The following is a 57,671-nucleotide window of genomic DNA, read 5'->3' on the forward strand; positions in this document are numbered from 1 at the left end:
ATGGATTCCTTCACAGAGGCCTGGGGGCTGGTCTGCGAATACTGCAAAAGCAAAATCACAGAAGTAGCCTATACCACCTGGATTTCCCGCATAGAACCTGTCAGTTTAGATTTTACCAGCGGAACCGCAGTGCTGAAAGTCCCCAACGACTTTCACCGCAAAACGATTATGCACTACTACCTGGACACGATTCAGGAAGCATTCCTGCAGATTTTCGGTACATCAGACATCAAAATCGACCTGCGCACAGACGATGAACTAACCCCGCAGAAACCGGTAGAGGACAAACCAAGTGCCGAGGACTACGAGTATACCTTTGACACCTTCATCGTCGGCCCCAGCAACAAGTTTGCCCACGCCGCCAGCATGGCCGTCGCCACCAAACCGGCCGAGCTTTACAACCCGCTGTTCATCTACGGCAACTCCGGCCTTGGCAAAACGCACCTGCTGTACGCTATCTGCAACGAAATCAAAAAGAATTCGCCGGACATGGACATCGTCTACATTAAAGGCGATGAATTCACCAACGAACTGATTAGTGCTATTCAGAAAGGTACCACGGCTGAATTTCACAACCGCTACCGCAATGCAGACGTACTGCTGGTCGATGATATTCAGTTCATCGCCGGCAAGGATTCCACACAGGAAGAATTCTTCCATACGTTCAATACCTTATATGAGGCGAAAAAACAGATTGTCCTGACCAGTGACCGCCCACCAAAGGATATTGCTACACTGGAGGAACGTCTGCTCACCCGTTTTGAGTGGGGTCTGACCGCGGATGTGCAGCCGCCGGACTTTGAAACCCGTATTGCCATCATTAAACGAAAAGCAGAGCTTCTGGGCATTCAGCTGGACGAAAACGTCACCGAGTATATGGCAAACCGCCTGAAGAACAATATTCGTCAGTTGGAAGGCGCCGTAAAAAAGATGAAAGCCTACCATCTGCTCAACGGCTATCCCCTGAACATCAACACTGCACAGGCGGCCATCAGCGACATTATTAATAATGACCAGCCTGTTCCTGTTACGATTGAAAAAATCATTGAAGAAGTCAGCCGCACTTACGGTACCTCCCCGGAAGATATCCGCTCCTCCAAACGCAGTGCAAATATCAGCAATGCGCGGCAGGTAGCCATGTATGTTGTAAGGGAAATTACGCAAATGCCCATGACCGGCATTGGCTCAGAATTCGGCGGACGTGATCACTCCACCGTTGTTTATGCCATTCAGCAGGTCGAAAAGAATATTAAAAAGAACCCGAAGATGCGCGCAACCGTTGAGGATATCATCAAGAACATTCGAGACCGGTGATTTTTTATGCCTTTCAATATTCATTTTTGCGTATATTTATGCATGAATAAGATGAATACTGCTGCATATATTCTTCAACTTGTTTTCAACTTTCCCCACTGAGTTTTCAACAGAACGTTGAAACTCTCTTCCCATTTCTTTTTATTCACATATTTTTCACCTCGTTGTGTGAAAAATATTTTCCGTGCAAACGCAGTTGCTTTCGGGGCTTTTTTCAACTTTCCACTTTTCCGTGCACTATACTGCTATTTCTAAATTTATCCCTTTCAAATTATACTCTTTGTAAACGGAGGCTCTTCTTCCATGAAAATAACCTGTGACCGCCAGCAGCTTCTGGATGCTGTATTAAATGTGCAGCGAGCTGTATCTTCTAAGAGTTCCATTCCTGCATTGCAAGGAATTCTATTAAAGGCAAAGCAAAACAGCATCTATCTCTGTGGCTATGATGCGGAAATGCTGGGTATGACAACCGAAATCGAGGCAAGTGTTCTGCAAACCGGTACGGTTGTGCTTTCTGCAAAGCTTTTTGGTGACATTATTCGCCGTTTGCCGGACGAGCGTGTTCACTTGGAAACGGATGACAAAAACATGACCACCATTCAAAGCGGACAGAGTAACTTTTCGATTGTAGGCATTCCGGCGGAAGAATACCCAGAACTTCCGAAAATTTCCGGAGAACGTGGAATCCAGATTCCAAACAGTGTTTTGAAGGATATGATTCATCAGACCATTTTTGCAGTTGCGGAAAGTGACGCAAAACCGATCCATACCGGAACACTGTTTGAGATTGGTGATGGAAAGATTCGTTTGGTCAGCGTAGACGGCTACCGTCTTGCTCTGCGTGAAGAACGTGTGAACAGTGAAGAAAACGGACTCTCTTTTGTAGTGCCCGGAAAAGCACTGCAGGAAGTCAGCAAACTGCTGCCGGAAAATGATGAAAACTGCGCCATTCAGGTAGGCAGCCGGCATATTCTGTTCACAGTTGGGAGTTATACTGTAATTGCACGGCTATTGGAGGGTGAATTTCTGGATTACCGCTCCGCAATTCCGCAGAACAGCAGCAGCACGGTTACCATAAAGACCAGTGATTTTATTGACAGCGTAGAGCGCGTTTCCCTGCTGATTACTGACCGGCTGAAAAGCCCAATCCGCTGCATTTTTGAAGAGGATACCATTCGTCTTTCCAGCTACACACCGATTGGCCGCGCAAGCGACCAGTTTCCGGCTAAGCTGGAGGGAAATTCGGTAGAAATGGGCTTTAATAATCATTATTTGCTGGACGCGCTGCGCAATGCGGAGGGTGATCAAGTGAAAGTGGAACTGAACGGTCCGCTTTCTCCAATGAAAGTGTTGCCGATGGAAGGAAACAGCTTCTTGTTTCTGGTGCTTCCGGTGCGCTTAAAGTCCGAGGACGCAGGATAATGTTGATTAGCACTGCCATAAGTGAAAATTTTCTTTTGCAAAATAAATAAAATTACAAAAATTTCTAAATAAAAGGATTAAATTGGTATGAAAAGGGAAATCATAACCATAGACACAGAATTCATTCGCCTGGATGCTCTGCTGAAGTTGGCCGGAGCTGTGGATACCGGCGGCCGTGCCAAATTTGTAGTGCAGGGCGGCGAGGTCAAGGTAAATGATGAGGTGTGTACAATGCGCGGCAAGAAGCTGCGTCCCGGTGACACGGTGGAGTATGCCGGCCGTGCGTTTGAGGTGGCAGGGTGAAAATCCTGTCGCTTACCTGCCGCAGTTACCGAAATTTAGGGGAAGTCCGTTTTGAGCCGCGGTCTGGTGTGAATGTGATCTGGGGCGAAAATGCGCAGGGGAAAACGAATTTGCTGGAAGCAATGTGGCTGTTTACCGGCGGACACAGCTTCCGCGGAGCCAAAGACAGCGAACTGGTGCAGCATGAGGCCGCCGGTACGCAGCTGGAACTTGGCTTTTACAGTGAGGAACGGGAGCAAAGTGCTTCTTTGACCATTGAGGGAGGGCGGCGTCACGCGCAGCTCAACGGGATTGACCTGCGTTCTTCCAATGGTTTGGTCGGGCACTTCTGCGCGGTCATTTTTTCGCCGGAGCACATCTCACTTGTGCGGGAAGGCCCGGCAAACCGCCGCAACTTTTTGGATGCGGCGCTGTGCCAGCTGAAGCCCGGCTATGTTCGTCTGCTGAACCGCTATCAGCATACGCTTTTACAGCGCAACGCTCTGCTTAAAGATATTCCCCGCCACCGTGAGCTTGCGGACACGCTTCCTATTTGGGACGCACGGATTGTGCAGGATGGCACACAAATTGCTGCTCACCGGAAACAGTATCTGACACGGCTTTCCACCGCAGCGGCGGCGGTGTACAATGGCCTCAGCCACGGAAAAGAGCAGCTTGGTCTTGTCTACCTCAGCACTGCAGATGATCTTGCAGGTGCTTTGCGGGAGGGGCGCGAGCGTGATATACGACAGGGCTTTACTGGCGTCGGCCCGCACCGTGATGATATGGAAATTTTGTTGGACGGCAGTTCTGCACGCTCCTATGGCTCACAGGGACAGAAGCGCAGCATCGTGCTTGCACTTAAACTTGCCGAGGCTGCCATGCTGGAGGAAACCACCGGTGAAAAGCCGGTGGTCCTGCTGGATGATGTACTCAGTGAGCTGGACAGCAGCCGTCAGGATTACCTGCTGAACCATTTATCTGACTGTCAGGTGTTCATCACCTGCTGTGAACCGGAGCAAGCGCAAAGTCTGCGCGGCGGCGGATTATATCGTGTAGAAAACGGGTGTGTCTGTCCGGCACGCCCAAATCCGGCTTAACGGAAAGGAGAAAGCCCCATGTATCTGCATCTGGGTCAGGATACCGTGATAAGAAGCGAGGACATTATGGGTATCTTTGACATGGAGACCTCCACCCTTTCGTCTTCTACGCGGGACTACCTTGCCAAAAGCGAAAAGGATGGGCGTGTTGTGAATGTTTCCATGGAAATGCCCAAAAGTTTTGTACTTTGCAGCACGCCGTATGGCCGGGAAAAAGTTTATATTACCCAAATCAGTTCCACTACCCTGCTGAAACGAACCGGGTTTATGGAAGAACTGCGAAATGTAAACATTGAAAAACAGGAGCCGATGAGATGAAGAAACTGCAATATCCGCGGTGCCCATACTGCGGGAAAAAAGTGAATCCTCTGCTCGCATTTACTCTGAAAAACGAAGGCGAATATCGTTGTACGAAATGCAGCGGTGTTTCCAACATTGAGCTGAACCCGGCAGTTTACAAGCTGGCGGTCGGCATGGTCCTGACTGCGGCGGCGGTTTTTCTCATTGAGGAACTTTTAATTCGCCGTTTCGCTTGGTATGCGGTGCTGATTGTGCTGGCTCCCTTTCTGATTTTTTATGTGCTTTCCCCCCTTTATGTAGAATTGAAGCGACCGGTCATTAAGCGCAAGCGGATGGAGAGGCGTGTACCAAACAGTGTTACCGGGGGTGTCAATGACGGCCCGTACGGAGTACCCGGGCGCCGGCTGGAAGATCCGACTGTTTACGTTCCCTCTACCTTTGGGCAGTCGTTGATTCAACCGCAGACCGGCGAAACACCTCGAATGGAAGAGCCGACGATTCAAATGAATTCTATGCAGGGAGAAGATGAACTGCCCGGTGTTCTGCGTCCGGTGCCGCCGCAGGCACTGCAGCCGAATGACCTTTCTTCGGAAGTTGGGCGGTTCGGCCTAAAAAAATCGCTGGAACAGTTTGAGGAGAACTTGGGCGAGCAGGCACAGCCGATGTTTTACAGCCGGCCGCGTTCCGGTGCGGAACCGACTGGCGGCAGTTACCGCGCTTACCGCGCTCCCTTGCACACAAAGCGGGATGACAGACATGAATAAAGAACATGCATTCTGCCCGTGGTGCGGCGCGCATTTTACACAAGAAGAAAAAAATACAGCCATAAAACAGCGGCAGCAGTGCTGCCCTTTATGTGGCCGGCCGATTACAGTAAAATACAGCGGAAAGCGCGTTGGAGCAGTGCTGCTCCTGGCGGCGCTGCTCTGCGTGTTGGACTTTGGTTTTTTGCTGCTGGGCGTACCGCTTGCTGCGGTGTGGCTCATTACAGCAGTATGTGCGGCATTGCTCTGGGGCTTTCGCGGCAGCACGGTGGTGTTTGAAAAAGCCGGAGATGCAGAAGAAACCGGCTGATAGATTAAGAAAATGGTGTATGAAGAATAGACCGGGAATCTGTTCAAGGCAGAAGGGTTTTGTCCTGTCTGCAAAAGGTTCCCTGCAGGAGGTACAGCTTTGGATATCAATCAGGTAACACAGGCAAATGAAGAATATGATGCAGACCAGATTCAGGTCCTTGAGGGTCTGGAGGCAGTGCGCAAGCGCCCCGGCATGTACATTGGCTCCACCGGTGAACGCGGTTTGCACCATCTGGTGTACGAAATCGTTGACAATGCTGTGGATGAGGCACTGGCGGGTTTCTGCAACCAGATCGATGTAAAAATCGAGCCGGGAGACATCATCAATGTAACGGACAATGGCCGCGGTATTCCGGTTGGTGTGGAACACAAAACCGGTCTTCCTGCTGTCACAGTTGTTTATACCGTTCTGCATGCCGGCGGCAAGTTCGGCGGCGGCGGATACAAAGTTTCCAGCGGCCTGCACGGTGTGGGTGCTTCTGTTGTAAATGCCCTTTCCGAGTGGCTGGAAGTCAAGGTCGTGCACGAGGGCAAGGTCTATTTTCAGCGCTTTGAGCGCGGCAAGGTAGTAAATGAACTGAAAATTATTGAGGACGCACAGCCCGGACAGACCGGCACGAATGTGCGTTTTCAGGCTGACCCTGAGATTTTCCGGGATACTACTGTCTATAAATATGACATTCTGCAGAAACGTCTGCGGGAGCAGGCTTTCCTGAATGCCGGCATCAATATTGTCCTGGCGGATGAGCGTGACCCGGAAAATATTGTCACCAACCGCTACTGCTACGAGGGCGGCATCTCCAGCTTTGTTGAGTTCATCAACAAGGAAAAAGAGCCGGTACATCCCGATATCATTCATTTTTCCGCTTTGGCTGAGGATGGAAATTCCAACGCAGAAATTGCGATGCAGTACACAGATTCCTACAACGAAATGCTGCTCTCTTTTGCTAATGACGTTCATACCACAGATGGTGGTACGCACGTTGAGGGCTTTAAGCGTGCACTGACACGTGTGATGAACAGCTACGCCCACCAGCACAATATTTTGAAAGACAGCGATGAAAATCTGAGCGGCGAAGATGTACGTGAGGGTTTGACGGTCATTATCAGCGTTAAAATCAAGGATGCACAGTTTGAGAGCCAGACGAAGGCAAAACTGGGTAATACAGAAGTCGGTACACTGGTCAATTCTGTAGTTGGCGACAAGCTTTCTACTTATCTCGAGGAACATCCGGCGGTTGCAAAGGCAATTTTTGAAAAAGCACTGGCTGCTTCTCGCGCTCGTGCTGCTGCCCGCAAGGCACGCGACCTTGTGCGCCGCAAGTCTGTATTGGAAAATGCGAGCCTGCCGGGCAAGCTCGCAGACTGCCAGAGCCGCGACCCCGATGAAACCGAAATTTACATCGTGGAAGGTGACTCCGCAGGAGGTTCCGCAAAGATGGGCCGTGACCGGAAGTTTCAGGCCATCCTCCCCCTGTGGGGCAAAATGCTCAACGTGGAAAAAGCACGTTTGGATAAAGTGTACGGCAATGAAAAGCTGATGCCGGTCGTTACTGCACTGGGTACGGGCATCGGTGAAGAATTCGATATTTCAAAATTGCGCTACGGCCGCATTATTATCATGGCGGATGCTGATGTTGACGGCTCCCACATCCGCATTTTGCTGCTGACCTTTTTCTATCGTTTTATGCAGCAGCTGGTGGAGGAAGGTCACATTTACCTTGCACAGCCGCCGCTGTACCGCCTGACAAAAAACCAGCAGCACTACTACGCCTATTCGGATGAAGAACGTGAAAAACTCATGACAGAGCTTGGACAGACCGATATGCAGCGCTACAAAGGTCTGGGTGAAATGGACCCGGAGCAGCTTTGGGAAACGACCATGAATCCGGAAACGCGTATCATGCGCCGTGTTACCGTTGAGGATGCCGCAGCTGCGGATTCCGCCTTTACGGTGCTGATGGGCGACAAAGTTGAGCCGCGCCGGCAGTACATTGAGGAAAACGCAAAGTATGCCGAAAATTTGGACGTCTAAAGTTTGTAACTCCGTTCCGGCTGTCAGCAGGTATTTTCATTTTCTTAAAAATCTGATATAATAGTATCTGTATAAGTCTGACAGTGCCTCAACGGCAGCTGCCAAGTAACAACCAGAAAAAGGAGTTTACGAAAGAATGAGCAACAGAAAAACCGAGGAAGAAACGATACAGCCTCCTGAACCGGAAACACAGGAGGATGACGGCGACAGCATCCGATGGGACGGCAGTGAAGCCGAGATGGTGGCGGATGAGGATGCGGAGGAATACGAAGAAACCAAAACAGCGATAAAAATCAGCTATCGTCTAACAGATGATGAGGTGTGCCGCGCTTTTGTTCACGCCGGCATGACGCCCAAGCGCCGGACTCTTCTGCTGGTATTAGCTGTGGCGGCCTTTGTATGTTCTATAGTCAGCTTTGTCCTTTACGGTATGCAGCCTGCCTTCGGCTCACTTGCTTCCGGCATTTTGCTTTGTGCGGCGGGAATCGTGGTATTAGTGCTTCCGTGGTTTTCTATCCGAAAGCACGCGAAAAGAGCGAACGACCACGGCGAATACACACTGAAAATTTACCCGGATATGATTGAGGGTGAACACTCCGGCAAAATGGTGGAATTTCCGCTGGATGGGACGATTGCCTGTGAGTTTTACAAGGGACTTGCGCTCATTCATTTTGACCGCGAGTACATAGGCGGCTCTTTGCTTATTTTACCGCTTCGCAGTGTGGAGCCGGGCGTTTTGGCGGATGTAGAGGCCATTCTTCGTTCCGGAACACATGCGAAACTTTCGTAGATTCACAAAAAATAACGAAAAATTCAGGACATACACAGTGCTGTCCCAAAACAAACAACGCACGCGGGTGTTGGCTGCCTTTGCAGGACCGGAACTTTTTAATGTGAGCGGCCTCAAAAAACAGTGCGATAGAAGCCTTGCGTTATTTGGCGCAGATTATCAAAGAAGTGTGGGCAGTTATCTTGAGCTTCAGCAAGTACGTGCAGGCTCAGCCTGCCGCCAGGAGGATATTCCTTTATGGATGAAATTCAAAACGAAAACAACGGAAAAATCATTGATGTAGACCTTGAGGAAGAAGTACAGAAATCTTTCATGGCCTACTCCATGTCTGTTATTGTACAGCGTGCTCTGCCGGATGTGCGCGATGGCTTAAAGCCGGTGCACCGCCGCATTTTGTACGCAATGTATGAGGATGGCATTACACCGGACAAACCGTACAAAAAGTGCGCAACTACCGTCGGCGATGTGCTCGGCCGGTACCATCCGCATGGCGATGCTTCGGTTTATGATGCGCTGGTTCGTCTGGCACAGGACTTTTCCATGCGCTATATGTTGGTTGACGGCCACGGCAACTTCGGTTCTGTGGACGGCGACCCGCCGGCTGCTTATCGTTACACAGAGTCCCGCATGAGTAAGCTCGCAGTTGAAATGCTGCAGGATATCGACAAGCAGACAGTGGATTTCGGCCCGAATTTTGACGACAGCCGCAAAGAACCCAAAGTGCTTCCCAGCCATTTTCCCAACCTTTTGGTAAATGGTTCCACCGGTATTGCAGTCGGTATGGCGACGAACATTCCGCCTCATAACCTTGGTGAAGTTGTGGATGGTGTCTGTGCGCTGATTGACAATCCGGATATCGATATGGATGGCCTGATGCAGTACATCAAAGGTCCGGATTTCCCGACCGCAGGCATTATTATGGGCCGGGCGGGCATCCGCGCCGCTTACGCGACCGGCAAAGGCCGCATTACCGTGCGTGCCCGCGCAGAGATTGTTGAGGAAAAGAACGGCCGCTTCAGCATTGTCGTTACCGAGTTGCCGTATCAGGTTAACAAAGCACGTTTGATTGAAAATATTGCCGATTTGGTAAAGGATAAGCGCATTGAAGGTATCTCCAATATTGAAGATCACTCCGACCGCAACGGCATGCATATCCTGATTTCCGTAAAGCGTGACGCTTCCCCACAGATCGTGCTGAATCAGCTCTACACATATACCCAGCTGCAGACAACGTTCAGTGTCAACATGCTTGCCATTGTTGGCGCACACGACACTTACAGCGGTGAACCGAAACTGCTGAATTTGAAGCAGATTCTGGAGTACTACGTTGATTTCCAGAAAGATGTCATTACCCGGCGCACCAAGTTTGACCTTGAAAAGGCGTTGGCACGCGCACACATTCTGGAAGGCTTGAAAATTGCCGTCGATAACATCGATGAGATCATTTCGATTATTCGTTCCAGTAAGGACCGCGCAACGGCGCGTGCCCGCATGACCGAGCGCTTTGGTCTGGATGATATCCAGACGCAGGCAATCGTGCAGATGCCGCTGGGCGCTCTGACTGGTTTGGAACGTAAAAAGTTGGAAGATGAGCTGGCAGCGATAGAAGCCAAGGTGACCGACCTGCGCGACATTCTGGCGCATGAGGAACGTGTGCTGGCTATCATCAAGGAAGATTCGATGAATGTCAAAAAGAAATTCCAAGATGAACGGCGTACGGAAATCGCCGCAATCTCCGGCGAAGTAGATATTGAAGATCTCATTCCCAAAGAGGAATGCGTGCTGACCCTTACAAACTTCGGCTATGTGAAGCGTCTGGCTGCCGATACCTACCACACCCAGAACCGCGGCGGCCGCGGCATCAGCGCCATGACCCGCCGCGAGGAGGACTGCACCAGCGAAATGTTCATCTGCGGCAGCCACGATTACGTGCTGTTCTTTACGAACTTTGGCCGTGTGTATCGTTTGAAGTGTTATGAAGTGCCGGAGGGCAGCCGTACCAGCAAGGGCATCAACATTGCAAATCTCCTGCCGATTGCACAGGGTGAAAAGGTTACTTCCATGATTCGTGTGCCGGAGTTTGATGAAGAAAGCTACCTGTGCATGGTTACCCGTAACGGTATCATTAAGCGTACCGTGCTTTCTGCGTATAACACTGCCCGCAAAGGCGGCGTTATCGCTCTGGATTTGGATGACGGCGATGAGCTGTGCTGGGTACGTTTGACCAGCGGTGATGATGAACTGCTGGTTGCAACACATCTCGGCATGGCAATCCGCTTTAACGAAAATGACGTGCGGCCTATGGGTCGTGTGGCGCGCGGCGTAAAGGCAATTACGCTAAAAGAAAGCGACTATGTTGTCGGTATGAGCATCCTGCGTGAGGGTGGCCGTGTGCTGACCGTCAGTGAAACCGGCTACGGCCGTCTTTCTCCAATAGAGGATTACCGCATTCAGAACCGCGGCGGCAAGGGTCTGCTGAACTATCATGTGGACAAGTACGGCTGTGTGGCGGCGATTAAAGTTGTTGACCTGACGGATGATATCATTTTGATTTCTGAGGGCGGCATTCTGATTCGTATTTCCGCGGATTCCATTCGCATCTGTGCCCGCCCGAGCAAAGGTGTTAAAGTTATGCGCCTGACCGGAGCGGATAAAGTCATTACTCTTGCTCGTACAGAACATGAAGAGGAAGAAACAACGGAGGAACTGCCGGAAAATGACGGCGACCCGGACGAGGGTGCTGAGGAAACGGCAGACACAACGGAGGACAACGAGGATGTTTAATCCTAAAAAAGCATCTGCCCTTTTTCTGAGTGCATGTCTGCTGCTTGCCACGGCTGGTTGTGGAAACAAACAGAGCACCGCTGCAGTTTCTTCTGCAGCTTCGCAGGTTAGCAGTGCTGTGGAAAGTACAGCTTCGGACGTGTCCGCAGCGGCTTCAAGCGCGGTGGATTCTTCTTCCAATGAAGCTGCTTCCACTGCGGAAAAAACGGTTTCTAAGAGCGGCGCTATCACAGCTGTACCGGAAAGCGGTGCTGTGTCTTCTTCCCCGAGCAGCGATCCCGCATTTAATAAAAAATGGAGCGCCAATCCCCTTGACAAAGCTTTCAAAACCGCCAGTGACGAAGCAGACACCAACAAGAAAATTCTGCAACTTTACAGCGATTACGCGGATAAGTGGCAGAATGAGGTTGCTTCTGCTTATGAGCGCCTGATGACGGTAAGCGGAAATGATGCCGCGCTCAAGAATGAGCAGACAGAGTGGGTAAATGGCAAGGCAGATGCTTTGCAGAAACTCAAGGAATCTGTTGCTTCCGATGGTACAGGTGCTGCATTGGCAGTTGCCAATAAGACGATGCAGTTTTATCGCAGCCGTGCGCAGCAGCTGTACTTTGAGTTGTACAAATATGACCCCAATTTTTCATTTACAGATAAATGACAGGTAAAGGACTGGTACCATGGAACTGACCGAAAAGACGCTGAAACAGAATTTTGTACACCATGGGCGTATTCTGCAGATGCATGTGGATAAGGTACAGCTGGAGGATGGCCGGACCTCTACCCGCGAGTGTGTTGACCATCCGGGTGGTGTCAGTGTGGCGGCGCTGACCCAGCAGGACGAAATTTTGTTGGTGCGTCAGTTTCGTTATCCTTACGGTGAGGTGGTTGTAGAAACTCCCGCCGGTAAACTTGACCCCGGTGAGGACCCGTTGACCGCCTGCAAACGGGAGCAGAAAGAGGAAACCGGCACTGTGGCGGATTCGTATATTCCGCTGTCTGTCATGTACCCCTCCCCTGGTTACACGAATGAAAAGCTGTATCTGTACGCCTGCCGCATTACCGAAGAGGGCAGTCAGCAGCTGGATGACGGTGAGTTTCTGGAAGTGGACCGTGTGCCGCTGGCAGAAGCAGTTGCATTAGTCGAGCGCGGCGAAATCCACGACGCAAAAACGCAGGTGCTGATTCTGCGTGCGGCGCAGCTGGTGCGGGATAACCTAATTTAATAAAAAAGAAAGCCTCTGCAAATGACTTTAAAATCATTTGCAGAGGCTTTTTGCTTTGGTGTCCTCGGGCGGATTCGAACCGCCGGCCTACCGCTTAGGAGGCGGTCGCTCTATCCAACTGAGCTACGAAGACATTTGCCGTACTGCGTTTTATTATACCGCAAAATCCAGCGGATTGTCAATTACTGTCCTGCCACGCCTGAAAGTAAGCGTGAATGTAAACAAACATTGAAACAAGCTCCAGTACCACCACCACATAACGTAAAAAATTCATTGTAAAAATGGAATTCATTCTGTGCAGCGCCATTGTGTAAAAGCAGGATGAGGAGACTGCTTCCAGTGCACTGAGAGCGACACAAATACCGTAGTTCATGCGGGGCTTGCGCAGAAGAGTAACCAGCCAGATTGCTACCGGAATCGCAAACAGCAGTGCACAGTATAGACCGCCCCCCACAATGTGCAGCAGCCCACCATGGTGCAGATATAGGATACCCATTTGCAGAGAATTGACAGGTGCACCGCTGTCTGACATCACAGCGGCCGGTACAAAGATCAATGCCACCAGAACAATTTGTAAAATCAACCCAGTCCATTTTGTGATTTTTAGTTTACGGATGTCATACAACGATTCTGCCATTATTGATTCCCTCCTGTTTTTTCAAAAAGTATTATAACAAAAATACAGGAAAAAGTACAGAACCCGTACTTTGAGCATACAAAAAGAAAGCTGCCAGCTTTTTACAGCCGACAGCTTTCAAAAATTCTATAGGAAAAGAATTATTTTTTTGCGTTTGCGCGCTTTTCCTTAACAGCAGCCTGCGCAGCAGCCAGACGTGCAATCGGCACGCGGAACGGAGAGCAGGAAACATAGTCAAGGCCAACGTTGTGGCAGAACTCGACAGACGACGGATCGCCGCCGTGTTCGCCGCAGATGCCAAGGTGCAGTGCCGGGTTGGCAGCCTTGCCCTCGGTTGCGCTCAGCTTGACCAGACGGCCAACACCATCGGGATCCAGATGCACAAACGGGTCAGATTCGTAAATCTTGGTCTCGTAGTAGGAATCGAGGAACTTGCCAGCGTCATCACGGCTGAAGCCGAATGTCATCTGGGTCAGGTCGTTGGTGCCATAGCAGAAGAAGTCAGCTTCTTTAGCAATCTTGCCGGCAGTCAGAGCCGCACGCGGAATCTCAATCATGGTACCGACTTCGTACTTCATATCGATGCCGGCCTTCTTAATGATTTCATCAGCGGTCTTAACAACGACATCCTTCACATACTTCAGTTCCTTGACTTCGCCCACCAGCGGAATCATGATCTGCGGTACGATCTTCTTGCCAATCTTCTTAGACACATTGATGGCAGCGTTGATGACAGCGGTTGTCTGCATCTCAGCAATTTCCGGATAGGTGACAGTCAGACGGCAGCCACGGTGACCCATCATTGGGTTGAACTCGTGCAGGGAAGCAATGACGTCTTTCAGCTTTGCAACGGTGACGTTCAGGTCATCAGCCAGCTCCTTGATGTCATTTTCCTTTGTCGGCAGGAACTCATGCAGCGGCGGGTCGAGGAAGCGAATGGTGACCGGGCGCTCGCCCATGGTTTCAAACAGTCCTTCAAAGTCGCCCTGCTGATACGGCAGAATCTTAGCCAGAGCCTTCTTGCGGTCCTCTACATTTTCGGCAACGATCATTTCACGCATTGCCTTAATGCGGCTGCCCTCAAAGAACATGTGCTCTGTACGGCAGAGGCCAATGCCCTCTGCACCAAAGTCGCTTGCCTGCTTTGCATCACGCGGTGTATCAGCGTTGGTGTAAACCTTCAGGCGGCGAACCTTGTCTGCCCAGCCCATGTAGCGGCCGAAGTCGCCGGAAATGGAAGCCGGAACAGTCGGGATAGCTTCACCGTAGATGTTGCCGGTGCTGCCGTCGATGGAGATATAGTTGCCCTCTTTGTAGGTCTTGCCTGCAAGGGTGAACTCTTTTTTGTCGTAGTTAACAACAATTTCACCGCAACCGGAAACACAGCAGGTGCCCATGCCGCGCGCAACAACAGCTGCGTGGCTGGTCATGCCGCCGCGGACAGTCAGGATGCCTTCAGCGGACTGCATGCCTTCGATGTCTTCCGGGGAAGTTTCAAGACGAACCAGAACAACCTTTTCGCCGTTCTTCTTCCACTCTTTTGCATCCTCAGCAGAGAATACAACCTTGCCGCAGGCAGCGCCCGGAGAAGCTGCCAGACCCTTACCGACAACCTCAGCTTTTTCCAGTGCTTCGGGGTCGAACTGCGGGTGCAGCAGAGAGTCCAGCTGATGCGGCTCAACGCGCAGAACTGCTTCTTCTTCGTCAATCATACCCTCGTCAACCAGGTCACAGGCAATTTTCAGAGCCGCGTTAGCGGTACGCTTGCCGTTACGGGTCTGCAGCATATACAGGTGTCCGTCCTCAATGGTGAACTCCATGTCCTGCATATCTTTGAAGTGGTTCTCCAGATTGGTGGCAATCTGGGTGAACTCTTTGTAAACTTCCGGCATCTGATCCTGCAGATGGCTGATCGGGGACGGTGTACGGACACCAGCCACAACGTCTTCGCCCTGTGCGTTGATCAGGTACTCACCAAACAGCTTCTTCTCGCCGGTTGCCGGGTTGCGGGTAAACGCAACGCCTGTGCCGGAGTTGTCGCCGGAGTTGCCGAATGCCATCTGCTGTACGTTAACAGCAGTGCCCCATTCGTAGGGGATTTCGTTCATCTTGCGGTAAACGTTTGCACGCGGGTTGTCCCAGCTGCGGAAAACAGCCTTAACAGCTTCAATCAGCTGCTCCTTCGGGTCCTGCGGGAAAGGCTTATGCTCGTTGTCTTCATAAATCTTCTTGAAGATGACGACCAGCTTTTTGAGGTCGTCTGCTGTCAGGTCGATGTCGTTCTTAACGCCCTTTTCAGCCTTCATCTTGTCGATTTCGTCTTCAAACAGGCTCTTGGAAACGCCCATGACAACGTCGGCAAACATCTGAACGAAACGGCGGTAGCTGTCGTAAGCAAAGCGCGCGTTTCCGGTCTTTTTCGCCAGGCCTTCAACAGACTCGTCGTTCAGGCCGAGGTTCAGGATAGTGTCCATCATGCCCGGCATGGACTGACGTGCGCCAGAACGCACGGAAACCAGCAGCGGGTTGTTGATGTCGCCGAAAGTTTTGCCGGTGATTTTCTCCAGACCCTTCATGTGCTCGAAGATGTCTTTCTGAATATCATCGTTGATCTGACGGCCATCTGTGTAATACTGGGTGCAGGCATCTGTAGTAATGGTGAAGCCCTGCGGAACCGGCATGCCGGCAGCAGTCATTTCTGCCAGACCGGCGCCCTTGCCGCCCAGCGTGTTCTTCATCGTGGTCATGTTGCCACCAAAGTTTTCGCTGCCCTCGGTGAAGTAGTAAAGGTACTTACGGCTCATTGGTTGATCCTCCTAGATAAATTTTTCTGATTCCCAAATTTTGAAACTTCAGGATGGAAAACAAAAAGAAAACAAAATAATACGCGAAAAAGCCCCCGTGGGAGCTGTTCCACGAATATTATAACAAATATAAGTGCAGAATTCCAGATGAAAATGTACTTTCCTGCGGCTGGGCAGTAATTTTTTTAAAAAATCAGCTGCGGCGGGAAGCCGGGCTTGTGTTTTTCTTAACAAGGGTATTGCATTCCAGCGCGGAAGTACGTATACTTAGTATTGTCACGAATTGTGTTTATACGCAGAGTTCTTACCAAAAAGCGGGGGGTCAGTCAGAATGCCGAAACAGTACTGTGCTGTTGTGCTTGCCGCCGGGGAAGGCAAACGCATGAAGTCCAACCGTCCCAAAGTGCTCAGTGAGGTGCTTTTTAAGCCAATGCTTCGCTGGGTGCTGGACGCGGTGCAGGCATCTTCTATCGGAGATATCTGCTGTGTGGCAGGACACCGCCACGAGCAGGTGGAGGCGTACCTTTCCGAACTCAACACAGGCGCTTTTGCAGAGCGTCCGGTTTCGTGCGTCCTGCAGCAGGAACGCCGCGGCACCGGTCATGCTGTGATGATGGCACGTGCTTTTTTGGAGGCACACCGCGGCGGCCACGTGTTGGTGCTTAACGGTGACGCACCGTTCATGTCCTCGGAAACGATTGACGCTGCTCTCAAGCAGCACACAGCAAGCGGCAATGCAGCGACTGTGATTTCCGCAAAGGTGGAGAATCCCTTTGGCTATGGCCGCATTGTACGCGATGCACAGACCGACCTGCTCAAAGGAATCGTGGAGCAAAAGGATGCTGACAGCGAAGTGCAAAAGATTCAGGAGATCAATTCCGGTTCCTATTGGTTTTGTGTAAATGACCTGCTTGACATTCTTTCCTGCATCACAAGTGACAACGCACAGGGTGAGTATTATCTGACAGATGCCATTAAGCTGCTTCTGGACCGCGGCAAACGTGCCAGTGCCTGCATTGCGGAAGATTCTGCCGCCGTGTTGGGTGCCAATGACTGCAGCCAGCTTGCAGAACTGAATGACATTGCACGGCAGCGCGTGCTGCAGAAGCACCGGGACGCAGGCATCTCTATTCCGTGCACAGACGGTGTCCTGATTGGGCCGGACGTAACCATTGGACAATATTCATGCATTTTTCCGGGCTCAATCCTGCAAGGCTCTACTCAAATTGGGGAGAGCTGCACCATTGGACCCAATACCGTTTTGAACAATGCAGTTGTTTCAGATGGTGTGTCACTGAACTCCGTGCAAGTTTATAATCGTAAAATTGCAAAAACGGATTCTGTAAAGCCTTATACCATATATCAATAACCAGCCAGCGACAGGGTGCCTCGATTTTGAGGCACCCTGCTTGTGTGCAGGGGGCTTTCTCCCTTTGCACCGATATAACCAGCAGGTGCTTTTTTCGGCCGGCCGGAATGCATTTTGCGGCGGCTTTGATGCAGAATGTATCATTACACTTCCGACAGGAAAAAGTACCAGAGGAAACGACAAATGATTGTAACAAAACAGGGGGAAAAGAAATGAATTTTCACGGCAAGGACATCAAAATTTTTGCTGCGAACGCAAACCCGGACGTTGCAAGACAGATCAGCGAATGTCTTGGTCTGCCGATGGGCAAAAGCAACGTTACAACCTTCAGCAATGGTGAAATCTCTGTTTCACTGCAGGAATCTGTGCGCGGTTCCGACTGTTTCATTGTGCAGTCCACCTGCTCGCCGGTGAATGACAACCTGATGGAACTGCTCATCATGATGGACGCGATGAAGCGCGCTTCTGCTGCCCGCATTACGGCAGTTATCCCGCACTTCGGCTATGCCCGCCAGGACCGCAAGGCCAAGGCACGCGATCCGATCAGCGCCAAGCTGTGCGCAGATCTGATTACCACAGCGGGTGCCGACCGTGTACTTACCATGGATCTGCATGCGGCGCAGATTCAGGGTTTCTTCAACATTCCGGTGGACCATCTGCGCGGCGCACCGCTGCTGGCTTCTTTCATGAAGGAGCGCGTAGGCGATGACGTAGATAAGTATATTGTCGTTTCCCCAGACTTGGGCTCTGTTACCCGTGCCCGTGATTTTGCAGAGCGCATTGGCACTCCGATGGCGATTGTTGACAAACGCCGTCCGCGTGCTAACGTCTGTGAAGTCATGAACATCATTGGCTCTGTTGAGGGCAAAAAGGTCATTCTGGTGGATGATATGATTGATACCGCGGGCACTCTGTGCAACGCGGCGACTGCGCTGATGGAGCACGGTGCTGTTTCTGTCACCGCCTGCGCGACTCACGGCGTGCTTTCCGGCCCGGCAATCGAGCGCATTCAGGACTCCGTTCTGGATGAAGTTGTGATGCTGGATACCATTCCGCTGCCGAAGGAAAAACAGATTGACAAGATTACCATGCTGCCGATTGCTCCTACCTTTGCGGAAGCCATTGAGCGTATCTATGAAGACAAGCCGGTTTCCCCCATGTTCAACTGACCGCTTATAGCTTTACGGCTTTTGGGACGCAAAAAATCAAAAAATAATAAAAGGGTTGCCGCAAGGCGTCGAAACAGGACGCCGTTGACTGCGGCAGCCCCTTTTGTGTTGAGGTATGCAATTATGCTTTTTTCAGAAAAACAGACATCTGCCGGCGCGGTGGAGTGGATTCTGGTCGGGTTGGGCAATCCGGGTACCCAGTATGAAGGCACCCGCCACAACACCGGCTTTATGGCACTGGACTGCATCGCCGAAAAAGCCGGTGTAAAAATCGACCGGCTCAAGTTTAAGGGACAGTGTGCGAAGGCAGAGGTCGGCGGCAAAAAAGTGCTGCTCTTAAAACCCGCCACGTTTATGAACCTTTCCGGTCAGAGTGTGACTGAGGCGATGCAGTTTTACAAAGTACCGCCGGAGCGCGTGATTGTCTTTTTTGATGACATTTCCCTGCCCTGCGGCCACCTGCGCATCCGCCGCAAAGGAAGTGACGGCGGGCACAACGGCATGAAAAATATCATTTATCTTGCAGGAAGCGACCAGTTTCCGCGGGTCAAAATCGGTATTGGTGCCAAACCAAATCCTGAGTGGGACCTTGCGGATTGGGTGTTAAGCCATTTTTCAGCGGCAGATGCCAAACTCATGCAGGAAAGTACCGGTCACGCCGCCCAAGCTGCTGAACTGCTGGTAAATGGAAAAGTGGACGAAGCAATGAATCAGTACAACGTAAAATAGAGCAAAAAACTGCCCGCGGGTTTCGCGGGCAGTAAAAGTGTTTCAAATTATAGATTGATAATGCCGAGTGCGTTCAGTACGCTGGAAACCAAAATCGCAATAATGCAGATTGGCGCAATCCAGCGAATCATAACGTCGCAGAGCTTCTGGCGGCGGAACTCGGAACTGAGCGTGACTTCATCATCGATGACTTTTGTGCCGATAAACCAGCCAACACACAGGCAAGTCAGGAATGCCACAACCGGCATCAACACGCTGTTGCTGATAAAATCGAAGAAGTCAAGAAAATCAAAGCCAAGCGGTTTTACTCCGGAAAGCACGCCGAAGCCCAGTGAGGAAAGGACCCCCAGCAGCGCCGAAAAGGCCAGTGTCAGGATGCAGGCTTTGACACGGCTGATGTGCAGCTTGTCCTTTAAAATGGAAACTACGGTTTCCATCAGTGCAATGGAGGAAGTCAGTGCGGCGAACAATACCAGTAAGAAGAAAGCTGCGCCCGCAATCACACCGCCTATCCCCATGTGGTTAAAGACCTTTGGCAGCATAACGAACATCAGCCCCGGCCCCTGCTGCAGCTGTGTTTCGCTGCCGCCTGAGAAGGAAAAGACCGCCGGAATAATCATCAGCCCTGCCATCAGTGCAATGCCGGTGTCAAATATATCTACTTGTGTTGAAGCCTTTGCAATATCATCTTTTTTGCTCATGTAGGAACCGTAGGTAATGGTAATGCCCATGGAAAGACTCATAGAATAAAAGAGCTGTCCCAGCGCGGCGAGAACTGTGTTTGCGGAAAAGCGTGAAAAATCCGGAATGAGGTAATATTTTACGCCGTCCATAGCGTGCGGAAGCGTCAGTGAGTAAATCGCCATGCCAACCGTCAGCACAACCAGAAGCGGCATTAGAATACGGCTTACTTTTTCAATTCCTTTTTCTACGCCGAGCATTACCACAGCGCCGGTTACTCCCAAAAACAGCAGAAACCAGAGAATCGGTTCCCCTGTCTGCGAAATATAGGAGGAAAAGTACGAATCCTGTGCGGAAGCAGTGTGGCTGGTGGAAAGAAACACAGAAAGATATTTGAACACCCAGCCGCCGATAACCGAGTAATACGGCAGAATGATAATTGGTACAATGGAAGTGAGATAGCCGAGAAATGTGAATTTTTTGCTTAATTTTCCGTAAGCTTCAATAGCGGAAACGCCGGTTTTTCTGCCAATGGCGGTTTCTGTTACCATCAGGCTGAAGCCAAATGTTACCGCCAGAATGATGTAGACCAACAGGAAAATTCCACCGCCGTACTTTGCCGCAAGGTACGGAAACCGCCAAAGATTTCCCAGTCCGACTGCAGAACCTGCAGCTGCCATGACAAATCCTACTTGGTTGGTGAACGAACCACGGTCTGCTGACTTTTCTTTCATAAAGTGCCCCTCTTTTATTTCGATTTCTTATATTATAACACGTTGCAGTGCTGAATTAAAATTATGTGTTCGGAAATTTGAAGCTTTTCTATGAATGATGAAAGTGTTTTTTTACAGTTCGATTTTACACACGGCCGCCCGGCCATAGGAGTTACCCATGAAATTTATCGCAAATGCACTTTCGCGCCTGCGGGAATACCAGTCTTTGCTTGGTGCGGTACAACAGAATGAACTGCCCGCAGCGCTGACGGGGCTTTCCGGTATCCACAAGGCCAATATGATCTATGCCCTGTGGGTGCACACCGGCAAACGTGCTTTTGTCATTGCCGGCGAGGAGTCGGAAGCCAACCGCATGGTCAGCGACCTTGCCGCCGAAGGAATGCGTGCACTTTACTACCCCATGCGCGACCTGACGCTGCGCAAGGGCGAAGCCGCTTCCTCCCATGATTATGAGCGGCAGCGACTGCAGGTATTGGCGCGGCTGCAGGCCGGCGAATGTGACGCGGTGGTTTGCTGTATTGACGGTGCTTTGCAGTATACGGTGCCGCCGCAAGTACTGCGTGAACGCACACAGCGGATTGCTTCCGGCGATACACTGGCACCGGAAAGTGTGGAAATTCTGCTGCTGCGCTGTGGGTATGAACATGCTGTGCAGGTAGAGGGCCCCGGTCAGTTTGCGCGCCGCGGCGGAATTCTGGATTTATTTCCGCCGGAGAGCAGTGCTCCGGTCCGCTTGGAATTCTGGGGCGATGAAGTGGACACCCTTTCTTACTTTGACCCGCAGACACAGCGGCGCACGGATGCCTGTGACAGCGTGTGTATCTCCCCCGCTGCGGAAGCGCTGGCGGAGGACACCACAGCCCTTGCGGAGCGTATCCGCAAAATAGCTTCCTCCCTGCGCGGCAAAAACGCGCCGGTTTCGCGCCCTGTTTTACAGGAACAGGCGGATATGCTGGAGCAAAACATTCATCTTGCATGTATGGACAAATTTCTGCCGATCCTTTATGAGAATCCTGCCTGTCTGCTGGACTACTGCTCTGAAAACGACCTGCTGTTTGTCAGTGAGCTTGTCAACGTCAAGGAAAAAATGCGCACTTCGCAGTTCCACTGGAATGAGGATGTTAAAGAGTACCTTGCGGATGGCACCCTCTGCAAGCATCTGGACACCTACAGCTTCACGTGGCCGGACGCGCTTTCGCTTTTTGAAAAGCGCGGCACCGTCTTTCTGGACACCTTTGCGCGCGGCAGCTATGAAATCCCAACTAAACTGCTGCTGAATTTTTCTGCGCGGCAGCTTTCCGTCTGGGGCGGTTCCACTCAGCTTTTGGCAGAGGATCTTTCCGCAATGCTGCACAACAAGTGGGCGTGCGCGGTGCTGGCGGGCAATGAACGCAGTGCCCGCACAACCGTTGCGGATTTACAGGCAGCGGGAATCGGTGCTTTTTACGCGGAAGATGCGGAAGAAATTGCACGCGGTGCAGTGGCGGTGCTGCCCGGTTCCCTGACAGCGGGTGCGGAGTGGCCGGGCTCCTTTTTCGGCCTGATTACCCACGGCAAGCTGCTGCAGAGCGGCAAGCACCGCAAGTCCAAGCGCGGTAAAAACAGCCGGCCGGTCAGTTCCCTTGCGGAACTGGAGCCGGGCGATTATGTGGTGCACGAAAGCCACGGCATCGGCATCTATGAGGGAATCCACAAGCTGGACACTCACGGTATCGTAAAGGACTATATTAAAATTCAGTATGCCAAAGGTGACACACTATATGTGCCGGTCACACAGCTGGATTTGGTCAGCCGCTACATCGGTCCGCGGGAAGACGCAAATGTCCGCCTGCACAAGCTGGGCGGCACCGAGTGGCAGAAAACAAAAAACCACGTCAAACATGCCGTGCAGGATATGGCAAAGGAGCTTATCAAGCTGTACGCCGCGCGGATGCACGCCAAAGGACACGCCTTTTCGGCGGACAATGAAATGCAGCGCGACTTTGAAAGCCGCTTCGAGTTTGATGAAACAGATGATCAGCTGCGCTGCATAGAAGAAATCAAGGCAGATATGGAGCGGGAAGCCCCTATGGACCGCCTGCTGTGCGGCGACGTTGGTTTTGGCAAAACAGAAGTTGCCCTGCGCGCCGGTTTTAAGTGTATATGTGACAGCAAACAGTGTGCGCTGCTGGTGCCGACTACCATTCTGGCATGGCAGCATTACCAGACGGTGCTGCGCCGTATGGAGGGTTTCCCGGTCAAAATCGAGCTGCTTTCCCGTTTCCGTACACCGAAGCAGCAGGAGGAAATCATCAAGCGGCTCAAGCGCGGCGAAGTAGATATGGTCATTGGCACACACCGCTTGGTCAGCAAAGACGTAAGGTTCCGCGACCTTGGTCTGGTCGTTATTGACGAGGAGCAGCGCTTTGGTGTAGCACAAAAGGAAAAATTAAAAAATCTGTGTACCAATGTGGATGTGCTGACGCTGTCGGCAACGCCGATTCCCCGGACGCTCAACATGGCAATGTCCGGTATCCGCGATATGAGTGTGTTGGAGGAAGCGCCGCATGACCGTCACCCCGTGCAGACTTATGTCATTGAGCACGACGAGGGCATTTTAGCGGACGCGGTTCGGCGGGAACTGCGCCGCGGCGGGCAGGTCTATTGGCTGCACAATGATGTCGCCTCCATTACCCAAGCAGCCGGGCGCCTGAAAGCCCGTGTGCCGGAGGCACGCATTGGTATCGGTCACGGAAAAATGAGCGAACAGGAGCTTTCCGAAGTCTGGCGGCAGCTGATTGACCACGAGATTGACGTGCTGGTGTGTACCACCATCATCGAAACCGGTGTGGATGTGCCGAATGCCAATACGCTGATTATCGACAACGCCGACCGGCTGGGGCTTTCCCAGCTGCACCAGATACGCGGGCGCGTGGGGCGCAGTACGCGGCGTGCCTATGCGTACTTTACGTTTACACCGAACAAGGTGCTTTCGGAAATTGCGCAGAAGCGTCTTGCCGCTATCCGGGAGTTTACCGAGTTCGGTTCCGGCTTCAAGATTGCCATGCGTGATTTGGAAATCCGCGGTGCGGGCAATATTCTTGGCGGAGAACAGCACGGTCATATGGAGGCAGTTGGCTATGATATGTACCTGAAACTGCTGGGTGATGCGATTGCCGCCGAAAAAGGCGTGGCGCCGCAGCAGGGTGAAGAATGCCTGATGGACCTGCAGCTGCAGGCACATATCCCCGAAAACTATATCAGTGATGGCAACAGCCGCATTGAGATGTACCGCCGCATTGCAGATATTCGCAGCGACGAAGATGCATTGGATGTTACAGATGAACTAATCGACCGCTACGGTGACCCGCCAAAAAGTGTGGAGGGGCTTATCCAGATCGCGCTTCTGCGAAACATGGCGGGTCTGTGCGGCCTGACAGAAGTAAAACAGCAGCAGGGACAGCTGATACTGTACCAGGAGAAGCTGAACATGAAGTGGATTTCCCGCCTTACGGCGCTGTATCCACAGCGTGTGCTGGTCAACGCCGGCGGCCGCCCCTACATCAGTCTGCACCTGCAGCCGGGAGAAGATGTGCTGGCTTTGCTCAAAGAGCTTTTGCAGACCGGCCAGAAACAGGGCGGCAGTACCGCCGCCGGCGGTCGAAAAGAAATGGACAAATCTTCATCTGTGTAGTATAATTCCTTTTATAAGCGTTATTTTGTACTTTACGGCATTTCTGCCTGACAGAAAACAAAAAATCGGAGTGTGTATACGAAAATGAAATTGAAAAAATTCACAGCTGGTGTACTTGCCTGTGCGCTGGTTGCCGGTGCCGCCGCTGGCTGCACAATCGGCGGGGACGAGTCCTGGTGTGCGAAAACCAGCAGTACGACCCTGCCGGCCGGTGCCTATATCTATGAGTTGTACAACGCCTACAGCGAGGCACAGAGCAAAACAACCGAAGCCGACATGAAGAAAGCGAAAATTGACAGCAAAGACGCCATGACTTGGGTCAACGAGCGTGCCAAAGTGCTGACAAACGAGTTGTTCTTGCTGGACGACAAGATGAAGTCTATGAAGCTTTCCTTTACTTCCGAGGAAAATACCCAGATCAAGCAGACTGCCGACAATGCATGGGCACAGCAGTTCTCTAATATTCTGGCGGATAAAAATGTTTCGGAAACTTCCTTTAAAACAGCGTACGCAGATTATACCTATAAGCTGCGCAAGGTGTTCCAGGGAACCTACGATAAGGGCGGCACCAAGGCGGTTTCTGAAAGTGACCTCCAGTCCTACTTTGAAAAGAATTACTCAGATATGGACTATACCTATGTGCCGCTGGAAAAGCAGACCTCTTCCAGCAGTGCTTCTTCCGCCGCAAGCTCTGCGGCCTCATCTGCTGCCAGCAGTGCGGCTTCCTCCGCGGCGGCAAGTTCCTCCACTTCCAGTGCGTCCACCGCAATGACCGATGCGGAAAAAGCAGCGCTGAAAAAGGAGTTGGACACCTACCTTGCACAGGTACAGTCCGGTAAGCTGACTGTAAAAGAAGCCAGCGCGGCTTATGCGAAAGCACATGGTGCAACCGATAATTACCAGAATGTAACCGAAGACCTCAGTTCTACAACAGCTTCTTCTTCCCTGCCCGCCGATATGATCAAGGCAGTCAAGGAAATGAAGAACGGCGAAACCCGCTTGCTGGAGGTTTCCTCTTACTATTATGTATTGGTAACAAAGAACGACATTACAAAGAAAACCACTTCCTATTTGAAAGACAGCGATAATCGCTTCAAACTCCTTTACGCACAGAAGGGTGAAGAATTTCTGAAAGACATTGAAGCGGAAGCAAAAGCTTATAAGGGCGTTACTTGGAACAACGATGTGCTGAAAAAGTTCACAGCAGACCTGTTCTACACCGTACCTTCCAGCTCCACTGCAAGCAAGACAGCATCTGCTGCGGCAAGTTCTGCAGCAAGCAGCACGGCTTCTTCCAAAAAGTAAAATAGAAACGCAAAAGGCTGTGCCGGAAAACTCCGGTACAGCCTTTTTTGTATTTACCAGTTGTTCCTAAGAATTAGTGTACGAAAATATACGAGTTCAAAATAGTACCAGCACATTTTCCTGAATTGCGCAGCTGCCTTCAAATTCCTGCGTTTTTCCGGTTTTGATGTCATAAATTGAGTAAAAAATAATGCTGTCCGTTTCATCGCTCATCGTGTCCCGGAAAATCAGGTAGCGGTCATCTATGCAGGAAATCAGTTCTCCCAGTTCCCGACTGTAAGTCGCGTCAATGGTGCTGTTCAGGATGCCTTTCACGTGGACTTTGTCATTTCCCGCTGCGGTCAGCTTTAAAAAGCGGCCGTTGTCTGAAAGAAACCGCGCGTCCGCTTCTTCCGGCGAAAGGTTCAGCTGTGCGGCATCCTGCTTTTTGCCGGTGTGCTTGCTGACGGACAGAATGTGCTGGTCATCCGTCGGAAAATACAGTGCGCGAAAGTACAGACTGTCGCTGTCCTCGCCGGCAAAGCGAACCATGCCGTCTGTGCCGGACTGCAGGATGCGTACCATGGGTGCCGCTGGGCGTTCCTGCTCCACCGCCTCTGTAAATTCGTCTACAGTGCAGAGCCAAACGCGGTCTTCAATGTGTTCCCCAACCCAGCGGCGGTCGCGGTATGCTTTTCGTTTTTCTTCCTCAGTGCCGTAGGGCTGGGTTACCAGCAGCTTGCGCTCTCCGCCGCCGGAAAAGGGCAGCAGACGAGCACCCGCACAGATGCGTGGGTCCTGAATTGACCAGCAGCAGTCTTTTTCCAGGTCATAAAAGCAGGCGGCCTGTGTAAAACCAGTGTGGCGGCGGTATTCGCGGAACAGCGAAGCGTCCCGCCGGCTGGCTTTGGAGTACAGAACCACATGGTCGGCGTCCAGCGCACAGCAGTCCACAAAACTGCCCGCAAAGTGTGCCTGCACCAGCCGCTGTTCCTTGCCGGTATGCTTGTCAAGTTTCAGCAGCCACGCTTCACTGCCCCCGTCCTCCATCACCACCAAAATGTGGTCCTCAAACGGAAAGTAGTGCATCACATAATCCGGCCTGGTGACCCGGTAGTCTGCCAGCACGCGTTCACTGTGTTCTTCACGGTTGTAGGCCAGCAGAAACAGGTTCTGGTGGCCTTCCACGTTCTTTTCCTCAGCATAGTAAATGTGTTCCCCGCTGATTTCAATCAGCCTGTCATTGCAGGTGACGAGCGTGCTGCGCAGGTCTACGATTTTCACTGTTCCACCTTCTCTTTGCAGTTCTGAAAAGAAAATCGGCAGGGTGCGGCATACAACTGCGCAAAACCCGTCGAAAAAATTCTATATTGCACATTATAACACACATCCGGCGTTTTTGCAGTAGACACAGAGGTTTCTGTATTTCTTTCCGGACGGGATTCGTGTATAATAAGAAGAATTGGAACAGAATGTTATTAAGAATGGAAATAAGAAACACCCGGCAGAAAGAGGACTTCAAGATGACAGAGTACCGCAGTGGTTCGGTAGTAGAGCTGGACATTCACGGTGAAACCGAATACAGTGCTATGCAGCAGCTGACACGCTGGCTTTCCCGCGCCCCGGCAGATGTGCGGGAAGTGCGTGTCATTCACGGCTGCCACGGCGGTACCGTCCTGCGGGACATGGTGCGCAGAAAGCTCAAACATCCGCGCATTGCATCCAAGCTGATTGCGCTGAACCCCGGCGAAACACGTTTGATTTTAAAGGACAGTCAGAAAACAGGAGGGAAACATGGCATTCGTTGAATTTCAGAATGTACGCAAGGAGTATCACATGGGAGACACGGTGATTTCTGCTGCGGACGGTGTAGATTTTACAGTCGAAAAAGGAGAATTTGTGGTAATTGTCGGCCCAAGCGGTGCAGGCAAAACCACCGTGTTAAATATGCTGGGCGGTATCGACAGCTGTACTTCCGGCAAAATTCTGGTGGACACGCGTGAAGTGAGTGCCTGCACGGACCGTCAGCTGACTGAGTACCGCAGGTATGACGTTGGCTTTGTATTTCAGTTTTATAATCTGGTGCAGAACTTGACGGCACTGGAAAATGTGGAACTTGCCTCTCAAATTTGCCGCGACCCGCTGCCGCCGCGAAAGGTACTGCGGCAGGTTGGCCTGCAGAAGCGGATGAACAATTTTCCGGCGCAGCTTTCCGGCGGTGAGCAACAGCGGGTTGCGATTGCGCGCGCATTGGCAAAGAACCCAAAGCTGCTGCTGTGTGACGAACCTACCGGTGCGCTGGATTATCAAACCGGCAAGCAGGTGCTGCAGCTTTTGCAGCAGACCTGCCGCGAATTTGGCCGTACCGTGGTGGTCATTACGCACAATCAGGCGTTTTCTGCAATGGCGGACCGCATAATCCGTATCCACTCCGGCAAAGTGCAGGATATGACGTGCAACCCGAATCCGGTCTCTGCGGAAAGGATTGAGTGGTAACGTGAAAGCTTACGGAAAAGCAATTCTGCGCTCCATTACCAACAGCAAGGCTAGGTTTTTGGCGATTTTTATCATCGTGGCGCTGGGCTCCGGCTTTTTTGCGGGTTTGGCCGGTGCCGCACCGGATATGCGTCTGACTGTAGACCGATACCTGGACAAACAGAATTTTATGGATGTTGAATTGATTTCCACACTTGGGTTTTCTGCGCAGGACGCGGAAGCGGTGCGCAGTTCCCAAGGGGTGCAGGCGGTTATGCCCACGTGGTACGAGGATGTGCTTAGCCATGTGGAAAAAGAGGATGCGGTCATCCGGATTCATGCTCTGCCCGAAAAGGGCGCACAGGATACCGGTGGCACCTCCATGAACCGCCCCATTCTCACCTCTGGCCGCTGGCCGCAGTCTGTGGAAGAGTGTGTTCTGGACCAAAAAAAAACACTGACCAATGAGTCCCTGAAAATCGGCGATGAAGTGACTGTGCAGGAACAGGGTGACAAAAAAGAGCTGAAAAAAACAAAGTTTAAAATTGTCGGCTTCGTGAAGTCCCCCATGTACCTCAGCTTTACGCTTGGCAACACCAACATTGGCAGCGGGCAGTTGAACCACTACCTGTATGTGCTGCCGCAGGTGTTTACAAATTCCGTTTACACGCAGCTTTTTGTCACAGTCAAGGACGCAGCCGCGCTGAATTCCTTTTCGCAGGAATATAAAGATAAAGTGAAGACCGTTACCGATGCATTGACCGCAGTCGGCAAGCAGCGCGCGCCCCTGCGCCGTGCGGAAGTTGTTGGTGACGCACAGAAGGAGCTGGACAGCAGCCGCAAGACCTTTGAAACCCAGAAAGCGGATGCAGAAAAGCAGCTGACGGACGCGAAAGCAAAACTGGACAGTGCCGCCGCCCAGCTTGCGCAGAATACTGCCAAACTGGATAGTTCGCAGAAGCAGATTGCAGAAGGCGCTGTAAAGCTGGAGGAAGCGCGCGTTTCCTACGAAAGCGGTCTGCAGCAGTACAACACACAGAAACAGCGGGTGGAAAGCCAGCTGGCGGCAGCCTCAAAAAAGCTGCAGAGCGGGCATGACACCATTCAGAGTGCCCAACAGCAGATTGAGGATAGCCGAAGCGAGCTGGATGCGCAAAAAAAACAGCTGGCAGATGTAAAAGCACAGCTGGACAATCAGGCCCAGCAGCTTGCCGCCGCACAGACCCAGTGGGAACAGTCCAAGCAAAAGCTGGACGCCGCCGCAGGCGAAGTGGAGCAGGCACGCGCCGCGCTGGCACAGCTGGAAGCCGCCGGGCAGGGCGCTTCGCAGGAAGCAAAAACCCTGCGTACGCAGATAACCGCCTATGAACAGCGGACTGCCCAGTTGGGTACCGCCAAAACGGAACTGGAGGAGAACCAGAAAAAGCTGGACACTGCCCGTCAGAGTTACGAAAAGCAGGCAGCTGCGGCACAGCCAAAGCTGGAACAGGCCCAGCAGCAGATTGCGGACGCGCAGAACCAGCTGGACAAACAACAGCAGACCCTTGCGGACGGTGAAGCAGCTTACCGGACACAGCGGCAGGCAGCACAAGAGCAGTTAGCTGCCGCAAAAGCCAAGCTGGACAGCGCCGCTGAGCAGATTGCCCAGAAAACGCAGGAGTTGGAGGCTGCCCGGCAGCAGGCTGCTTCCGGAAAGACCAAGCTTGCCGCTGCACAGAAAACACTTGCGCAAAATCAGGCAAAGTATACGCAGTCCAAAGCAGATACGGAAGCAAAACTTGCCAAAGCGGAAAAGCAGATTGCAGACGGCGAGGAAAAGCTGAAAGCAGTGGAAAATCCCACTTGGTATGTACTGAACCGTGACAAGAATATCGGATATAACAGTTTTACCGGCGATGCGGACCGGATGCAGTCCATTGCCCGCATGTTCCCACTGTTCTTTTTTCTGGTGGCGGCGCTGGTCGTGCTGACGACCATGACCCGTATGGTGGATGAAGAACGGCTGCAGATTGGTACCTACAAGGCACTCGGCTTTTCCAGCAGGCAGATTGCACGCAAATACCTGCTGTATGCGATGATTGTCAGTTTAAGCGGCAGTGTGACCGGTGTGGTCGTTGGCTGTCTTACCCTACCCTCCGTCTGCTGGAACGCGTACAGAATCATGTACAATGCACCGGCACTGATTCCCCGTGTGGATTTGTTCTACTCGGCAGTTGGGTGCATCGCTTCGGCCGCGATTACACTTGCGGCAACGTGGGGTGCCTGCAGCGCGGTGCTTCGGGAGCGTCCGGCTGCCCTGATGCAGCCCAAAGCGCCGCAGCCCGGCCGCCGCATCCTGCTGGAGCGGATCACGCCGCTTTGGCGGCACTTAAATTTTTCCGCCAAAGTTACTGCACGTAACCTGTTTCGCTACAAACGCCGTCTCTTGATGACTGTGATTGGCATTGCAGGCTGTACAGCGCTGATGCTGACAGGCTTCGGTATCCGGGACAGTGTGGTGCACATTGTTTCCAACCAGTATGATGACTTGTCACAGTACAACATGAGCGTAGAATTAAAGCAGACAGCCGGCATTTCGGATGGTGCAAAGAGTATTTTAAACAATCACGAGCGTATCCGCCACTGGATGCAGTATGCCTGCCGTAGTGCGGATATTGAAAATACTGTCGGAACGGTGATGTCCGGCAACCTGCTGGTGCCGCAGAACACAAAGGACTTGCCGGAGTTTGTCCGCCTGCGTGACCGCCGTACCAAACAGACAGTTGCGTTTGACAGCAGCAGCGTGGTTGTAACAGAAAAGTTGGCGAATCGCCTGAATCTAAAAGTAGGCGGCAAGGTTGTGGTACCGAACGGTGACGGAAAAAAATATACCTTTACCGTAACCGGTATTACAGAAAATTATATTTATCACTATGTCTATATCGCGCCGGAGCTTTACCAGAAAGTGACCGGAGAAACACCGGATTACAGCAGTATCTGGGCAAGTGACACCGGTAATCGGGAGGCACGCAGCCAGCTCAGCCGCGACCTGCTGAATGAGAGCGGCGTTACCACGGTGATTTATGTAGATGAAATTGCCAACAACTTTGACAGTATGATAGAGGCGCTAAACGGCATTATTCTCATCATGATTTTGTGTGCGGGCATGCTTTCGTTTGTCGTTCTGTACAACCTGACAAACATTAATATTACTGAGCGTATGCGGGAAATGGCTACCCTGCGGGTGCTGGGCTTTTACGAAAAGGAATCTGCCGGGTACATCTATCGTGAAACCACAGTGCTCACACTGATAGGCTGCCTGTGCGGTTTGGTGCTGGGTATTTTTATGCATCAGGCGGTCATTACCACTGTGGAAGTAGATGTATGTATGTTTGGCCGCAACATCGACCCGCTTTCCTACCTGTGGAGCATCCTGCTGACGCTGGCCTTCACAGCGGTGGTGGATTTACTGATGTACCCCAAATTCAAAAAAATTGATATGGTGGAAAGTTTGAAATCGGTGGATTAAGCAGACCCATCTAATCGTTTGCAGGAGCACGGCGGGTGCGTGGCAGCTTCCTTCTTTCAAAAGCATGCTGTTCTACTAGATATTGTATAATAACTTTTTTGTAACACTATAAATTCCAATGTTGTTCTATGCTAATTTAGTAATTTTAGTGAATTCTTTATCAAGAAAAAACTCTATATTGTACTGAAATGCTCTTGATTATGACACGATTCGGCTGTAAAATATAGGCATCCAAAAAAGAACAATAAGGAGGTAGTTACCATGCCATGGACACCCAATTTGTCGGTCGGCGTAAAAATGATTGATGACCAACATAAAATCTGGTTTCAAAAAGCCGAAAAGCTGTTCACAGCCGGGCAGAAAAATCAGGCCGCAGGATATATAGGTGAATTGCTCAGTTTCCTTGAGGACTATACAAAAGAGCATTTTGCCGCCGAAGAAAAATATATGCTCAGTATTCATTACCCGGAGTATGCGCTGCAAAAGCAGGCACATACAATGTTTATTGGTCGGCTGGCAAAACTGCGCAGCGATTACGAGGCTTCCGGTGGAAACCTAACCGTTATTTTGAACGCCAACAAGATTGTGCTGGATTGGTTGACACAGCACATTTCCAATATGGATAAGAAGATTGGGCAGTATGCCAAAACCATTCAAAAGTAATATTTGTTTGACAAGATTCATCAGAAATAAAATGCCGCAGCTTTTTTAAAAGCTGCGGCATTTTTGCTGTATGGATTATTCACTTGTTTTCGGCGGCTCAGGCAGTTTCTTTTTCCGCCAGCGGCCGGTGGTGTCTGTTGCATACACATAACCGCCCAGCAGCAGGAAGCTGACCGCGGTCACGGCGATGCCGGGCTTTAAACCGGGCGTACGGTATTCAAAGCGGATTTCGGCTTTGCCGGAAGGTATTTTTACCGCCATGAAGCCAACATTGACTTTCACGATTTCCGCTGCGCTGCCGTTCACTGTGGCACTCCAGCCTTTTTCATAAGGGACGCTGAAGAACACGAGCCGGTCTTTGCTGGAGGTAGCCTCGGCAGAAAAGCCCTTGCTGTCTGTTGTGAAAGAGGAGCAGGCGGTTTCCGCACGTGCTTTGCAGTCCGCAAAGTAGGCTTCTTCTGCAAAACTTGCGCTGTCGATTTTGTCGTAATGCGTCAAACCGCCCTCTTTGGCTTTCTGTACGGCTGTATCCTCTACCACAATGGCTTTCAGCAAAGCCAAGCTGCGGTTTGCCTCCGGCAGCGTATTGTACTCGGTGCGGGTGATGTATTTGTCGTAACTGAAGCCCATTGGGATGAAATACTGGTTTTCGTAAATCTTGCTGCCGTTTTGTGTGGCATAGTATTTCCAGCCTGGCATACGGGTGCCGGAGGTGTTCGGGTCAATGAAGTCCTGCCCATGATTCATGGGGTCAAACAGCCAGCGGCAGCTCAGCAGGCTGCGAATGGCGTAAACTTCCACGCCGGGTCGGCTGCCCACATCGCGGGTGACCCCGACTGTTGGGTAAAACTCCATGATGGAACCGGGAACAATGCTGTGAAACGCCTGAATGGTTGGGCGTTTCCAGTACATGGGCAGGTTGTCCATGCCGTCGTAAACGTCAATGCGGCAGAACTGCTTGCCGTCGCTTGGTAAACTGATGTCCTTGCCGCCGTTGAGCGCGTATGGAATAATTTCATTGTGGGTGTCATCGCTCTGCGTTTTGCCGGTGGTAATGTAGAACAGGCTGTACACAACGGTAATGATAGCTACGCCGCCGGTTGCCATACGCAGAAACAGCCGCTTATGGTTTTTGTAGTACTTAAACACAATGACAAGCAGCAGCAGGCTCACCAGTGCAATGGCAACATATGCCCAGAAACGGGTTGGGTATTTTTCAAGCCCGTAGGTGGTCGTTTTGGTGTTGGTAGTGCTGTTGGTCGAAATTGTTGGCATCAGGCCTATGGAAAGGCCGATAATCAGTGTAATGGCTAGCGTCCACTTAATGGCACGCCCCCAGTCTACGTCTTCCCGCTGCAGGCTGGTGATGGTGCACAGGCTCATCATAAGTGTCAGCATATAGTACCAGCGCGCGTAATAAGATGCATTAAACAGTTGGAAAGCGCTGTTTAAAACCGGTACCAGCGCCATGACAAACAGGATGGTAATCAGTGTTTTATACCAGCGTTTGTTTTTTGCCTGCAGAGCCGCGATGACACCGCTCATGCTGAACAGCGGCAGCCACGCGCCCAGCGAAGCCCACTGACTATTGCTGTCTGGTGTGAAGTTCGCGCGTGCGGGCAGGTCCGGCGGAAAGAAGAAGCAGCTTAGGATATGCAGATAGCGCTGATTGCTGTCGTACAGCAGCGCATTCCAGCCATTGCTTGGATTGTTGATGCGGTTGTTCTGCGTGATTGCACACAAAGTCGGCAGCAGCAGCACACAGGAGCAGGCAACCCCCAGCACAGCCTCCACCCAGAGCAGGCCGAAGTCCTTCTTACTGATTTTGGTGTAGGCCGGGTCGTTTGAAAAGAAGCGCACCAGCCAATAGATAATCATGAAAACAACCTGTCCCACAAAGAAGTAGTAGTTGACAAAGCAGCACAGGAACGTGCACAGCGCAAACACGCCGCGGCGTCGGTGGTACATGTACTCATCCATTGCCCACAGGAACAGCGGGAAAAAGACGATCGCTTCGTGGAAATGATTGAAAAACACGTTGTAAACAGAAAAACCCGAGAATGCGTAAAGCATGCCGCCCAGTACAGCAAGATTGCCGCTGCGGCAGTAGCGCTGCAGATAGATACAGCCGGTCATGCAGGCACAGCCAAATTTCAGGATATACAGCGGTCCCATCAGGTACGGCACCGCCGCGCTTGGGAACGGCAGCGTCAGCCAAAAAAACGGACTGCCCAGCAGGTAAAAGGAGTAGGAACCGACAAAGTTTGCCCCCAAGTCGGTGGTCCAGCTCCAGCGCCAACTTCCACTGCGAATCGCGTCGTGGCACATCTGGTAAAACGGCACCTGCTGTACATTGAAGTCCCCGTAAAACAGGAAGTATCCCCTGTCGTAAATCATAAACGGGATGAAAATCACCGCCGCGGTGGCCATCCCCAGCAGCAGAGCACGCAGGACGTACCTGCGCTTGTCTGGAATTCCTAAACGTTCCAAGTCATCGCCTCCTAAAATGCCTTTGCAGCACAATCGTGTCATTATTATAGCACATCTGCCGAGCCCAACAACGGAATTTTGGAAAACATTGAAAAGTTTTTGCTGATGCAGTAAAATAAATGCAGAGAATACGGCACATACTACCAGCAGCGGAAGCGGCAGATTCCGTGCGCCGGGATTTTGAAAAGAGGAAACCGCAATGTACCATTTTTTTGCAAAACTTTCCCGCATGAAGTATATCCGGCGCTGGGGGCTAATGCGCAATGTCCTCAGCGAGAATTTGTGCGAGCACAGCTGGGAAACTGCTGTGCTCGCGCATGCGCTGGCAACTCTGCGCAATACGCGTTTCGGCGGGCACGTTGACCCAAATCGTGCGGCTGTGCTGGCGTTGTACCACGACGCGCCGGAAATTCTGACCGGCGATATGCCGACACCCGTTAAGTATGCCAGCCCGCGCATCCGCAGTGCTTACAGTCAGGTGGAGCAGGAAGCGCAGAACGAGCTGCTCGGGCTTTTGCCCAAGGACCTTGCTGGGGAGTACTCGCCGTTTATCCGGCAGGATGACCCTGCTGACAAGGAGCTTTTAGCACTGGTCAAGGCCGCCGACAAACTGAGCGCCTTAATCAAGTGCGTTGAGGAACGCGGCATGGGCAACGAGGAATTTACGCGTGCCGAGGACAGCACGCTGGCTTCTTTGGAAGAAATGCGCCTGCCGGAGGTGGAGTATTTTCTGCGGGAATTCCTGCCCAGCTACCGCCTGACGCTGGATGAACAGCAGTAAAAATGAGGCATTGTAAATTTTCTTTTATTTTCTCTGTAAGAATATAACGCATGTCCTTTTTTAGTATACTATTACGGATAACATGAAAAAAACTGTCAGCTAACCAAATAAAAAGGGTTGATGTTGTGAAAAAACAGAAGCGGCCTCCTTTGGCCAAGAAATATATTGTCCGCAATATCCTGATTCTGGTGCTCAGCGCAGTTGTGCTGGTGGCAGGTTCCGGCTGTATTTATGTGGACAATTTGATGAGCAAGGGCAATTTCGTGGCTGATTCCACCATCGTCAGCACGCCAATTACAGCCAGCACCGTGGATTCCGGCACAAAGTACAACTCTTCCGGCGCCAATCAGGTAAACGGTCTGCTGAAAGATGAAGCAATTACCAATATTCTGCTGATTGGCGTGGACGATTACCAGAAAGACGACCCCATCGGCCGTTCTGACAGCATGATGCTGATTAGTCTGGACAACCGCCACAAAAAGCTGAAGCTGACCTCTTTCATGCGTGACACTTATGTGGCGATTCCAAATAACGGCTCCAATAAGCTGAATGCCGCGTACCATTTCGGTGCATATGATGTCATTGAGAACGGAAAGGCGCAGGCAGGTGACGTCACCAGTGTCAATGCAGGTGCACAGCTTTGTATTCAGACCATGGAACTGAATTTTGGTATGGACATTGACCGTTATGTGGTAGTCAAGGATTCTGCGTTTGACGATGTGGTCGGAATCCTTGGCGGTGTGGATGTGAATCTGACTGCCAGAGAAGCTGCATTTATCAACCAGTACTCCGGTGCCGGATGCACATTGGAGGAAAAGGACGGCGTGCAGCATTTGGATGGTGCACAGGCACATTACTACGGGCGTATTCGTGACGACAGTGTAAAAAATGTTTTTGGCCATGTCAATGATGAGGGCCGTGCGGAGCGTCAGCGCGCCGTTGTTACATCCGTCGTAAACAAGTTTAAAACCAGCGACCTGAATAAAATTTCCCAGCTTGCTTCCGGTGTGCTGCCAAAGGTCATTACCAACTTCAGCCGCGACGAGATTTACGGCTTTCTGATGCAGGCTGTGACTATCATGAACTACCCGATTAAGCAAAGCCAGATTCCGGCAGTGGGAAATTACACAACGCCGAAAATTACTATTGGCGGTGAGCCGGCATATATCGTTCAGATTACCAGCAACAAAAAAGTCGTTTCGGACGCGCTGACCTTTATTTATGAAAATGACAAGCCGGATGTTTCTAGCATAGGCCTTGCCGCAACTGCTAATACAGCAGACAGCGCCGCAGAAACTTCCACTGCAAAGAGCACTGCAGATTCCACAGATACCACCGGCAACGGCGAATAAGAAGAAGTCCAGAGCTGCCGCAGAGCATCCATGCTCCGGCAGCTTTTTTGTGCTGTTTGGAAAGGAATATATAATGATATCGAACACGCCACTTTATTCTGCCCTGCTAAAACACCAAGCTCTGCGCCGGGCACCGTTTCATACACCGGGGCACAAGTGTGCACCCGGCGCTTTGCCGCAAGATTTGCTGGCGCTGGATTTCACGGAACTGCCGGATACTGACAGCCTGTTTGAAGCGGATGGGCCAATTTTACAGGCAGAACAAGCTGCCGCACGGTTGTTTCAGGCGAAGCGGACGCTGTTTTCCGCTGGCGGCTGCTCCCTGTGCATTCAGGCAATGCTGCGTCTGGCCTGCCCGCAGGGTGGGCGGGTGCTTTGTGCGCGGAATGTACACCGTTCGGCGGTTAACACGATGGCACTGCTTGGGTTGGAACCCGTGTGGTCAGTACCGGACGCGATACTGTCTGCATTAAAAAATAATACGAAAAGTATAAACGCGTGTTATGTTACCAGTCCGGATTATTATGGCCGCCTGCAGGATATTCCGGCACTTGCGGGACTTTGCCGTCAAAAACACATTCCGCTGCTGGTGGATAATGCCCATGGAACACAGCTGGCATTTACACAGCCGGATCTGCATCCGCTGCACTTAGGTGCCAGCATGACGGCGGACAGCACCCATAAAACTTTAAATGTACTTACCGGCGGTGCATGGCTGCAAATTGGTGAGGAACGCTATGTGCAGGATGCCAAGGAGGCAATGAGTCTGTTTGCCTCCACCAGTCCTTCGTATCCCATCATGGCAAGTCTGGACCTTGCACGTGCGTATCAGGAAGAGCACCCCGCCGCCTTCGCGGAAGTTCAGCGGCAGGTGCGGGTGCTTTCTCAAACGGCACAGCGAATCGGTATAACAAATGTCAGTGATGACCCTACCCGCCTTGCCCTGCGCACATCGGACATCGGTCTGACCGGTGCGGCAGCAGCAGAGATTTTTCGGGAAAACGGTGTGGAGCCGGAAATGGCGGACGGCGGCTTTGTGGTGTTCATTTGTACCCCATGGAACACGGAAGCGGATTATCAGCGGCTTGCAAAGGGTCTTTCCGCGCTGCCCATCGGAAAACCCCTGCCGCCGATTCCGGAACTGCCGCCCCTGCCGCCGGTGCGTTTACCGCTGCGGCAGGCAGTTTTTGCCCCGGCACATGCCGTGTCTTTGGAACAGGCAGTGGGCCGCATAGCCGCCGAAGCGGCCTGTCCCTGCCCACCGGGAATCCCGGTGGTGATGCCTGGAGAGGAAGTTACACAAGAAGTGGCACAGTTCCTTCGTGGGTATGGCTTTTTTTCACTGCATGTGCTATAATGCAGACAAAGAAATTGAGCTTTTTCCGGCTGGCGTTTCTGCATAGAATAATCGGCCGGATTTATGCATAATCTTCTCCATTGAACTGAAAACGGGCAGGAGGAATGGTCTATGAAACTGGTATTTGCGATTGTAGGGAATGACGACGCTCCACTGGTGAACAGCAGTTTGACAAAGGCGGGCTTTCAGGTAACGAAGCTTGCAACGACCGGCGGCTTTCTGAAGGCCGGCAACACAACCTTTATTATCGGTACAGAAGATGAAAAGGTGGAAAAGGTGATGGACCTGCTGCGCAAACAGTGCAGCCGCCGCACACAGATGATGCCCAGCACGGCTACTACAGACGGCACCATGTACTCTTCTTACCCCATCGAGGTTGCGGTGGGCGGTGCAACCGTCTTTGTACTGGACGTCGACCGCTTTGAAAAGCTGTGAAGCTGAATCTCCCGGAAATGCTGTGTCCGCCCGCCGTGCGGGCGGCATTGCTTTCTGTGTACGAAAATGACCGTATCCCCCATGCATTGATTTTTGAGGGCGGACCGGAGCAGACGCTTGCACTTGCAAAGTGGCTTGCACAGGCCGCCGTGTGCACTGCACCGGGAGTGCATCCCTGCGGGCAGTGTCCCGGCTGTATCAAGGCACAGGCGGGCAGCCACCCGGATATCACTTTGGCGGGCGGCGGCGAAACCGGCCGCTCTTTTCACAAAGAAGAGATTCTTGCGCTGCGCAGTGACACCTTTATAAAACCAAATGAGGCACCTTGCCGCGTGTTTATTTTGCAAAATGCGCAGAATCTGTCGCCGCAGGCACAAAACGCACTGCTCAAAGTGCTGGAGGAACCGCCGGCATCCGTACAGTTTTTGCTGACTTGCGACCGCGCCTCTTCCCTGCTGGCAACTGTGCGCAGCCGGTCACAAATTTACACGCTGACAGAGGCACAGCCGCCGCAGGATGACGGCCTTGCAGAACAGATTGCGCTGGCAGTGTGCAGTTCAAAAGAGAGCGGCCTGCTTTACCTGACTGCTCCTCTGCTGCGGGACAAACTGCGCCTGCGTGCGGTGCTGGAGCGCCTGACTCTGCTGTTTCGAGATGCTTTGGCACTGCGCAGCGGCGGCAAAGCGCTGCTGCCGGAGGATGAGACAGCATACAAGCTGGCACAGTCGCTGACCCGTGCGCAGCTGTATCAGATGACACAGACCACAAGGGAAGCCCGCGGCTGGGTAGAGCGCAATGCAAACACACCGCTGATGGTGACCGTTTTATGCGCGCGTCTGCGCAGTGAAGCAGCGGCATTTTAAATTGTATTTTTCAGCAATTTTTCGTCAAGAATCATATATAAAAAAGGAGGCACCATGGCAAAAGTAATTGGGGTTCGATTTAAAAATCTTGGTAAAGTCTATTACTTTGACCCGGAAAACCACGAAATCAAAATCGGCGACCATGTCATTGTGGAAACTGCGCGCGGTGTTGAGTGCGGCGAAGTAGCTATGCCGAACCGTGAGATTGCAGATGACCATATTGTACAGCCGCTGCGGCCTATTATCCGGGTTGCAACGGATGCGGACATGGACAAGCTGGCGGAAAACTGCCGCCGTGAAATAGATGCGTTTTCAATCTGCCAGAAAAAAATAGCGGCGCACGGTTTGGAAATGAAGCTGGTCGATGTGGAGTATACCTTCGACAACAGCAAGATTCTGTTTTATTTTACCGCAGACGGCCGTGTGGATTTCCGTGAGCTGGTCAAGGACCTTGCCGGCGTGTTCCGCACACGAATTGAACTGCGGCAGATTGGTGTGCGTGACGAGGCCAAGATGCTGGGTGGGTTGGGTCTGTGCGGCCGGCCATTCTGCTGCAGCCAGTTTTTGGCAGGATTCCAACCGGTTTCTATTAAAATGGCAAAGGAACAGGGACTTTCGCTGAATCCGGTCAAAATTTCCGGAACCTGCGGTCGGCTGATGTGCTGTCTGAAATATGAGCAGGAAGCATATCAGGATTTACAGCGCAATACACCGCCGCAGGGCAGCTATGTCAGTACTCCGGAGGGAAAAGGAATCGTTGTGGGTGTCGGCCTGCTGACCGGCGTTCTGCAGGTGCACTTGGACAGTGCTTCACCGGAAGCGGCTCCCATCAGCTGTAAGGTCAGCACGGTGAAGGTTCTGCATGGCCCGGTGGCGCGCACACGGCAAAAACCAAAGCCCAAAAAAGAGGATGCGCAGGCAGATCAGGAGAGCAAAGAGTCATAATTGCTCGGTATTCTATGGATTCAGAGAATTTGTCCTTGCATTTCAGTGAAAGTATGATAAAATAATAACGGAATATAATAATGGAGGTGTGTCAAAATGGCATATCAGATTGGCAGCGAGTGCATTTCCTGCGGCGCTTGTGCAGCAGAATGCCCGGTAAGCGCGATTGCTGAGGGCGACGGCAAGTATGAAATCAACGAGGATACCTGCATTTCCTGCGGTTCCTGCGCGGGCGTTTGCCCCGTTGGCGCTCCTAAAGAGGCCTAATTACGTTGAAACAAAGAAGGACGGTACGCTTAACGGTGTGCCGCCCTTTTTTTGTAAAAACATTGACATTTACAAAAACTGGATATATAATCCGAAAAAGGGGGAACATAATGACGCAGCTGGTGAATGAGAATAAGAAGAAAACCGGCACGCTGCCCTTTCGGCTGCTGCTGATTGCTGCAGGGGCGAGAATACTGTTAAAGCTGTTTGTTTCCTATTTGTTCCCGCTGTCTCGTCTACTATTGCGCTTTGTTGTCTGTCCGCTTTTGCTGATACTAATTATCTTGACCATTTTGAAAGCCGGCGGCAGGCAGAGAAAAAAGAGGGTTCTCTGCGGCGTGGCGCTTGCGGTAGGGGCGATTATTTTTTCTTTTTTGCCGATTGACCGTCAGCTGGAGCAGGCGCGCTTTCAAACTTCAAAAAGCTGGTACAGCAGCGCAGCTGCTGCGGTACAGAAAAAGATAAAGGACAAAGGAACCGAAAAAGGAACCGTTCAGCTTTCATTTCCGGATACGCTGTTGGTACCCGGTTACAATGGTGAAGTGGATTACTTGAAAGCTGGAAACTCTGTGGCGATTGCATTTCACGCGTCTGCTTCTTTGTCCGTACAGCGCTTTTTTGTGTATGTATCAGATGAAACGGCAAAAGAAGTTTTAAGGAATCCGCGTAAATATTACGGCAGCAGCTTCACAGGCGCAGTTTTTCAGCAGCAGGAAGCGCTATCTGATTCACATTGGCTGTATGCTTTTACATGGGGTTCCGACCTGCCGCCCAGCGACCCGAATATTTGAAAATCCTGCTTTCAGCGGCAAGCTGTCTGAAAGCAGGATTTTTTTGCGTTCTGTACATTGGTTTGCTATAATAATAAATAGGTTACAAAAGCGAGCGGAGTACAGAACCACCGGTACTTTTGTGTACCCTCAGTGAACAGAAGGGAGCATCCTTTTTATGCAGTTGAACCCCACAGAGCATTTGGAACCAATCGGCGGCGGATACAGCGTCATTGTTAGCCCAGAGCACACGTTCAGCACCGATACCATTCTGCTTGCGCACTATGCCATGCCGAAACCGAATGAGCGCTGTGCGGAGTTTGGCACCGGCTGCGGGATGATTTCCCTGCTGTGGTGCAGCCGCGGTGCCACCCGCGCGGTTTATGCGCTGGACATTCAGCCGCAGGCATGCAGTCAGGCACGGCGGGGTGCCGAGCTAAACGGTTTTTCACAGATGCAGGTGCTGGAGTATGACCTGCGCAGAATCCTGACGGAAAAGGCGAAGGACCTTCCCTTCCCGGCTAATTTGGATTTGGTAGCGTGCAACCCGCCATACAAACCGGTTGGAACCGGTATTCAAAATCCGCAGGACAGTAAGGCTGACGCCCGTCATGAAACCGGCTGTACTTTTGAGCAGATTGCGCAGGCTGCTGCCAGATTGCTCCGTTGGGGCGGGCGCTTTGTGTGCTGCCTGCGCCCGCAGCGGCTGGCAGAAGTCTGCGGCATCCTTTCCGCAGCCGGTTTAGAGCCAAAACGTCTGCGATTGGTGCAGCATCGGCTCCAGAAAGCACCCTCCCTGTTCCTGCTGGAAGCACGTCGCGGCGGAAAGCCCGGACTTGCAGTGGAGGCGGTGCTGCTTCTGGAAGACGAACAGGGAAACTGTTCCCTGGAAATGAAAAAAATCTACGGTGAATATGGAGAAGGACATAAATGAGCGGAACATTATATATCATCGGTACACCGATTGGAAATTTGGGAGATTTGTCCCCGCGGGCGGTGAAAATCCTAAGCAGCGTGGATTTTATTGCGGCGGAGGATACCCGCGTTACGCTGAAACTTCTGACGCATTTTGGCATTAAAAAGCCGTTAATCAGTTACTTTGAACACAACAAAATGGAACGCGGAGAAATCATACTGGCACGCGTGGAGGCCGGCGAAAATTGCGCACAGGTCAGCGATGCCGGCATGCCCGCGATTTCCGACCCCGGCGAATTGTTGGTGAGGCAGGCACATGAGCGCGGCATTCCGGTCGTTGCGGTTCCCGGCCCAAGCGCGGTGATAACGGCACTGGCAGTTTCCGGCCTGCCGACCGGCCGCTTTACGTTCGAGGGATTTTTAAGCGTCAATAAAAAAAGCCGCCGCGAACATTTGGCGGAAGTCAAGAATGAGCACCGAACGATGGTGTTTTATGAAGCGCCGCACAAGCTGCTGACAACGCTGACGGATATGCTTGCCGCGTGGGGTGACCGTCCGCTGGCACTGGTGCGCGAGCTTACTAAGATACACGAAGAAGTGCGGCGCACAACGCTTTCGGAGGCGGTGGCGTATTATACAGAAAACCCGCCGCGCGGCGAATTTGTGCTGGTAATTGCCGGTGCGCCGCAGCAGGCAGAGCAGCAGGCGGAAACATTGGAGGATGCTGTGAAACTTGCACAATCGCTGATAGACGGCGGTGCGGCTGCATCTGCTGCAGCAAAGGAAGCAGCCAGTGTGACCGGCTATAAAAAGAATGAAATTTACCGTTTGCTGCAGCAAAAGCCCGTACAGTAAAAGTTTCACCTGCCTTTTTAAAGGCGGTAGGGTGTGGGGAGAATCCCCACGAACCTATCTCTGGACCGTAAAGCACTTCGGGTCAAAAGCAGTACACAGGAGCGTCCTCTGCGGCGGCGAAGCTACGCCGCAAGAAAGACCTTGGAGCGCTGCTTCAAACCTCGCCATCCTTGTGAACCTACCCCATTCTGGGCACGCGAGGCTGGCGAAAACTTTAACATAAGAGTCAAACGATTAGCGCATGAAAAAAGGAACCGTTGAAAAATCAACGGTTCCTTTTTATTCGTCCAAGTCATCCAAAATAACATGCCCTTCCCGCCGGGTGGCGTTCAGGTCAATTACGCGCTGGTTTCGGCTGCCGCGGAAGTACAGGGTTAAGTCGCGCTGCGCTTCTATATAAGGTCCGTCAACCAGGTAATCTGCAAGACGCAGCAGATGCTGTACAGTTTCATCTGATTTTTGAGAGAGCTGTTCATAAGTCCAGCCGGAGTAAATCGTAATGTCCAGCTTAGTTTCTGCTTTTATGCGTTCTGCCAGGTCGGAAAGTCCTGCAGCTTGACAAAAAGGTTCCCCACCGGAAAAAGTCACACCCCTTAGCATGGGGTTTGCCTGTATTTCGGCAATCAGCTTGTCAATCGGCACCAGAGAACCACCGCTAAAGTCATGTGTCTGCGGGTTCTGGCATCCGGGACAGTCGTGCGGGCAGCCCTGTACAAAGATAGTGTAGCGGATGCCGCGTCCGTCAACGATAGATTCCGGCTCTGTTCCGGCCAACCGCAGTTCAGTGCAGGCCATGCTTTACACGGTCCTTTTCTTCGGCAGCTTTTGCGTTGTTCCAACGGTCCATGGTACCCACCAAGTAGCCTGTAATGCGGCGAATACGCTCAAAACCGACACCGTCACCAACCATGTTGTTCTTTTCAATCAAACGCTCTGTCATAATTTTATTGCTCCTTTTTTATGTTTTTAATATTAAAAGATTGAATTAAAAATTGTCTTACATTACTTTCTGTCGCTTTCTTAGAAAGCAACCGCAGTGCGGCGCGCGAACCACCGCGACCTTGCCCTTAGTATCCTAAGAAGCGCTCGCGGGTTTGGAAGCCTGCTGCGTACTGCTTTTTTACATCAAGGACTTTACGGTCAAGGGATAAGACCGTGGGCTTCTCCCACACTCACCGCCTTTGAAAAGGCGGGCGAGATTTTTAATGTAGGGCTTTTTTCAGTGTCCGTCACAGCCGCAGCCGTCGATTACTGGCATATGCGGGTATTTTTTGCGCAGCTCGTTCAGTCGCTCAATGCTGACCGGTTCACCTTCCCGGCGGCCGCAGCGCGGGCAAACATTGTCAATCACACCGTTATAGCCACACACTGGGTCGCGGTCTACCGGATGGTTCACACTGCCGTAACCGATGCCGGCTTCCTTCATGCAGCGAATGACCGCTTCGAAGGCGTCCAGGTTCTTGCAGGTGTCGCCGTCAAGTTCCACGTAAGAAATATGACCGGCATTTGTAAACGCATGGTACGGTGCCTCTGTGCGAATCTTTTTGAAAGCGCTGATTGGATAATACACCGGAACATGGAAAGAGTTGGTGTAGTAATCGCGGTCGGTAATGCCGGGCAGAATACCGTACTTTACCTTATCAATCTTTACAAACTGACCGGAAAGTCCCTCTGCCGGGGTAGCCAGCAGGGTGAAATTCAAACCTGTTTTTTCGCTTTCGTCATCCATGCGCTTGCGCATATGACCGATGATTTCAAGTCCAATCTTCTGACTTTCTTCGCTTTCGCCGTGATGTTTGCCGGTCAGGGCCACCAGTGTTTCGGCAAGGCCGATAAAGCCGACGGAAAGGGTGCCGTGCTTAAGCACTTCTGCAACACTGTCATCCGCGCCAAGTTTTTCGGAGTCGATCCAAACGCCTTGTCCCATCAGGAAAGGATAGTTGTAAACTTTTTTGCTGCACTGAATTTTGAAGCGGTGCAGAAGCTGGCGAATGCACAGGTCAATGCGGTCATCCAGCAATTTGTAAAACTTTTTCAGGTCATGGTGTGCTTCAATGCCAATACGCGGCAGGTTGATGCTGGTGAAGCTCAGGTTGCCGCGTCCACAGGTAACTTCCTTGCTGCGGTCATGCACATTGCCCATGACACGTGTGCGGCAGCCCATGTAGGCAACTTCGCTGTTGTAGGAGCCATCGTAATACTGCAGGTTGAACGGTGCGTCAATAAAGCTGAAGTTCGGGAACAGACGCTTTGCACTGGTCTTCATAGCCAGTTTAAACAGGTCGTAGTTCGGGTCTTCCGGGTTATAGTTGATACCTTCTTTGACCTTGAAAATCTGCACAGGGAAAATCGGTGTTTCGCCGTCACCTAGCCCGGCATCTGTTGCGAGCAGCAGGTTGCGCATAACCATGCGTGCTTCTGGGCTTGTGCAGGTACCATAGTTGATACTGGAGAACGGAACCTGGGCACCGGCGCGGGAGTTCATGGTGTTCAGGTTGTGAATCAGCGCTTCCATTGCCTGATAAGTGGCCTTGTCGGTTTCTTTCCAAGCTGTGTGTGCGGCGAAGCGGTGCGCAGCGTGTGCCTGCTCTTCCGTGATTTCCTGATAGCCGTTCTTACGCTGATGTGCTGGCAGCAGCACGGTAAGCTTCTGTTCCAATTCCTCGCCGTTGTCCATGGAAATTGTGTCCAGCAGCTCTTTGTACAGGAAAGAGGCAAGTCCCTCGGCATCCTTAGCGGGCATGGAAAGTGCGGCTTCAAAGTACAGCGAAAGTCCCAGCCGGTACATCTTTTTGTAGGTCTTTTTAACGCCCGGCTCCATGGAATAGTCAAAATTCGGCACGGCCTGTCCGCCGTGCATTTCATTCTGGTTTGCCTGAATGGCAATGCAGGCAAGGGCTGCATAGGAGCGGATGTCATTTGGCTCCCGCAAAGTGCCGTGGCCGGTGCAAAAGCCGTTTTTAAACAGCTTGAGCAGGTCAATCTGGCAGCAGGTCTCGGTGAGCATATAAAAATCTTCGTCATGAATGTGAATGTCGCCGCCCAGATGTGCAGCGGCAATATCCTTTGGCAGTACATAGTTGTTAATAAAGTACTTGCTGCCTTCGCTGCCATATTTGAGCATGGTGCCCATAGCAGTGTCGGCATCGATGTTGGCGTTCTCACGCTTTAAGTCAACATCTTTTGCGTCGCAAAAGGTCAGTTCTTTATAAATGTCCATCAGGTCGCCCTCGGCCTGACGGATTTTATTATGCTCCGCACGGTACAAAATATAGGCCTTGGCGGTCTTGGCATAATCGGCGGCGATCAGCTGCGCCTCTACCATATCTTGTACCTGTTCTACGGTTGGGACTTTTCCGGCGGGCAGTGCGCTGATGATTTTATCGGTCAAAGCATCCAGCTGTGCAGAAGAAAAAGATTCACCTTCTACGGACTGGTTTGCCTTAGAAACAGCGCGGCGGATTTTGCCCTTGTCGAAAGAGACAAGGTTGCCGCTGCGCTTACGGATTTGAGTAAACATTCAGATTCCTCCGTTGTAGATTACGCAAAAAGCGTTCAAATGGAACTAAAAAATATTCTAACACCGGTGCTGCAAATTGTCAAACAAAAAATACCGCATGTAGACATAACATTGCTGTATATTACTATATATTGTGCATTATGATGTGACGCTTTTCAAACTATCAACAGAGTTATCAACAGCCTTCGACAGAAACAAAGGGCAGAACGGCGGCAGTTTTTGCAGCTTTCCACTTTTTTCAACCAGTTATCAACAGGTAGGAACAGAACACAAAAAAATCTTTTTTGAACACTATCTGTAGTGTAAAGGAGTTACAGGTGCTCTGCCCAACTGCAAAGCAGCGCGGCAGCCTTCAATGCACCGGCCGCTTTTTCGGTAACACGGTACTCCACGCGGGGCGGAATCTGCTGAAACTGCTTGCGCTCCGCCAGACCGGCAGCGCACAGCTCCTTTAGGCTTTGGCTGAGCATCATGTCTGTAATCCCCTCGATACGGGTCCGTATTTCGCCGTAGCGCAGGCTTTCACTGTCACTGAGGGCAAGGAGGATGCGCAGCTTCCATTTGCCGCCCACGGTCTCCACAGCGCGGCAGAGGAGTGCATCACTTTTCTTAGAAACAGCAGGAGCGGCAGACGCTTCAGGGACAGCTGCCGGCTGTTCGCGCAGCCGTTTTTTGTTCTTTTTTTCCTTGCTTTTCTCTTTTTTCAAGGCGTATCCTCCCCTTTCCGGCGGCGGGCAGCCGCTGCGGCAGAGTACACACAGCCGCAGTAATTCTGCCGGTACAGGCTGTACTGGTGAGAAAGCACAATGCTGCGCTGGTAGCCGCCGCGCTTTTTAAAGTCAGAAGGCAGCCAGCGAACACCTGCCTGTGCGGCGAGTTCCTGTCCGATTTCATTGAGCTTCTGTGCGTTCTTGTGCGGGCTGATGGAGAGTGTGGTGGTAAAGTAATCGAAACCGCCCGCTTTTGCCGCCTGTGCAGCCTCAGCAAGCCGCAGACGGTAGCAGGAAAAGCAGCGCTCGCCACCCTCCGGCAGAGTTTCCATACCTTTTGCCATAGCAAAAAAGCGTTCCGGGTCATAGCGCCCAGCAGAAAAATGAACCGGTGCAGCCAGCGGCATTTCCCGCAGCAGGCGCTGTACTTCATTTACGCGCTTTGTATATTCTTCTCCTGGGGAAATATTAGGATTATAATAAAACAAAGTAATGTCGAAATACTGCGCCAAATATTCCAGGCAGTAGCTGCTGCAGGGCGCACAGCAGGCGTGCAGCAGCAGGCGCGGACGGCTGCCGGCAGGCAGGCCTGCAAGTAGTTTGTCCAGTTCCAGCTGATAATTTTGTTTGATCATGGCGGCCTCCTGTTTCTGCGGTAAAACAGTTTTCGCAGAAAAAGCCGCGCGGATTGGGGAAAAACGCGCGGCTTTGGTTTTTATTCTTTTGTGACAGCGATTTTTAACTCGTTCAGCTGTTTGTCATCTACGATATCCGGTGCGTTGGACATCAGGTCGGCAGAGGATGCTACCTTCGGGAACGCAACCGTGTCGCGCATATCGTCAATGCCCAGCAGGACCATGACAAGGCGCTCCAAGCCCCAAGCCATGCCGCCGTGCGGCGGAGCGCCGTACTTCAGGGCATTCAGCAGGAAGCCGAAGCGGCGCTCCGCATCTTCCGGCTTAAAGCCGAGTGCTTCCAGCATGCGCTGCTGCAGCTCGGTATCGTGGATACGAATGCTGCCGCCGCCGGCTTCGTAGCCGTTAATAACCATATCGTACGCAATGGAGCGCACGGAACCGGGGTCGCTTTCCAGCCGGTCCAAATCTTCTGGATTTGGCATGGTAAACGGATGGTGCATTGCCATCCAGCGGCCTTCTTCTTTGCTGTACTCGAACATCGGAAAGTCTGTAATCCACAGCAGGCTGGGGTTGGATTTGTCAATCAAATCAAACCGGCGCGCCAGTTCGCAGCGCAGCGCACCCAGAGAAGCGTAAACCACGCTGTTTTCGTCGCTCGCAACTAAGAACAGTACATCGCCCGGTTCCGCGTCCAGTGCGGTGCGGATGGCCTGCACTTCTTCCGGTGCAAGAAATTTTTCGTAGCTGCTGGTTTCTTTTTCTGCCAAACGAGTCCAAGCAAGTCCTTTGGCACCGTAGGATTTGATCCATTCACCCAGCTTGTCAATTTCCTTGCGGGAAAGGTCATTTGCCTTGCCCTTCAGGTTAATACCGCGCACGGAACCCTCTGCCAGTGCGCCGCGAAACACCTTGAATTCGGTATTCTTGACACAATCGCTTACATCGTGCAGTTCCATTTCGAAACGCAGGTCAGGCTTGTCGGAACCAAAGCGGTTCATGCCTTCCTGCCAAGTCATACGGCGCAGCGGTGTGGGAATCTCAATATTCAGCAAATCTTTGTATGCCTTTTTGATGAAGCCCTCGCCGATTGCCATCACGTCTTCCTGATTGACAAAGCTCATTTCAAAGTCAATCTGGGTAAACTCCGGCTGGCGGTCAGCGCGTAGATCCTCGTCGCGGAAGCAGCGTGCAACCTGCATATAGCGGTCAAAGCCGGAAACCATCAGCAGCTGCTTGTAAAGCTGCGGGCTCTGCGGCAGGGCAAAGAATTTGCCGTGAAAAATACGGCTCGGCACCAGATAGTCGCGGGCACCTTCCGGTGTGGATTTGATGAGGTCAGGGGTTTCGATTTCCAGAAATCCGTTGTCATCAAAATATTCGTGTGCGGCCTTAACGATGCGGTGACGTGCGGTCAGAATGCGCTGCATATCCGGGCGGCGCAGGTCAAGATAGCGGTATTTCAGGCGGGTTTCGTTGGAAACCTTGGAGTTTTCTTCGATGGCAAAGGGCGGTGTTTCACTCTTTGAAAGGATGCGCAGTTCCGAAACAGCCAGTTCCACGTCACCGGTGGGCAGTTCCGCGTTTTTGCTGGTACGTTCACGTACCACGCCGGTCGCTGCCAGAACAAATTCGCTGCGGCAGGCAAAAGCCTTTTTAAAGACTTCGCGGTCCGTATCTTCATCAAACGCAAGCTGCATAATGCCGCTGCGGTCTCGCAAGTCTATAAAAATCAGTTGGCCAAGGTCACGCTGACGCTGTACCCAACCGCAGAGGGTCAATGTTTTTCCGGCATCGGACAGACGCGGTTCGCCGCAGTAGCAGCTGCGCTTGAGTCCGGTCATAAATTCTGCCATAAATGTGCCTCCAAGAAAAATATAGTAAATAAAAAGAATAGATAAAATTATAAAAGCGCACTTGCTTACAGTGCCGCGTCCAGTGCAGCAAATTCTTTCGTAAAATCTTCACCAAGCGTTAGTTCTGTTTTTTCGCCGGTTTCCATGTTCTTGACCTGTGCTTTTCCGCCGGTAATTTCATCGTCGCCCAAAACCATGCTGAAGCGTGCGCCAATCTTGTCCGCATATTTCATCTGTGCTTTCAAGCCGCGGCCAAGGTCGTCAAATGCTGCCGCGACACCGCAGGAACGCAGAGCAGATGCAAGCGTAAGGCTTTTTAAATGTGCCGCGTCACCGAGGCTTGCGATATACAGGTCGCATTTTTTCGGTGCGGGGAACTCGATACCCTGCGCTTCCATTAGCAGAATCAAACGGTCAAGCCCAAGCCCGAAACCGAGCGCAGGCATGGAGGGACCACCCAATTCTTCCACAAGGCCGTCATAGCGTCCACCGCCGCAGACGGTGCCTTGACTGCCAAGGTCATTTGTTGTGAATTCAAATACCGTGCGTGTATAATAATCCAGGCCGCGCACAATGCGGTCATTTACTTGATAAGCAATCTGCAGCGCATCCAAAGCCTCTTTCACTTTTTCAAAGTGCGCTTTGCAGTCGTCACACAGATAATCCAGAATGGACGGTGCTTTTTCACCGATTTTGTGGCAGGTTTCCACCTTGCAGTCCAGCAGACGCATCGGGTTGCGGTCCAGTCGGGAAAGGCAGGTTTCACAAAGCTGCTCTTTGTACTGCCAAAAATATTCCTGCAAAGCCTTTGTGTAAGCGGCGCGGCAGGTCGGGCAGCCAATGGAGTTGAGTTCCAAGGTCAGATTCTTAATGCCCAGACGTTTAAAAACCGAGTCTGCAATGGAAATGACTTCCGCATCAGCCAATGGGTCAGCAGAACCGTACATCTCTACGCCAAATTGATGTAATTCACGCAGACGGCCTTTCTGTACCTTTTCATAGCGGTAGCAGCTGGTTTCATACCAAAGTTTCTGCGGCAGCGCAGCGGCGTAAAGGCCATGTTCCAACAAAGCGCGTGTTGCACCTGCAGTTCCCTCCGGGCGCAGAGAAATGGAACGATTTCCTTTGTCAAGGAAGGTGTACATTTCTTTCTGTACAACATCTGTGGTGTCACCTACGCCGCGCTGAAACAGCTCGGTATGCTCGAAAACCGGTGTGCGCACTTCACCAAAGCCGTGCAATGCGGCTTCCTCACGCAGAACTTGTTCGATAGCCTGCCACTTTTCGCTTTGCCCGGGCAAAATATCCTGTGTGCCGCGGGGCGCCTGTGTAATCAGTTCCATAGTCATTCCCTCCTGTAATCTAACCTGCTCATTATACCATATTAACTGCGTAAAGAAAAGTAAAATACAAGGTAAAAAAAGCTGCCCAAAAACAGCCCGGTTGGCACTGCTTTTGAACAGCCTGCAAAATTCTGCAAAGAAAAAACTCAGCCTTTTGGGTTGAGAATATTGCGCCAGTCAAGGTCGCCGCGCTCCAGTCCGTGAATCAGCACTTCTGCAGTAGCAATATTGGTTGCAACCGGGATGTTGTGCATATCACACAGGCGCAGCATATTCATATCATTTGGTTCGCTGGGCTTGGCGGTAAGCGGGTCGCGGAAAAAGAGAAGAAGGTCTACTTCATTGCAGGCAATTCGCGCGGAAATCTGCTGGTCGCCGCCCTGACTGCCGCTTAAAAACTTCTGAATCTGCAGCCCGGTAGCCTCGCTGACCAATTTACCGGTGGTTCCGGTTGCGCACAAATCGTGCCGACTGAGTACACCGCAGTAAGCGATGCAGAACTGCACCATCAATTCTTTTTTTGCGTCATGCGCAATCAAAGCAATATTCATGAAATAGAATCCTCCTTCAAAGAAATGAAGATATATGTACATCCCTGATTTTTAAAGTTTTTGCAGCGGCGGCAGCGGAACGTCGCGCCCCTCCAGCCGCAGGGCAAGCCGCGCAAATGCCAGCACGGCGGGGCAGTCTTTTGGCGGCAGACCGTTTACGGCGGCGGCGCGCAGTGCGCTGTCCTCCGGAACAACGGCAATCAGCTGAATACCGGTCGCGTCTATTACTGCGTCTAAGTCACTGAAAAAGTGTGCCTGCCGGAAAAAGGAACCGGAAAAACGGTTGATGACCAACCGCTGCTCAGTAACACCGAGTTCCAGCAGGTGGTCGCGTGCTTTGGCGGCTGCCGCGGCGCTGACACCATCCGGTGTGGAAACCACCACAGCACGGTCCGCCGCGGCACAGGCGCTGCGGAATCCGGTGCCAACTCCGGCGGGGCAGTCAATTAAAATGTGGTCATAGTGCCGGGCAAGCGCAGGCACCAGCTGCTGCATAACCCCCGCGCTGACAAGGTCTTCCTCATGAAGCGGAGCGGGCATTAAAAACAGTCCCGGCATCAGCGGACTGGCGTAAATTGCTTTTGCCGGAGAAGCCGCACCGGAAACAACATCGGAAAGGTCAAACACACGCCGCTGGGAAACCCCAAGCAGCATGTCCAGACAGCCCAGTCCGGCGTCACAGTCCAGCAGCAGTACACGCCTGCCGCGGGCAGCCAAGGCCAAACCAGTATGGGCGGTTGTGGTGGATTTGCCGACGCCGCCTTTTCCAGATGTGATTACTGTTACTGCTCCCATGCTTATAACCTCATGCTCATACTAACACATTCGCCCTAAATAGTCAAAGATATTCTTAATCGTTTTCATTTCTTTGTGAGAAATGGACAAAAACAGAAAGACAATTTTGATAAAGCAAACTGCACAAAAATTTTGGTGACACTTATTTTTTCTTCACTCAGTGGGTGGTGGAACTTGCCGTGGAGGAACTGGAGGAAGAAGGCTGGTTCAGTTTAAAGTAGGCATCGTAAATTGCCTTTGCCACGTTCTGGCTGTACTTGCCCTTTTCACCGTGCTCAATGACAACAGCAACCGCGATTTCCGGGTTGTCATACGGCGCAAAGGCAATAAAGGTGGTGTTATCCGCTTTGCTGGTTTCAGCGGTACCGGTTTTTGCAGCTACCTTGACCGGATATTCGCCGAAGGTGGAGTAAGCGGTACCGTGCGGACTTGCGCAGACGTCCCGCATACCCTGCTTTACAATGTCCAAATTGGTTTTGGAAAGGAAGCTGTAGTCGCTGTTGTCCGTGTAAGCTTCTGATTTAGTGGTGGAAACAACCTTCTGCCGGCTGTAGTCTGTAATGTGGTCCACCAGATGCACCTGCTTGCGGGTGCCATTGTTGGCAATGGTAGCAACGTAAGCCGCGAGCTGCGCCGGCGTAAATTGGTTGTCACTCTGCCCGATAGCAGCCTGAATGGTGTCGGTTTCGTACCAGACACCGCCGGCGGCTTTCTTTTCCGGCGGGCCGGCAAGCACACCGGTGCTTTCGGCAATTTCCACGCCGGTTTTTTCGCCAAGCCCCAGCTTTTTGCAGTAAACGTTCATGTTGGCGATTTTTGTCTGAAATCCGGTTTCAAAGAAGAAAACGTTGCAGGAGCGCTCCAAAGCTGTTTCCACTGTGATTGGGCCGTGGTAGCCTTCGCACACCGGGGTATAGCCGCTGCTGGCAAAGCGCAGATATTTGTGCTGGCAGACAAAGGTGGTGTTTTGGTTGATGATGCCTTCCTGCAGTGCGGCAAGTGCTACTGCAGGCTTAAAAATGGAGCCGGGGGTATAGGCGCTGCCAAAGGCGCGGTCCATCAGCGGGTTGGTTGAGTCGCTGAGCAGGCTGTTGGTGTAAGCCGTGTCGGACGGGTACTTTGCGAGGTCGTAGGACGGGTAGGATGCAGCCGCCAGTACGGAAAAGTCCTTGACGTTCAGTACAACTACACCGCCGCCCTTGCACAGCGGCTGCGCTGACTGCGCGGCTTTTACGTTTTCCGCGAGTGCCGCAGAGGCCACTTTCTGCAGATTGGAGTCAATGGTTAAAAATACGGTGTTTCCGTTTACCGGTGCGGTGGTTACTTTTTCGCCGGTGACGTCGCCGTTGGAGTTAATGGTCAGGCTCTTTTGTCCTTCTGTACCGCGCAGGGTGCTTTCCAGTGCACTTTCAATGCCGGATTTCCCCAATCGGTCATTCAGGTGGTAACCCTTGTCCTTTAATTTAGCATACTCTTCTGCAGAAATTGCACCCATGGTGCCGACTACCTGCGGAATCAGGGTGCTGTTCGGGTTTTCACGGGTTGTGGTGACCTTGGCGGTTACACCGGGCAGGCTGTCGCTGTTTTCACTGATAATCTCCACGGTATCGCGGCTGACATTTTCCGCAAATGTATAAGGTGTATTCAGCGAATAATCAAAGCCCTGCAGCGTCATGGCGTAACGCACAGAAACGATCTTGCGAAGGTCAGTTTTGCTGTAGCCCGCGGTGGGATTGTCGTTTTTTGAGGTTTGCTTAAAGTATTTGTTGATGAGATTCTGTATGCAGGTCTGCGCGTCAACGTAGTTGTTGACATTTAAAAAAGCCTTGGACTTCAGGTATTGAATTTCTGTTTCGGAATTCTGCTTAAAAACATAATTCCCTTTGCTGTCCATGATAATGGGCAGCGTATCCAGCCATTTTTCACCGCGCTTTTCCAATAGGTTAATCAGCCGCAGAATCGTGGCATTTTCGGTTGCGGCAGTCATGTAGGCGTGGTCAAACTGCAGGGCATACCCGGTTTTGTTGGTGGCAAGGCCGACACCGCTTTTGTCCACGATTTCACCGCGGTTAGTCGGCATGGTGACCAATGTACTGCTGCTTTTGTCGGCTTCTTCCACAGCAGTGGAGCCCTCTATAATCTGCCACTGAAACAGACGGCCGACAAAAACGGCCGCCAGCAGCAGGGAAACGGAGGCGCATGTAACGTAGCGCCCGATATTGGTATGCTTCTTTCTTGGACGGCGGTGCATAAGCGAAACCTCCTGATTCTTGATGTAATGTTAGCTGACCGGCTGAATCCGCAGCGCAAACAGGCGGTTCAGCGCGTAAATTGGGAAAACAAGTGCAACGGAGTACAGAAAACGCGGAATATAGTGCTGTACAAAGGCGTAGGCGGGGTCTGAATAACCCAGGGAAATGTAAAATAACAGCCATTGCAGCAGTACGGTAATGCCCATAGCAATGCAGCAGATGACGAATGCGGTCATCACATTTGTCTGCAGCAAATCCCGCGCAAGGTAGCTGACGATAAAGCACACCACCGCCAGAATCATGGCGTGCATCCCCAAAATCCCGCTGTCCATACCAGTATCGATCAGCAGTCCGCAAAGAATACCGAGAGTGGTAGCTTCTGTCTGCGGTTCAAACAGCGCAATGGTAACAGCGACCGGAACCAGCAGCACCGGACGGGCGTAGTGGATTTCCGGCAGTACGCCGGGGGCTTCCTGCAGGATGAACAGCAGGACGATTTCAAATATATAGGCAAGGTAGCGGAGCAGTTTACTGTATTTCATTTGGAGGCCCCGCTTGCGGAGGAACTGTTCTGGCTGGCAGTTTCCTTTGCTGCTTCCGCTTTGCCGGCAAAGTCGGTGATGACCATGACATCACGGACTTTGGAGGGGTCAACGTAAGGCTTCACTTCTGCGTACAGAGAAACATCATAAGGGCTGTTTTTGACTGTCGAAACTTTGCCTACTGGCAGTCCGCGCGGGAATTTGCCGCCAAAGCCGCTCTCCACTGCCAGACCGCTGGTAACGATTTGGTCGCCTGCTTTAACAGTGGTACCGCTTGAAAGGTACTCCATTTTAACAAGCCCTTTGTCGGCGAGCTTCAGGTCGCTGCCCAATACACCGGTGTCGCGGTTGGATGTATCGCGGACACCGAACTGCGCGCTGGCGTCCAAAATGGTTGTAACTTTGGAGGAAAGCGCGCTGACTTCGCTGACCCAGCCGACCAGTCCGGCAGAAGTGATAACCGGGCAGTCCTTCGTTACGCCGGAGGTCGAACCTTGGTCAATGGTAAAGCTGTCGAACAGGGAATTGGGGTCGCGCCCAATGACGGTTGCGGAAAGCAGCTGATAATCCTTGTTTTCATTTTTAATGCCCAAAAACTGCTTGTACTGCTCGTTTTGCTGCAAAGCGGAGTAGTAATTTGTCAGTTTTTGATTCAGCTCATTCACCTGCTGCTGCAGCTTTTGATTTTCGGACTGCAGCTCCTCTTTACTTTTGGTGATGCTTTGGGCGCTGGTTTCTGCTTTGCCGGTCACAGCGGAAAAGACCCGCTGCATGGGCATGACAATGCTGTTAAGCATATTGCCCACTGCACCAGGGCCGGCGGTGCTGGTATACAGAACCAGGCTGAAAAGCAGAAACAGCACCACGATAAGTCCCTTGAATTTTTTAGTCTGAAAGAACCGGTTCACAGGGAGCCTCCTTCATCCGGCCGCCTGCGGGGCTGCCCGCAGGTTCGGGTTGCTGTACAATCAAACATTAGGCGGAAAAGACGATGTAAAACTTATTCCTGCGGGGCATCGGCACTCTTTTTGCTGTGTGCGTCCTTTTCCAGATATTTTCCCGCACCGTTTACCACACAATCCAGCGGGTCCTCTGCCACGCGTACCGGCAAGCCGGTTTCCTGATGCAGCAGCGGCGCAATACCGTGGAGCAGCGCGCCGCCGCCGGTGACGGTGATACCGTGGTCGATGATGTCGGCGCACAGTTCCGGCGGGGTCTTTTCCAGTGTAGTGTGAACCGCCTCTACAACAATCTGTAAAGAGTCGGAAAGAGCCTCCCGAATTTCTTCTGCTGTAATGGTGATATTTTTTGCCAAGCCGTCTACCAGACTGCGGCCCTTAATCTGCAGGGCAGCGTTTTCGGTGCCCTCGGTTGGATATGCGGAACCAATTTGGTTTTTAATTTCTTCAGCGGTTTGCTGGCCAATGAGCAAATCGTACTTCTTTTTAATGTAATGAATAATCGCTTCATCGAATTTGTTGCCTGCAACTCTAACACTTTCATATGCAACAATATCACCTAAAGAGATGACTGCAACTTCACTGGTGCCGCCGCCAATATCCAGAACCATAGAGCCGACCGGTTCTTCAACCGGCAGACCGGCACCCAACGCCGCGGCTTTTGGTTCCGGAATAAATTCCAGCACACGGGCGCCGGCTTTATCAATGGCGTCATCCACTGCCTGACGCTCCACTTCCGTTACACCGGAAGGAATGCAGACCACGATGTTTGCTTTTGAAAAGCGGCCGGATTTTGCGGCCATATGAATAAAATGCTTGAGCATGGTGGCGGTAATTTCAAAGTCGGCGATTACGCCGTCTTTCAGTGGGCTGACTGCCACAATGGAGCCCGGGGTTCGGCCAATCATATCTTTGGCCTTGCTGCCGACTTCCACCACGGCGTCGGTGCGTACGTCCACTGCAACAACGGACGGCTCCCGCATGATGATGCCTTTGCCTTTCATATATGCAAGCGTGTTCGCTGTGCCAAGGTCAATGCCGATATCTTTCGCCATAGTCGTATTTTTACCCCTTTCGGCGCACAAGGCGCGGTGGATTCTATTTATTATACATCTAACAAGGAAACTGCACAAGACAGAGGGAAAGCCCCCGTAGGCGGTGCGCTGAAGGTTACATCCAGTTTGGTGTACTTCCCCACGTGCGGTTTTCGGCGACGCGGGTGCATTTCACGCAAAGTTTTTGCCAGTTGCTTTTACTTTCCGCTGGAGCCAAACCCGCTTTTGCCGCGCACTGTCTGCGGCAGTTGTGCGGCTTCCTGCGGTTCCGGAAACAGCACCGGCACCACCAGCAGCTGTGCAAAGCGTTCACCGGGCATCAAAGTATACGGCTCACTTCCCACGTTGCACAGTCCCGCAATTAGCTCACCACG

General features: G+C 51.8%; 51 protein-coding genes and 1 tRNA gene (1 of these 52 running past the window's edge). 32 read left to right on the forward strand and 20 right to left on the reverse strand.

The annotated features are described in order from the left end of the window. From dnaA to H6X83_RS00065, 13 genes are all read left to right on the forward strand, one after another. On the forward strand, positions 1 to 1,314 hold the full coding sequence (gene dnaA / locus H6X83_RS00005) for a chromosomal replication initiator protein DnaA (protein WP_212507159.1): 1,314 nt from the start codon (positions 1 to 3) through the stop codon (positions 1,312 to 1,314). Positions 1,315 to 1,617: 303 nt separating this feature from the next. Further along, positions 1,618 to 2,736 (forward strand): DNA polymerase III subunit beta, encoded by a 1,119-nt coding sequence (dnaN, locus tag H6X83_RS00010; RefSeq protein ID WP_212507160.1) that lies wholly within the window; start codon positions 1,618 to 1,620, stop codon positions 2,734 to 2,736. Between the two features lie 87 nt (positions 2,737 to 2,823). After that, on the forward strand, positions 2,824 to 3,039 hold the full coding sequence (locus H6X83_RS00015) for an RNA-binding S4 domain-containing protein (RefSeq protein WP_212507161.1): 216 nt from the start codon (positions 2,824 to 2,826) through the stop codon (positions 3,037 to 3,039). After that, positions 3,036 to 4,118 carry a DNA replication/repair protein RecF gene (recF, locus tag H6X83_RS00020; RefSeq protein ID WP_212507162.1) on the forward strand — a complete coding sequence of 361 codons (1,083 nt, stop codon included), beginning with the start codon at positions 3,036 to 3,038 and terminating at the stop codon, positions 4,116 to 4,118. The genes H6X83_RS00015 and recF overlap by 4 nt, the downstream gene beginning before the upstream one ends. Before the next feature lie 18 nt (positions 4,119 to 4,136). Further along, on the forward strand, positions 4,137 to 4,436 hold the full coding sequence (gene remB, locus H6X83_RS00025) for an extracellular matrix regulator RemB (protein ID WP_212507163.1): 300 nt from the start codon (positions 4,137 to 4,139) through the stop codon (positions 4,434 to 4,436). Continuing rightward, complete coding sequence (locus H6X83_RS00030) at positions 4,433 to 5,182, forward strand: single stranded DNA-binding domain-containing protein (RefSeq protein ID WP_212507164.1); 750 nt, start codon at positions 4,433 to 4,435, stop codon at positions 5,180 to 5,182. Before remB ends, H6X83_RS00030 begins: the two co-directional genes overlap by 4 nt. Then, complete coding sequence (locus H6X83_RS00035) at positions 5,175 to 5,492, forward strand: hypothetical protein (protein WP_212507165.1); 318 nt, start codon at positions 5,175 to 5,177, stop codon at positions 5,490 to 5,492. Before H6X83_RS00030 ends, H6X83_RS00035 begins: the two co-directional genes overlap by 8 nt. Positions 5,493 to 5,591: 99 nt before the next feature. Beyond that, complete coding sequence (gene gyrB / locus H6X83_RS00040; RefSeq protein WP_212507166.1) at positions 5,592 to 7,529, forward strand: DNA topoisomerase (ATP-hydrolyzing) subunit B; 1,938 nt, start codon at positions 5,592 to 5,594, stop codon at positions 7,527 to 7,529. Positions 7,530 to 7,665: 136 nt separating this feature from the next. After that, positions 7,666 to 8,319: a hypothetical protein gene (locus H6X83_RS00045; RefSeq protein WP_212507167.1), complete on the forward strand. Its 654-nt coding sequence runs from the start codon at positions 7,666 to 7,668 to the stop codon at positions 8,317 to 8,319. Between the two features lie 37 nt (positions 8,320 to 8,356). Beyond that, positions 8,357 to 8,602, forward strand: a complete 246-nt coding sequence (locus H6X83_RS00050; protein WP_212507168.1) for a hypothetical protein — start codon at positions 8,357 to 8,359, stop codon at positions 8,600 to 8,602. Continuing rightward, positions 8,557 to 11,103 carry a DNA gyrase subunit A gene (gene gyrA / locus H6X83_RS00055; protein ID WP_281391019.1) on the forward strand — a complete coding sequence of 849 codons (2,547 nt, stop codon included), beginning with the start codon at positions 8,557 to 8,559 and terminating at the stop codon, positions 11,101 to 11,103. Before H6X83_RS00050 ends, gyrA begins: the two co-directional genes overlap by 46 nt. Further along, positions 11,096 to 11,758 carry a lysozyme inhibitor LprI family protein gene (locus H6X83_RS00060; protein ID WP_212507169.1) on the forward strand — a complete coding sequence of 221 codons (663 nt, stop codon included), beginning with the start codon at positions 11,096 to 11,098 and terminating at the stop codon, positions 11,756 to 11,758. The genes gyrA and H6X83_RS00060 overlap by 8 nt, the downstream gene beginning before the upstream one ends. Before the next feature lie 19 nt (positions 11,759 to 11,777). After that, the gene (locus H6X83_RS00065) at positions 11,778 to 12,323 is read left to right on the forward strand and encodes an NUDIX domain-containing protein (protein WP_212507170.1); all 546 of its coding nucleotides are present in this window, start codon (positions 11,778 to 11,780) and stop codon (positions 12,321 to 12,323) included. 56 nt (positions 12,324 to 12,379) lie between these two features. Here the strand turns inward: H6X83_RS00065 and H6X83_RS00070 are convergent. From H6X83_RS00070 to ppdK, 3 genes are all read right to left on the reverse strand, one after another. Further along, positions 12,380 to 12,456: transfer RNA gene (locus H6X83_RS00070), tRNA-Arg, on the reverse strand. A 45-nt stretch (positions 12,457 to 12,501) separates the two neighbouring features. Continuing rightward, positions 12,502 to 12,960 (reverse strand): hypothetical protein, encoded by a 459-nt coding sequence (locus tag H6X83_RS00075; RefSeq protein ID WP_212507171.1) that lies wholly within the window; start codon positions 12,958 to 12,960, stop codon positions 12,502 to 12,504. A 140-nt stretch (positions 12,961 to 13,100) separates the two neighbouring features. Then, positions 13,101 to 15,764, reverse strand: coding sequence for a pyruvate, phosphate dikinase (gene ppdK / locus H6X83_RS00080; RefSeq protein ID WP_212507172.1), 2,664 nt, complete (start codon positions 15,762 to 15,764; stop codon positions 13,101 to 13,103). A gap of 331 nt (positions 15,765 to 16,095) precedes the next feature. On the opposite strand from ppdK, the gene H6X83_RS00085 reads away from it, so the two are divergent. The 3 genes from H6X83_RS00085 (at position 16,096) to pth (ending at position 19,031) form a co-directional block, all read left to right on the forward strand. Continuing rightward, positions 16,096 to 17,133, forward strand: coding sequence for a sugar phosphate nucleotidyltransferase (locus tag H6X83_RS00085; protein WP_212507173.1), 1,038 nt, complete (start codon positions 16,096 to 16,098; stop codon positions 17,131 to 17,133). A gap of 212 nt (positions 17,134 to 17,345) precedes the next feature. Then, positions 17,346 to 18,302 carry a ribose-phosphate diphosphokinase gene (locus H6X83_RS00090; RefSeq protein WP_212507174.1) on the forward strand — a complete coding sequence of 319 codons (957 nt, stop codon included), beginning with the start codon at positions 17,346 to 17,348 and terminating at the stop codon, positions 18,300 to 18,302. A 123-nt stretch (positions 18,303 to 18,425) separates the two neighbouring features. After that, positions 18,426 to 19,031: an aminoacyl-tRNA hydrolase gene (pth, locus tag H6X83_RS00095; RefSeq protein ID WP_212507175.1), complete on the forward strand. Its 606-nt coding sequence runs from the start codon at positions 18,426 to 18,428 to the stop codon at positions 19,029 to 19,031. A 47-nt stretch (positions 19,032 to 19,078) separates the two neighbouring features. Here pth and H6X83_RS00100 read toward each other — a convergent pair whose 3' ends face one another. Further along, a complete protein-coding gene (locus tag H6X83_RS00100) occupies positions 19,079 to 20,446 on the reverse strand; it encodes a sodium-dependent transporter (protein WP_212507176.1) in 1,368 nt (455 codons plus the stop codon). A 157-nt stretch (positions 20,447 to 20,603) separates the two neighbouring features. Between H6X83_RS00100 and mfd the strand changes: the two genes are divergently transcribed. Both mfd and H6X83_RS00110 read left to right on the forward strand, forming a co-directional pair. Continuing rightward, positions 20,604 to 24,119, forward strand: coding sequence for a transcription-repair coupling factor (mfd, locus tag H6X83_RS00105; protein WP_212507177.1), 3,516 nt, complete (start codon positions 20,604 to 20,606; stop codon positions 24,117 to 24,119). Between the two features lie 84 nt (positions 24,120 to 24,203). Next, positions 24,204 to 25,424 (forward strand): hypothetical protein, encoded by a 1,221-nt coding sequence (locus tag H6X83_RS00110; protein ID WP_212507178.1) that lies wholly within the window; start codon positions 24,204 to 24,206, stop codon positions 25,422 to 25,424. 96 nt (positions 25,425 to 25,520) lie between these two features. On the opposite strand, the gene H6X83_RS00115 is transcribed toward H6X83_RS00110, so the two are convergent. Further along, complete coding sequence (locus tag H6X83_RS00115) at positions 25,521 to 26,687, reverse strand: hypothetical protein (protein WP_212507179.1); 1,167 nt, start codon at positions 26,685 to 26,687, stop codon at positions 25,521 to 25,523. Between the two features lie 200 nt (positions 26,688 to 26,887). Here H6X83_RS00115 and H6X83_RS00120 point away from each other — a divergent pair, with 200 nt between their 5' ends. From H6X83_RS00120 to H6X83_RS00135, 4 genes are all read left to right on the forward strand, one after another. Beyond that, positions 26,888 to 27,211 carry a Smr/MutS family protein gene (locus H6X83_RS00120; RefSeq protein WP_246419329.1) on the forward strand — a complete coding sequence of 108 codons (324 nt, stop codon included), beginning with the start codon at positions 26,888 to 26,890 and terminating at the stop codon, positions 27,209 to 27,211. Beyond that, positions 27,198 to 27,899, forward strand: a complete 702-nt coding sequence (locus H6X83_RS00125; RefSeq protein WP_212507180.1) for an ABC transporter ATP-binding protein — start codon at positions 27,198 to 27,200, stop codon at positions 27,897 to 27,899. The genes H6X83_RS00120 and H6X83_RS00125 overlap by 14 nt, the downstream gene beginning before the upstream one ends. Position 27,900: 1 nt before the next feature. Continuing rightward, positions 27,901 to 31,386, forward strand: a complete 3,486-nt coding sequence (locus H6X83_RS00130) for an ABC transporter permease (protein WP_212507181.1) — start codon at positions 27,901 to 27,903, stop codon at positions 31,384 to 31,386. A gap of 261 nt (positions 31,387 to 31,647) precedes the next feature. Further along, a complete protein-coding gene (locus tag H6X83_RS00135) occupies positions 31,648 to 32,049 on the forward strand; it encodes a bacteriohemerythrin (RefSeq protein ID WP_212507182.1) in 402 nt (133 codons plus the stop codon). Positions 32,050 to 32,124: 75 nt separating this feature from the next. Here H6X83_RS00135 and H6X83_RS00140 read toward each other — a convergent pair whose 3' ends face one another. Then, a complete protein-coding gene (locus tag H6X83_RS00140; protein ID WP_246419338.1) occupies positions 32,125 to 34,539 on the reverse strand; it encodes a YfhO family protein in 2,415 nt (804 codons plus the stop codon). Positions 34,540 to 34,738: 199 nt separating this feature from the next. Here H6X83_RS00140 and yfbR point away from each other — a divergent pair, with 199 nt between their 5' ends. From yfbR to rsmI, 10 genes are all read left to right on the forward strand, one after another. Beyond that, complete coding sequence (gene yfbR, locus H6X83_RS00145) at positions 34,739 to 35,320, forward strand: 5'-deoxynucleotidase (RefSeq protein ID WP_212507183.1); 582 nt, start codon at positions 34,739 to 34,741, stop codon at positions 35,318 to 35,320. A gap of 149 nt (positions 35,321 to 35,469) precedes the next feature. Next, positions 35,470 to 36,672, forward strand: a complete 1,203-nt coding sequence (locus H6X83_RS00150) for an LCP family protein (protein WP_212507184.1) — start codon at positions 35,470 to 35,472, stop codon at positions 36,670 to 36,672. Positions 36,673 to 36,745: 73 nt separating this feature from the next. Continuing rightward, positions 36,746 to 38,029: an aminotransferase class I/II-fold pyridoxal phosphate-dependent enzyme gene (locus tag H6X83_RS00155; RefSeq protein WP_212507185.1), complete on the forward strand. Its 1,284-nt coding sequence runs from the start codon at positions 36,746 to 36,748 to the stop codon at positions 38,027 to 38,029. A 111-nt stretch (positions 38,030 to 38,140) separates the two neighbouring features. After that, a complete protein-coding gene (locus H6X83_RS00160; protein ID WP_212507186.1) occupies positions 38,141 to 38,464 on the forward strand; it encodes a cyclic-di-AMP receptor in 324 nt (107 codons plus the stop codon). Next, positions 38,461 to 39,327 (forward strand): DNA polymerase III subunit, encoded by an 867-nt coding sequence (locus H6X83_RS00165; RefSeq protein WP_246419345.1) that lies wholly within the window; start codon positions 38,461 to 38,463, stop codon positions 39,325 to 39,327. The genes H6X83_RS00160 and H6X83_RS00165 overlap by 4 nt, the downstream gene beginning before the upstream one ends. Positions 39,328 to 39,381: 54 nt before the next feature. Continuing rightward, a complete protein-coding gene (locus tag H6X83_RS00170) occupies positions 39,382 to 40,272 on the forward strand; it encodes a PSP1 domain-containing protein (RefSeq protein ID WP_212507187.1) in 891 nt (296 codons plus the stop codon). Between the two features lie 96 nt (positions 40,273 to 40,368). Then, a complete protein-coding gene (locus tag H6X83_RS00175) occupies positions 40,369 to 40,539 on the forward strand; it encodes a DUF362 domain-containing protein (RefSeq protein WP_212507188.1) in 171 nt (56 codons plus the stop codon). A 110-nt stretch (positions 40,540 to 40,649) separates the two neighbouring features. After that, a complete protein-coding gene (locus tag H6X83_RS00180; protein WP_212507189.1) occupies positions 40,650 to 41,330 on the forward strand; it encodes a hypothetical protein in 681 nt (226 codons plus the stop codon). A gap of 157 nt (positions 41,331 to 41,487) precedes the next feature. Beyond that, a complete protein-coding gene (locus tag H6X83_RS00185) occupies positions 41,488 to 42,243 on the forward strand; it encodes a tRNA1(Val) (adenine(37)-N6)-methyltransferase (protein ID WP_212507190.1) in 756 nt (251 codons plus the stop codon). Next, on the forward strand, positions 42,240 to 43,079 hold the full coding sequence (gene rsmI / locus H6X83_RS00190; protein WP_212507191.1) for a 16S rRNA (cytidine(1402)-2'-O)-methyltransferase: 840 nt from the start codon (positions 42,240 to 42,242) through the stop codon (positions 43,077 to 43,079). Before H6X83_RS00185 ends, rsmI begins: the two co-directional genes overlap by 4 nt. A gap of 279 nt (positions 43,080 to 43,358) precedes the next feature. Here rsmI and nrdG read toward each other — a convergent pair whose 3' ends face one another. The 14 genes from nrdG to dut form a co-directional block, all read right to left on the reverse strand. Further along, complete coding sequence (gene nrdG / locus H6X83_RS00195; protein WP_212507192.1) at positions 43,359 to 43,874, reverse strand: anaerobic ribonucleoside-triphosphate reductase activating protein; 516 nt, start codon at positions 43,872 to 43,874, stop codon at positions 43,359 to 43,361. Further along, a complete protein-coding gene (gene nrdD / locus H6X83_RS00200) occupies positions 43,861 to 44,019 on the reverse strand; it encodes an anaerobic ribonucleoside-triphosphate reductase (RefSeq protein ID WP_212507193.1) in 159 nt (52 codons plus the stop codon). The genes nrdG and nrdD overlap by 14 nt, the downstream gene beginning before the upstream one ends. 279 nt (positions 44,020 to 44,298) lie before the next feature. After that, the gene (locus H6X83_RS00205) at positions 44,299 to 46,599 is read right to left on the reverse strand and encodes an anaerobic ribonucleoside triphosphate reductase (RefSeq protein WP_212507194.1); all 2,301 of its coding nucleotides are present in this window, start codon (positions 46,597 to 46,599) and stop codon (positions 44,299 to 44,301) included. 311 nt (positions 46,600 to 46,910) lie between these two features. After that, positions 46,911 to 47,306 carry a winged helix-turn-helix transcriptional regulator gene (locus tag H6X83_RS00210; RefSeq protein ID WP_212507195.1) on the reverse strand — a complete coding sequence of 132 codons (396 nt, stop codon included), beginning with the start codon at positions 47,304 to 47,306 and terminating at the stop codon, positions 46,911 to 46,913. Next, a complete protein-coding gene (locus H6X83_RS00215) occupies positions 47,303 to 47,944 on the reverse strand; it encodes an epoxyqueuosine reductase QueH (protein ID WP_212507196.1) in 642 nt (213 codons plus the stop codon). The genes H6X83_RS00210 and H6X83_RS00215 overlap by 4 nt, the downstream gene beginning before the upstream one ends. 80 nt (positions 47,945 to 48,024) lie before the next feature. Continuing rightward, a complete protein-coding gene (gene aspS, locus H6X83_RS00220; protein ID WP_212507197.1) occupies positions 48,025 to 49,800 on the reverse strand; it encodes an aspartate--tRNA ligase in 1,776 nt (591 codons plus the stop codon). A gap of 65 nt (positions 49,801 to 49,865) precedes the next feature. Continuing rightward, positions 49,866 to 51,143: a histidine--tRNA ligase gene (gene hisS, locus H6X83_RS00225; RefSeq protein ID WP_212507198.1), complete on the reverse strand. Its 1,278-nt coding sequence runs from the start codon at positions 51,141 to 51,143 to the stop codon at positions 49,866 to 49,868. 146 nt (positions 51,144 to 51,289) lie between these two features. Next, complete coding sequence (gene mgsA, locus H6X83_RS00230; RefSeq protein ID WP_212507199.1) at positions 51,290 to 51,694, reverse strand: methylglyoxal synthase; 405 nt, start codon at positions 51,692 to 51,694, stop codon at positions 51,290 to 51,292. Positions 51,695 to 51,745: 51 nt separating this feature from the next. Next, complete coding sequence (locus H6X83_RS00235; RefSeq protein WP_212507200.1) at positions 51,746 to 52,489, reverse strand: P-loop NTPase; 744 nt, start codon at positions 52,487 to 52,489, stop codon at positions 51,746 to 51,748. A 157-nt stretch (positions 52,490 to 52,646) separates the two neighbouring features. Beyond that, positions 52,647 to 54,740 (reverse strand): peptidoglycan D,D-transpeptidase FtsI family protein, encoded by a 2,094-nt coding sequence (locus H6X83_RS00240; RefSeq protein WP_212507201.1) that lies wholly within the window; start codon positions 54,738 to 54,740, stop codon positions 52,647 to 52,649. Positions 54,741 to 54,770: 30 nt separating this feature from the next. Next, entirely contained in the window at positions 54,771 to 55,283 is a 513-nt protein-coding gene (gene mreD, locus H6X83_RS00245) for a rod shape-determining protein MreD (RefSeq protein WP_212507202.1), read from the reverse strand. Then, positions 55,280 to 56,191, reverse strand: coding sequence for a rod shape-determining protein MreC (gene mreC / locus H6X83_RS00250; protein WP_212507203.1), 912 nt, complete (start codon positions 56,189 to 56,191; stop codon positions 55,280 to 55,282). The genes mreD and mreC overlap by 4 nt, the downstream gene beginning before the upstream one ends. Before the next feature lie 92 nt (positions 56,192 to 56,283). Continuing rightward, complete coding sequence (mreB, locus tag H6X83_RS00255) at positions 56,284 to 57,297, reverse strand: rod shape-determining protein (protein ID WP_212507204.1); 1,014 nt, start codon at positions 57,295 to 57,297, stop codon at positions 56,284 to 56,286. A gap of 197 nt (positions 57,298 to 57,494) precedes the next feature. After that, on the reverse strand, positions 57,495 to 57,671 hold the end of the coding sequence (gene dut, locus H6X83_RS00260; RefSeq protein ID WP_212507205.1) for a dUTP diphosphatase. The gene runs 258 nt beyond the window's last position; only the last 177 of its 435 coding nucleotides appear in the window; its start codon lies beyond the right edge, outside the window; it ends in the stop codon at positions 57,495 to 57,497.

This window comes from Caproicibacterium amylolyticum (assembly GCF_014467055.1).
GTDB classification, from domain to species: domain Bacteria; phylum Bacillota; class Clostridia; order Oscillospirales; family Acutalibacteraceae; genus Caproicibacterium; species Caproicibacterium amylolyticum.

Bases quoted from the DNA above. Each gene is read 5' to 3' on its own strand.
- hisS (WP_212507198.1), bottom strand. From the start codon at position 51,143: ATGGAACTGATTACACAGGCGCCCCGCGGCACACAGGATATTTTGCCC.
- H6X83_RS00120 (WP_246419329.1), top strand. From the start codon at position 26,888: ATGGAAATAAGAAACACCCGGCAGAAAGAGGACTTCAAGATGACAGAG.
- H6X83_RS00065 (WP_212507170.1), top strand. From the start codon at position 11,778: ATGGAACTGACCGAAAAGACGCTGAAACAGAATTTTGTACACCATGGG.
- dnaA (WP_212507159.1), top strand. From the start codon at position 1: ATGGATTCCTTCACAGAGGCCTGGGGGCTGGTCTGCGAATACTGCAAA.
- gyrA (WP_281391019.1), top strand. From the start codon at position 8,557: ATGGATGAAATTCAAAACGAAAACAACGGAAAAATCATTGATGTAGAC.
- H6X83_RS00030 (WP_212507164.1), top strand. From the start codon at position 4,433: ATGAAGAAACTGCAATATCCGCGGTGCCCATACTGCGGGAAAAAAGTG.
- pth (WP_212507175.1), top strand. From the start codon at position 18,426: ATGCTTTTTTCAGAAAAACAGACATCTGCCGGCGCGGTGGAGTGGATT.
- H6X83_RS00035 (WP_212507165.1), top strand. From the start codon at position 5,175: ATGAATAAAGAACATGCATTCTGCCCGTGGTGCGGCGCGCATTTTACA.
- dnaN (WP_212507160.1), top strand. From the start codon at position 1,618: ATGAAAATAACCTGTGACCGCCAGCAGCTTCTGGATGCTGTATTAAAT.
- H6X83_RS00205 (WP_212507194.1), bottom strand. From the start codon at position 46,599: ATGTTTACTCAAATCCGTAAGCGCAGCGGCAACCTTGTCTCTTTCGAC.
- H6X83_RS00215 (WP_212507196.1), bottom strand. From the start codon at position 47,944: ATGATCAAACAAAATTATCAGCTGGAACTGGACAAACTACTTGCAGGC.
- H6X83_RS00060 (WP_212507169.1), top strand. From the start codon at position 11,096: ATGTTTAATCCTAAAAAAGCATCTGCCCTTTTTCTGAGTGCATGTCTG.
- ppdK (WP_212507172.1), bottom strand. From the start codon at position 15,764: ATGAGCCGTAAGTACCTTTACTACTTCACCGAGGGCAGCGAAAACTTT.
- H6X83_RS00160 (WP_212507186.1), top strand. From the start codon at position 38,141: ATGAAACTGGTATTTGCGATTGTAGGGAATGACGACGCTCCACTGGTG.
- H6X83_RS00175 (WP_212507188.1), top strand. From the start codon at position 40,369: ATGGCATATCAGATTGGCAGCGAGTGCATTTCCTGCGGCGCTTGTGCA.
- rsmI (WP_212507191.1), top strand. From the start codon at position 42,240: ATGAGCGGAACATTATATATCATCGGTACACCGATTGGAAATTTGGGA.
- H6X83_RS00240 (WP_212507201.1), bottom strand. From the start codon at position 54,740: ATGCACCGCCGTCCAAGAAAGAAGCATACCAATATCGGGCGCTACGTT.
- nrdG (WP_212507192.1), bottom strand. From the start codon at position 43,874: ATGGCCTGCACTGAACTGCGGTTGGCCGGAACAGAGCCGGAATCTATC.
- remB (WP_212507163.1), top strand. From the start codon at position 4,137: ATGTATCTGCATCTGGGTCAGGATACCGTGATAAGAAGCGAGGACATT.
- mfd (WP_212507177.1), top strand. From the start codon at position 20,604: ATGAAATTTATCGCAAATGCACTTTCGCGCCTGCGGGAATACCAGTCT.
- H6X83_RS00135 (WP_212507182.1), top strand. From the start codon at position 31,648: ATGCCATGGACACCCAATTTGTCGGTCGGCGTAAAAATGATTGATGAC.
- H6X83_RS00155 (WP_212507185.1), top strand. From the start codon at position 36,746: ATGATATCGAACACGCCACTTTATTCTGCCCTGCTAAAACACCAAGCT.
- mgsA (WP_212507199.1), bottom strand. From the start codon at position 51,694: ATGAATATTGCTTTGATTGCGCATGACGCAAAAAAAGAATTGATGGTG.
- H6X83_RS00110 (WP_212507178.1), top strand. From the start codon at position 24,204: ATGAAATTGAAAAAATTCACAGCTGGTGTACTTGCCTGTGCGCTGGTT.
- nrdD (WP_212507193.1), bottom strand. From the start codon at position 44,019: ATGACAGAGCGTTTGATTGAAAAGAACAACATGGTTGGTGACGGTGTC.
- H6X83_RS00235 (WP_212507200.1), bottom strand. From the start codon at position 52,489: ATGGGAGCAGTAACAGTAATCACATCTGGAAAAGGCGGCGTCGGCAAA.
- H6X83_RS00170 (WP_212507187.1), top strand. From the start codon at position 39,382: ATGGCAAAAGTAATTGGGGTTCGATTTAAAAATCTTGGTAAAGTCTAT.
- H6X83_RS00180 (WP_212507189.1), top strand. From the start codon at position 40,650: ATGACGCAGCTGGTGAATGAGAATAAGAAGAAAACCGGCACGCTGCCC.
- H6X83_RS00100 (WP_212507176.1), bottom strand. From the start codon at position 20,446: ATGAAAGAAAAGTCAGCAGACCGTGGTTCGTTCACCAACCAAGTAGGA.
- aspS (WP_212507197.1), bottom strand. From the start codon at position 49,800: ATGGCAGAATTTATGACCGGACTCAAGCGCAGCTGCTACTGCGGCGAA.
- H6X83_RS00085 (WP_212507173.1), top strand. From the start codon at position 16,096: ATGCCGAAACAGTACTGTGCTGTTGTGCTTGCCGCCGGGGAAGGCAAA.
- H6X83_RS00125 (WP_212507180.1), top strand. From the start codon at position 27,198: ATGGCATTCGTTGAATTTCAGAATGTACGCAAGGAGTATCACATGGGA.
- H6X83_RS00045 (WP_212507167.1), top strand. From the start codon at position 7,666: ATGAGCAACAGAAAAACCGAGGAAGAAACGATACAGCCTCCTGAACCG.
- H6X83_RS00075 (WP_212507171.1), bottom strand. From the start codon at position 12,960: ATGGCAGAATCGTTGTATGACATCCGTAAACTAAAAATCACAAAATGG.
- H6X83_RS00185 (WP_212507190.1), top strand. From the start codon at position 41,488: ATGCAGTTGAACCCCACAGAGCATTTGGAACCAATCGGCGGCGGATAC.
- mreD (WP_212507202.1), bottom strand. From the start codon at position 55,283: ATGAAATACAGTAAACTGCTCCGCTACCTTGCCTATATATTTGAAATC.
- yfbR (WP_212507183.1), top strand. From the start codon at position 34,739: ATGTACCATTTTTTTGCAAAACTTTCCCGCATGAAGTATATCCGGCGC.
- H6X83_RS00015 (WP_212507161.1), top strand. From the start codon at position 2,824: ATGAAAAGGGAAATCATAACCATAGACACAGAATTCATTCGCCTGGAT.
- H6X83_RS00090 (WP_212507174.1), top strand. From the start codon at position 17,346: ATGAATTTTCACGGCAAGGACATCAAAATTTTTGCTGCGAACGCAAAC.
- mreB (WP_212507204.1), bottom strand. From the start codon at position 57,297: ATGGCGAAAGATATCGGCATTGACCTTGGCACAGCGAACACGCTTGCA.